Source organism: Pseudomonas sp. TJI-51, assembly GCF_000190455.2.
Classification (GTDB): Bacteria; Pseudomonadota; Gammaproteobacteria; order Pseudomonadales; family Pseudomonadaceae; genus Aquipseudomonas; species Aquipseudomonas juntendi.
The window spans coordinates 56,268-112,705 of sequence record NZ_AEWE02000045.1; the positions used below are offsets into that span (position 1 = coordinate 56,268).

The window sequence follows — 56,438 nt, forward strand, 5'->3', positions numbered from 1 at the left end:
GTCGAGCAGGGCACTTTCCGTGAAGACCTGTATTACCGCCTCAATGGCCTGGAAGTGGCATTGCCGGCCGTACGCGAGCGCAGTGACAAGGCGCAGTTGCTGGACTTCCTGCTGCGCCAGGAGGCGCAGGGCCAACTGATCGACATCGAACCGAGGGCGCGCCAGGCGCTGCTGGACTTCGCCTGGCCGGGCAACGTGCGGCAGATGCGCAACGTGCTGCGTACCCTGGTGGCGCTTTGCGAAGGTGCCCGCATCACTTTCCCGGATCTCCCTGCCATTGTGCGCAGCCACACCGGGTCTGTGGGAGCGGGCGCGCCCGCGAAACCGCCTGCCCAGTCGACACAAGGCGAGGGCGTTGCCCCGGTTCGCGGGCTCGCCCGCTCCCACAGGTCCGACAATGGACCAGGTGAGGGTACCGAGGTGTTGCAGGACGCAGAACGGCAAGCGCTCATTGAGGTGCTGCAGGCAAAACACTGGCACCTCACCCGTGTCGCCGAACACTTGGGCATCAGCCGCAATACCTTGTATCGAAAACTGCGCAAACACGGCATCACCCGGGGCGACTGAGCGAAACAGCGGGTGCGATTTGTCGCGCCCTGGGCTACCCTGCCTCGATGTTTTGCGAGGTCGACCATGCATATTCACATTCTCGGTATTTGCGGCACTTTCATGGGCTCGCTGGCAGTGCTGGCCAAGGAGCTTGGCCATCGCGTGACCGGTTCGGACGCCAACGTCTACCCGCCGATGAGCACGCAGCTCGAAGCCCAGGGCATCGAGCTGACCCAAGGCTACGACCCGGCTCAACTGGAGCCGGCGCCCGACCTGGTGGTGATCGGCAACGCCATGTCGCGCGGCAACCCGGCGGTTGAATACGTGCTGAACAAGGGCCTGCCTTATGTTTCTGGCCCGCAGTGGCTGGCCGACCACGTGCTGCAAGGCCGTTGGGTGCTGGCCGTGGCCGGTACCCACGGCAAAACCACCACCAGCAGCATGCTGGCCTGGGTGCTGGAGCACGCCGGCATGAGCCCGGGCTTCCTGATTGGCGGTGTACCGCAGAACTTCTCGGTGTCGGCCCGCCTGGGGGCTACGCCGTTCTTCGTGGTCGAAGCCGACGAGTACGACAGTGCCTTCTTCGACAAGCGTTCAAAGTTCGTGCACTACCACCCGCGCACTGCGATCCTCAACAACCTTGAGTTCGATCACGCAGACATTTTCCCGGACCTGGCCTCGATCGAGCGGCAGTTCCACCACCTGGTGCGTACCATCCCCAGCGAAGGCCTGGTGATCCACCCGACCACCGAACAAGCGCTGGAGCGGGTCATCGGCATGGGCTGCTGGACCCCAGTACACACCACGGGTGAAGGTGGCCAGTGGCAGGCCCGCCTGCTCAGCGCCGATGGCTCGCGTTTCGAAGTGCTGTTCGAGGGCCAGGCGCAAGGTGTGGTGGACTGGGCGCTGACCGGTCAGCACAACGTCGCCAACGCCCTGGCTACCCTGGCAGCCGCCCGCCATGTCGGCGTGGTGCCGGCCATGGGCATCGAGGGCCTCTGCGCCTTCAAGAGCGTCAAGCGGCGCATGGAGAAGGTTGCCGAAGTGCAGGGCGTGACGATCTACGATGACTTCGCTCACCATCCTACTGCCATCGCTACTACCCTCGACGGCCTGCGCAAGCGCGTTGGCGAGGCGCCGGTGATCGCGGTAATCGAACCGCGCTCCAACTCGATGAAGTTGGGTGCACACCGCGATGGCCTGCCAGAAAGCGTCAACGACGCCGACCAAGTGATTTGGTACGCGCCGGCCAACCTGGGCTGGGACCTCGCTGCGACTGCTGCGCAGTGCAAGGTACCGAGTGTGGTTGCCGACAGCCTCGAAGCGATCATCGAACGCATCAAGGGCCAGGCCCGCCCGGGCACCCACGTGGTGATCATGAGCAACGGCGGCTTCGGCGGCCTGCATGGCAAGCTGGCCGAGGCGCTGAAGTGAACGGGCCGGAACGCGTTACCCTGGCCATGACGGGCGCTTCAGGCGCCCAGTACGGCCTGCGCCTGCTCGATTGCCTGGTGCGCGAGGACCGCGAGGTGCATTTTCTGATCTCCAAGGCGGCGCAACTGGTAATGGCCACCGAGACCGATGTGCTGCTGCCGGCCAAGCCCCAGGCGATGCAGGCCTTCCTCACCGAATACACCGGTGCTGCCGATGGGCAGATCCGCGTGTATGGCAAGGAAGACTGGATGTCGCCAGTGGCCTCGGGCTCGGGCGCGCCAGCAGCGATGGTGGTGGTGCCGTGTTCCACCGGCACCTTGTCGGCGATTGCCACCGGGGCCTGCAACAACCTGATCGAGCGCGCAGCCGACGTGACCCTCAAGGAGCGCCGCCAGTTGATTCTGGTGCCCCGCGAAGCGCCATTCTCCACCATTCACCTGGAGAACATGCTCAAGTTGTCGCAGATGGGCGCGGTGATTCTGCCGGCGGCGCCGGGCTTCTATCACCAGCCGCAAACCATCGACGACCTGGTCGACTTCGTTGTGGCGCGCATTCTCAACCTGCTGAACATTCCCCAGGACATGCTGCCGCGTTGGGGCGAGCACCATTTCGGGGTGGATGATTGAAACGGGCGCTGGCCGGCTTGCTGGCGCTGGGGTTGCTCAGTGGTTGTGCCACGGTGCGCACGCTGGATGCCAACAAGCCGGGGGGGCCGGTGGTGTATGCCGGTACGCGTCTGGATCTGTATGTGATCAACGGTGGTTGCTGCCCGCAGGATCGGTTTGGGGCTCAAGCCCCGAGCTATCCGGGGCTGGACCTGCCAGGTAGCATGCTGCTTGATCCCCTGTTGCTGCCGTTGTCCTTGCTGACTGCTGCTGGTGTAGGCTTCCAGGCCACAGGGGGGCTGTGAGGGGTTGCACGGTCCTGTGGTGTGGGAGCGGCCTTGCGTCGCGAATGGGCCGCAAAGCGGCCCCAGCCATGTTTGTGCAAAAGCTGAAATCCGGGGCCGCTGCGCGGCCCTTTCGCGACGCAAGGCCGCTCCCACAGGTACCGTGCAATGCTTGCGGCTTACTTCTTGCCCAGCTTGCGCAGTTCATCCGACTCCACGATCCGCACCCCGTCTTCTTCCTCAAGGGCCAGGCGCCATAGCGCACGGGCCAGGGTGCAGGCCTCGATCCCTCGGTATTTGCCCGGAATCAGCCGGGACAACGGTGAAACCAACTGCTCTGCCAGCCGCGGCTTGATGCGCTCGCCCAACAGCAGAGACGGCCGCACGATGGTCAGTTGCGGCCAATCCTGCGCTTTGAGCGCCTCTTCCATCTCGCCCTTCACCCGATTGTAGAAAATCGATGATTTCGGGTCGGCGCCCAAGGCACTGACCACCAGCAAATGCCGTGCGCCCATTTCCCGGGCCCGTTTGCTGAACGCCACCACCATGTCCAGGTCCACCGCGCGGAACGCCGACTCGGAGCCGGCCTGTTTGAGGGTGGTGCCCAGGCAGCAATAGGCAACGTCGACCCTGCCGGCCAGCTGCGGCAGGAACACTGCCGGGTCACCCACCGGGTTTTCCAGGTGCGGATGTTCGGCCAACGGCCGGCGGGTCGGGGCCAGCACGCGGGTGATGGTGGGCTCGTTGAGCAGGCGGTCGAGCAGGTGTTCACCGGTGAGGCCGGTGGCACCGGCAAGCAGGACATGCTGAGGCGTCAAGTACATGATGTCTCTCCCTTGTTACACCCAAGTCTAGTGGTTGCCCGGGTTTTTTGCCTGTGCGCCCACCTTGGCCTGGTTCGTGTTGCGCAATGCTTCTTCGGCCTGTTGCCGGCGCAGTTGCTGCCAATGCTCAAGCACCGCCGGCGGCGCCCACAACTGAGGCTCAGAGGCGTCGAAACCTTCCCTTTGTTCCCTTTCGGCAACACTGCCGCGTGCCAGTTCAAACGCCTGTTTCAGGTCGTCGGTCTGGTTCAGGGCCTGGGCGAACAGGGCTTCGCCAAAGTAGGTGAAATCAGCTTCCTCCGAGCAACCGAAGGAGACACGGTCGGCGCGTGCGGCAGTCATGATCAGGGTACGCTCATCTTTCAGCGGGGCGATATACCCCCCTGAATAGCAGGCCGAGATGACAATGACCTTGTCGCGATCCTTCAGCGGCGCAAGGGCCGTTGCCAGCTCGTCGGCGGACAAGTCGGCCAGTTGCAGGCGGGGTTGGTCGAGCACCAGCTGGTGGTCTGCGCTGCCGTGGCTGGTGAGGTAGATGAACACCAGGTCTTCCGGGCCGCTGCGCTCGGCCAGGGTGCGGGCGGCACGGGTGAGGTTCTCGCGGGTTGCCATGGGGCGGTTGGCCAGGTGGTCGCGGTGGTTGACCAGGGTCACCTGGCCGCGGGCGCCAAAGCGTACCTTGAGCATGTTGCTGACGTAGTCGGCTTCACGCAGGAACACACTCTGTTGGCCATCACCGCCCACCACCAGGCTGTACAGCTGAATCGGCGGGGCCGAGCGCGGCACTGCGGCCAGCGCCTGTTGCAGTAGCCGGCCCTGGTTGAGCAGGGCCAGGTCAAGCGGGTCGGGCAGCAGCGTGCCATGCTGGTCGCGCACGCGCACCCCGTTGGCCCACACGCCGCTTTCGACCTTGCCGTTGGGCAGGATCAGGCGCCCCTTGCCGTTGTAGGCATCGTTGAGGAAGCCGCCTACGTACTGGCTGCCGGCGGCCAGTTGCAAGCTGCCTTGGCCAGACAGCCGCCAGTCGGCGAACGTGCCTTTGTAATGGCTGCCGTCGCTGCCCAGCAATTCACCTTCGCCGATCAGCGAGCCGTCCTTGAATTGGCCGATCCAAACATCGCCATCGGCACTCTCGTAGCGGCCACGGCCTTCAATACGGTTGTCCTTGAACTCGCCGATGTACTGCTCGCCATCGACGCTGTCGTAGGTGCCGCTGCCTTGCAGTTGGCCATTGCTGAAATGGCCGCTGAACCGGTTACCGCTGGCGTCGCTGCGCACCCCCGCGCCGTTGGGCTTGCCCTTGGCGAACAGGCCCTGGTAACGGCTGCCGTCGGCCAGCACCAGCTCGCCGGCGCCGTCGTACAGGTCGTCCTTGAATTGGCCGCGGTAGGTTTGGTCGGCTTGCTTGAGGGTACCTTCGCCATCGCGGCGGCCGTGCTTGAACGTGCCGGCATAGTGGCTGCCCGGTGTGGTCAAATCGCCCAGCCCCTCGAACAGCCCTGCGGCGAACTGGCCGCGGTACACCTCGCCGTTCTGGCCGTGCCATTCGCCCTGGCCATGCCACTGGCCGTCCTTGAAGGTGCCGGCATACCAGCTGCCGTTGGGATAGTCGATTCGCCCCTCACCCTGCAGCAGGCCATCGACCACCTGGCCCCGGTAGCGCCCACCGTCGGGCAGGCGGGCATCCGGCGGCAGCAACGATTCGCCATCGCCACAGGCGGCGAGCAGCAGGACCAGGGTAATGGGGAGCAGTGGACGCATGGCGAGAACCGGGCAATAGGTCTGCCGATTATGACGCAGAATGGGATCCTGAAACAGCGAGCGCCTGCGCTGATGCACATCCCTGTAGGAGCGGCCTTGCGTCGCGATGGGCCGCGCAGCGGCCCCACGATTTCAGCTTCGCTGCAGATATCGCCGGGGCCGCTTCGCGCCCCATCGCGACACAAGGCCGCTCCTACAGGCTTTGTGCCGCTTGTGGGCCTATACCTGTCTTAAAAGCTGGCGCAACCCCTGTGGGAGCGGGCGTGCCCGCGAACACCGGCGAAGCCGGTGCCACAGGTTGAGGTGCAATCAATGCCCGCCTGGTGACACGATGATCTTCACGTTTTCCTCCTTGTTGTTCACCAGTTCCTCAAACCCCAGCTCGACAATCTGCTCCAGCCCGATCCGCCCGGTCACCAGCGGGCGAATGTCCAGCCGCCCGTCTGCAATAAAGGCAATGACATCGGCAAATTCGCCGTTGTACGCCAATGCCCCCAGCACCTGCTTCTCGGTGGATACCAGTTCGAAGAAGTTGAATTCGCTGGGCTCTTCAAAAATGCCTACCAGCACGCACTTGCCGGCCTTACGGATGGTGTCGATGGCCAGTTTGGCCGTGTGCTTGTTGCCGATGCACTCGAAGCTCACATCCGCCCCCAGGCCGCCGGTAAGCGCGCGAATCTCTGCCAGGGCATCGCACTGGCTCGGGTCGAGCACCACGCTGGCGCCGACTTCCCTGGCCTTGGCCTTGCGCGCAGATGACATTTCCAGCGCAATTACCTGCGCCGCACCGGCTGCCTTGGCGCACATGATGGTGCACAGGCCGATGGTGCCGGCGCCCACCACCACCACGGTCTGGCCCAGCAAGCTGCCGGCCTTCTTCACCGCATGCATGCCCACCGCCAGCGGCTCGATCAGCGCGCCAGCCTCTGCCGGAAAGCCCTGCGGCAAGCGGTACAGCAGGTTCGCCGGCACATTGACCCACTCGGCGAAGGCGCCGTTGTTCATCAGGCCGGTGAAGGCCAGGCGTTCACAGATGTTGTACAGGCCACGGGTACAGTAGTAGCAGGTGCCGCAATGCTGGCAGGCGTCTGCAGCCACCGGGTCACCGACGGCAAAGCCTTCGACGCCTTCACCCAGTTTGGCGATCTGACCACAGAATTCGTGGCCGAGGATGCACTGGCCCTGGATGCCGGTCAGCGGGTGCGGCGCCTCGACCGGGATGAATACCGGCCCGGCGACGTACTCATGCAGGTCGGAGCCGCAAATGCCGCACCAGTCGACCTTGATCTGCACCCAGCCCGGCGCCGGGTCGGCTGGCAGGGGGACCTGTTCTACGCGAATGTCGTTGCGGCCATGCCATACGGCAGCGCGCATGTGAGTGTGGCTCAAGTCATTCATGGTTGTTCTCCAGGCTCACGGAATAGGTTCAGTGCTTGCGCAGGAATGCGAGCAATTGCTGGTTGACCTGGTCGGCCGCCTCCATCTGCACCATATGGCCGGCTTCGGGCAGCACCAGTACTTCGGCCTCCAACCCTTCGGCATGGCTGGCCGGGATGATCGCGTCCTTGCCGCCCCACACCACCAGCGCCGGGTGCTGCCCCAGCACGCCACGCAGGTCGTGGCGTTGGCGGTCGCCTTCGGCCAGTGCCGCAGCCAATTGCTGCAGGGCCTGGTCAACGCCTTCCAGGCGCTTGAACCTGAGCATGTCTTCCAGCATCTGCCGGGTGACCAGCGCCGGGTCGGCGAACAGCTGCACCATCTGTGGCTTCAGGGCATTGCGGTTGGCTGCGCTGACGAAGCCTTGCAGGTATTGCCCGTTGATCGCTTCACCCAGGCCGGCACTGGCCACCAGGCTCAGGCTGGCCACCCGCTGCGGTGCCAGGCGCGCCAGGTTCAGGCTGACTGCACCGCCCATCGAATGCCCCCCCAGGTGCGCCTTGGCAATGCCCAGGTGGTCAAGCAGGGCCAGCACGCTCTCGCTCAGTTCATCCAGATCGCCGCGCTGCAGGGCCTTGGCCGACTCGCCATGCCCCGGCAGATCAAGGGCGATCACTCGCCGCTCGGCCGCCAGCGCCGGGTGGTTGAACAGCCAGTTGTTAAGGTCGCCGCCAAAGCCGTGCACCAGCACCAACGGCGTGCCGCCTTCACCCAGCTCGAACCAGCGCAGCAGGCGGCCGCCCACTTCAGCCTTTTGCGGGGCTGGGCCCTGGGCTTGGTCGGCGCCGCCTTCGGCGACGAACTCGGCCTGGAAGCGCTGCACCACGGCATCGATCTCGGCCTCTTCGGCTTCGCCTTCCACCACCACGGCCAGCAGTGCGCCCACCGGCAGGGTTTCATCCGGCCTGGCCACCTGGCGGCGCAGCACACCGCTGAACGGGGCCTCGACACTGCTGCTGATCTTGTCGGTCTCGACGTCCAGCACCTCGTCGCCTTTGGTGATCGGGTCGCCTTCCTGCTTGAGCCAGGTGTCTACCCGGCCCTCGGTCATCGACAGGCCCCACTTGGGCATGGTCAGGGTATGGATCTGGCTCATGCGGCACTCCTTGCAGCTTCGATCACTTTGCGCACGGCGGCCTCGATCTTCGCCGCGTCAGGGATGTACAGGTCTTCCAGGGCGTCGGAGAACGGCACCGGGGTGTGCGGTGCGGTGACCATCTCGATCGGGCCCTTGAGCGCAGCGAAAGCCTTCTGCGCCACCAGGGCACTGATATCGGTGGCCATCGAGCAGCGCGGGTTGGCTTCGTCGATGACTACCAGGCGGCCGGTTTTTTCCACGCTTTCCAGAATGCTGTCTTCGTCCAGCGGGCTGGTGGTGCGCAGGTCCAGTACTTCGCAGTCGATGCCCTGGCGGGCCAGGTTGTTGGCGGCCTCCAGGGCTACATGCACCATGCGCCCGTAGGTGACCAGGGTCACGTCATCGCCATCACGCAGGAAGTTGGCTTCGCCGAAGGGGACCGTGTACACCTCTTCCGGCACCTCGCCCTGCATGCTGTAGAGCAGCTTGTGCTCGCAGAAGATCACCGGGTCGTTGTCGCGGATCGCCTGAATCAATAGCCCCTTGGCGTCGTAGGGCGAGGATGGGCACACCACCTTCAGGCCTGGAATGTGCGTCCACAGCGAGGTGAGCATTTGCGAATGCTGGGCCGCTGCGCGCAGGCCTGCGCCGTACATGGTGCGCATCACCAGCGGGGTGACTGCCTTGCCGCCGAACATGTAGCGAAACTTGGCGGCCTGGTTGAGTATCTGGTCCAGGCAGCAGCCGGCGAAGTCCACGAACATCAGCTCGCACACCGGGCGCAGGCCCTGGGTGGCGGCACCGACCGCTGCGCCGACGTAGCCGATTTCCGACAGGGGAGCGTCCAGTACTCGGCCCGGGAACTGGTGGTACAGGCCTTTGGTCACGCCCAGCACGCCACCCCAGGCGTCTTCCTCACCGGGCGCCCCGGCACCGCCGGCAACGTCCTCGCCAATGATGAACACACTGTCGTCGCGGCGCATTTCCTGGGCCAGTGCTTCGTTGATGGCCTGCTGGTAGCTGATCTTTCTTGCCATGGTGGTTCTCCTGTTGTTCTTGTAATGCGCGGCTCAGGGGTAGGCGACGTAGACATCGCTGAGCAGGTCGGCGGGCAGTGGCTTGGGGTCGGACTTGGCGCGGCGCACAGCGTCTTCGATCAGGTCCTCGACGCGTGCGTCGATGGCGTCCAGCTGCTGGGCCGTGAGCAGGCCGGCGCGGGTGGTCTTGTCGCGGAACTGCATCAGGCAGTCGCGCGATTCGCGCAGGTTCTTGACTTCATCCGCCGCGCGGTAGGTTTGCGCGTCGCCCTCGAAATGGCCGTAGTAGCGGCTGAGCTTGACCTCGACCAGCGATGGCCCTTGCCCGGAGCGGGCGCGCTCGATGGCCGCACCGGCGGCCTCGTACACGGCAAAGAAATCGAAGCCGTCGATGGTCACCCCGGGCATGCCGAAGCCGGCCGCGCGGTCGGCGATGTGGTCGCAGGCCACCGACCAGTTGGAGGCGGTGGCTTCGGCGTAGCCATTGTTCTCGGCGACGAAGACGCACGGCAGGTTCATGATCGACGCCATGTTCATGGCTTCGAATACCGCGCCTTCGTTGGAGGCCCCGTCGCCGAAGAACGCTACCGCCACGTCGTCGCGCCCCTTGAGCTTGGCCGCCAGTGCTGCGCCGGCCACCAGGGGGGCGCCGGCACCGACGATACCGTTTGCCCCGAGCATGCCTTTCTCCAGGTCGGCAATGTGCATCGAGCCACCCTTGCCACCGCATACGCCGGTCTTCTTGCCGTAGATTTCGGCCATCATGCCGTACACATCCACGCCCTTGGCGATGCAATGGCCATGGCCGCGATGGGTCGAGGCGATGCAGTCGCTGTCGCGCAGGTGGGCCATGACCCCGGCAGCCGAGGCCTCTTCGCCGGCGTAGAGGTGCACGAAACCGGGGATTTCGCCAGTGGCGAACTCCACGTGCAGGCGTTCTTCAAAGGCGCGGATGGTGCGCATCACTTCATAGGCATGCAGCAGTTGTTCGGTACTGAGTTGATTGGACATGTTGTTGTTCTCCGGGGTTGTCTCAACACGGGTTTGCAGGGTGCAGTCGATGGCCGCGAGGCACGGCCAGCAGGTGGTGACGGGCGGCATGCGCCAGCACGGCCTCGACGTCCACACTGAGCGGGCCACGGTGGTCGAGGGTGATGGTGGGGGTGTCGTGTTCGGCGAATTCGATTTCGCGCTCGCCGTCCAGGGCCAGGGTGCCGCTGGCCAGGCTGAGGCGGTGGGCAACATCGGGCAGCAGCGTGCCGCTGGCGGTGATGCCACAGGCTTGCAGCAGGCCGGGGGCCAGCGGCGCGAGCAGTGCCTGTTCAGCGCCGGGTGCCAGGCGAACCCAGGCGCCGTGCGGGGCCTGGCGCGACACCGGGCACCACAGGCCACACAGCGCCGACAGGCCGATGGCATGCGGTTCGGCGAAGCAGGCGAAAACTTCGGCAAGGTCTTCGCGGCGGCTGAGTGCGCGGGCGCCGATGAAACGCTGCGGTGACACTGCCACTTCCACCAGGGCCCATTCGGCCAGTTGCTGCTGCGGCACTGTCACCACCAGGCGCTTGTTGCGGCGCAGGCCAATGCTGGCCGGTACCCGGCCGGTGGCCAGCAGGCCACCGGCAAGGCCGGCGCTGGTGGCCTCGCGCAGTTCGGGGAAGGCATTGTTGGTGCCGGTGGATAGGGTCAGCAGTGGCACATCTTGCGCCTCGGCGGCGACGGCCTTGTGGGTGCCATCGCCCCCCAGCACGGCGATCAGCGCCACACCGCGCTCGACCATGCGTCGGGTGGCCAGGCGGGTGTCGGCTACGGTCTGCGACAACGGCAGGTCGAGTATTTCGATGGCTGGCCAGTGCTGGTCGAGCGCAGCCGGGCCGTGGCTGGCCTTGAGCACGGCGGCGGCGATGCCGGTCATGTCGCTGGGCAGCAGCACCTGGCCGATGCCGGTGGCGCCGAAGGCGGCCAGCAGGCGCTGGATTGCCGAAGCCTTGTCGGTGCTCGAATAGAGCCCGGCGCTGGCCGTCAGGCGGCGCAGGTCACGGCCGGAGGCAGGGTTGGCAATGATCCCGACAAGCGGGGCGGGTAGCGGCATGGCGCACCTCGTATTCTTGTTTGCCAAGACAGGAGCAAGGGCGGTGCCAGCTTTGCCCAAGGGCGCCGAAGGGGCCGTTGCAGAGCGCTTTGGCCTGCCTTGGTGGCGGCTGCAGGGCGGGCACGGCGAGACGCGCGGTGCCAGTGCGCAGCCGCGTTGGGCGAGACGCTGAGACGCTGCGTCTCAAGCCAGCCGGTAACCACACAGTGCTTGTCGGGGCGGGCGCGCAAGCGCTTAATGGCCGAACAACGATAAAAACAGCAACGAGAACCGGAGGGCCCGAATGCTTGCCGCGAACTCCCGAGCCCATGTCGATTGCGTCAGCAGGGTGCTGAAGAATGCCGACCGCCTGCCACAGGCGCCGGTACCGCCGCTGATCCTCGATTCATGGCGCCGTTCCATGGAGCTGTACCGCCTGGACCCCGCCTCCCAGCAGGGCCCGCGCATCCTTTCCCAAAGCCTGCTCAATGAGTGCCGTGAACGCGCGCAGCTGTTTCTGCGCATCGCCAGCGACGCCGTGGCCCGCCTGCACGAGCGCGTGCGGGGCGCCGACTATTGCGTGCTGCTGACCGACGCCCAAGGGCGCACCATCGACTACCGGGTCGAATCGGCCATTCGCAACGACTGTCGCAAAGCCGGCCTGTACCTGGGCACTTGCTGGTCGGAGGGCGAGGAGGGTACCTGTGGCGTGGCGGCGGTGCTCACCAGCAAGGCCCCGGTCACGGTGCACAAGCGCGACCACTTCCGGGCGGCGTTCATCGGCCTGACCTGCACGGCGGCCCCGGTGTTCGACCCGTTGGGTGAGTTGCTGGGGGTGGTGGATGTGTCTGCTTTGCAGTCACCGGACGACCGCCGCAGCCAGCACCTGATCCGTCAGCTGGTCGAGCAAACCGCTCGCGACATCGAAAACGCCTTTTTCATGCACACTGCCCAGGGCCACTGGGTGATGCGCGCCCATGGCACCCCGGGCTATGTGGAAAGCCAGCCTGATTACCTGCTGGCCTGGGATGCCGATGGTCGCCTGCAGGCCATCAACAGCCTGGCCCGGCAGCGCCTGGTCGAACGCCTGGGCCGTTTGCCGGTGCACATTGGCGAGCTGTTCGACATGGACCAGCTACGCCGGGTCAGCGCGTCGTCGGCCCAGCGCCTGCCTGGCCTGGGTGGTTTGTACGGCCGGGTCAGCGCCCCTCGGCAACGCCAGCGGGCGCAACCGCTGCAGCAGGCCCAGGACAGCCGCATTGAACAGCGCCTGCGCTTGGCTACCCGCGTCAAGGACTGCAACCTGGCCGTGCTGGTGCTGGGTGAAACCGGGGCCGGCAAGGAGGTGTTCGCCCGTCAGTTGCACCAGCAGAGCCAGCGCCGTGACGGCCCCTTCGTGACCCTGAACTGTGCAGCCATCCCCGAGAGCCTGATCGAGAGCGAGTTGTTCGGTTATGTGGCGGGGGCTTTCACCGGTGCTTCCAGCAAAGGCATGCAAGGGCTGTTGCAGCAGGCCCACGGCGGTACGTTGTTCCTCGACGAGATCGGTGATATGCCACTGAACCTGCAAACCCGGTTGCTACGGGTGCTGGCCGAGGGCGAAGTGGCGCCGCTGGGCGCGGCGCGGCGGGAGCGGGTGGATATCCAGGTGATCTGTGCCACCCACCGTGATCTGGCGGCAATGGTAGAAGACGGGCGTTTCCGCGAAGACTTGTACTTCCGCCTGGCCAATGCCCGCTTCGAGTTGCCGCCGCTGCGTGAGCGGGAGGACCGGTTGGGGCTGATTCACCAATTGCTGGCCGAAGAGGCTGCGGCCTGTGGCGTCGAAGTTGTACTGGCGGACGATGCCTTGCAGGCGCTGCTGGTTTATCGCTGGCCGGGCAATTTGCGCCAGCTGCGGCAGGTGTTGCGCTATGCCTGTGCGGTCTGCGAGGGCGGGCAGGTGCGGGTGCAGGATTTGCCGCAGGAGGTGCGGGGTGGGGCGGTAGGCTCGGTTGCAGGCGGGGTGTCGTGCCCGGCGCGGCAACTGTTGCTGGATGCGCTGATTCGCCATCGCTGGAAGCCGGCCGATGCGGCGCGGGCGTTGGGCATTTCGCGCGCAACGCTTTATCGGCGGGTGCATGAGCATCATATCGAGATGCCGCGGATGAAGGGGTAACCTGCGGTCCCTGTAGGAGCGGCCTTGTGTCGCGATGGGGCGCGCAGCGGCCCCACGATCTCAGCTTCGCCGCAGATATTCCCGGGGCCGCTTCGCGGCCCTTTCGCGACGCAAGGCCGCTCCTACAGGGGTGTGTGAGCCTTGGGTAAGCAATAAAAAACCCCGGCACAAGTCCGGGGTTCTGGTCCATCACACTACACGATCACTCCTGGTTGGCCAGTTTGTGCTCGAGGTAGTGAATGTTGACGCCGCCTTTGCAGAAACCTTCATCACGCACCAGGTCGCGGTGCAGCGGGATGTTGGTCTTGATGCCGTCGACGACGATCTCGTCCAGGGCATTGCGCATGCGCGCCATGGCTTCATCGCGGTCTTTGCCGTAGGTGATCAGCTTGCCGATCAGCGAGTCGTAGTTCGGGGGTACCGAATAACCGCTGTACAGGTGCGAATCCACGCGCACGCCGTTGCCACCTGGGGCGTGGAAGTGCTTGACCTTGCCTGGGCTCGGGATGAACTTCTTCGGGTCCTCGGCGTTGATCCGGCACTCCAGCGAGTGGCCACGGATGACAACGTCTTCCTGGCGGAACGACAGCTTGTTGCCAGCGGCGATGCTCAGCATCTCCTTGACGATGTCGATACCGGTGACCATCTCCGACACAGGGTGTTCAACCTGCACCCGGGTGTTCATCTCGATGAAGTAGAAGCGGCCGTTTTCGTACAGGAATTCGAACGTACCGGCACCGCGGTAGCCGATCTCGATGCACGCATCGACGCAGCGCTTGAACACTTCCTGGCGGGCCTTTTCATCGATACCCGGGGCTGGTGCTTCTTCCAGGACCTTCTGGTGGCGACGCTGCAGCGAGCAGTCACGGTCACCCAGGTGAATGGCGTTGCCCTGGCCGTCGGACAGCACCTGAACTTCCACGTGGCGTGGGTTGGTCAGGAACTTTTCCAGGTAGACCATCGGGTTGCCGAAGGCAGCACCGGCTTCGGTGCGGGTGAGCTTGGCCGAGGCGATCAGGTCCTCTTCCTTGTGCACCACGCGCATACCGCGACCACCACCGCCACCGGCGGCCTTGATGATCACCGGGTAGCCGACGTCACGGGCGATTGCCAAGGCGACTTCTTCGTCTTCCGGCAGCGGGCCATCAGAGCCCGGTACGGTCGGTACGCCCGACTTGATCATCGCGTCCTTGGCCGAAACCTTGTCGCCCATCAGGCGAATGGTGTCGGCTTTCGGGCCGATGAAGGCGAAACCGGATTTTTCCACCTGCTCGGCGAAATCGGCGTTTTCCGCCAGGAAGCCGTAACCCGGGTGAATCGCGGTGGCGCCAGTCACTTCGGCGGCAGCGATGATCGCCGGGATATGCAGGTAGGAATCCTTCGACGATGCAGGGCCGATGCAGACCGACTCGTCTGCCAGGCCCAGGTGCATCAGTTCACGGTCGGCAGTGGAGTGCACGGCGACGGTCTTGATGCCCAGCTCTTTGCAGGCACGCAGGATCCGCAGGGCAATTTCCCCGCGGTTGGCGATCAGGACTTTTTCGAGCTTCCCAGACATCGTTGGCTCTCCGCGATTCAAACGATGGTGAACAGCGGCTGGTCGAACTCAACCGGCTGGCCGTCTTCTACCAGGATGGCGTCGATGACACCGCCAACATCGGCTTCGATGTGGTTCATCATCTTCATGGCTTCGACGATGCACAGGGTGTCGCCCTTCTTCACGCTCTGGCCAACTTCAGCGAAGTTCGGCGAGGTCGGCGAAGGTTTGCGGTAGAAGGTACCTACCATTGGCGAACGGATCACGGTGCCTTTCAGCGCCGGGGCAGCAGCAGCAGCGGCTTCGGCGGCTGGCGCAGCAGCGGCGACCGGGGCAGCAGCGGCCGGGGCGGCAGCCATCGGGGCCGGTGCGTAGAACTGCTGGGCAGCTGGGGTCTTGCTGTGACGGCTGATACGAACCGACTCTTCGCCTTCCTTGATCTCCAGCTCGTCGATGCCAGACTCTTCCAGCAGCTCGATCAGTTTCTTGACTTTACGGATATCCATTAATCATCAACTCCCAAAGGTTCGGTCAGGGGGCGAAATACAAAAACGTATCTAGAACGTTTCTCTGGAACCCCGGCCCATCGAGGCCGGGGTTTTCATCATTTGGGCTGTGCGTTGGCAGCCAGTTGTTCCAGTGCAGACTCCAGGGCCAGGCGATAACCGCTTGCGCCCAGGCCGCAGATCACCCCTACGGCCACATCGGAAAAGTAGGAGTGGTGACGGAACGGTTCGCGTTTGTGCACGTTGGACAGGTGCACTTCGATGAATGGGATGCTCACCGCAAGCAATGCGTCACGTAATGCGACGCTCGTGTGGGTGAAAGCAGCCGGATTGATCAGGATGAAGTCCACACCCTCGTTGCGTGCCGCGTGAATGCGGTCGATCAATTCGTATTCGGCATTGCTCTGCAGGTACTGCAGATGGTGGCCTGCGGCGCGGGCACGTTGCTCCAGGTCCTGGTTGATCTGGGCCAGGGTCACGGCGCCGTAGTGGCCAGGCTCGCGAGTACCGAGCAGGTTGAGGTTGGGGCCGTGAAGCACCAGTAGCGTTGCCATCTGTGGATTCCTTGGATTTGTAGGGCAATTCGACACAGCGCGGCGAGTGTGCCGTAAAGCGACGGCAAGTGTCCAGTTCCCGGCAATAGCCAGCACGATGTCCGAGATTCGCGCGAAGTATGTGACCAAATATTTAAATCTGGTCACCTAATCGAGGATTTTTCCCGGCCCGCGGGAAGTTATAGACCGAGTTTGCCGCGCACGCGCGTGAGAATCTGCGCGAATTCCCCGGCATTTATCTCGCCAATCACCCGATCGGCGGTAATTTCGCTGCCGTTCGCGGCAAAGAACAACAGCGCAGGCGGGCCGAACAGTTGGTACCGGTCAAGGAGCGAGCGTTGCTCGGCGTTGCTTGCGGTGATGTCGAACCGCAGCAGCTTGAACGCCGCCAGTTGCGGCTGCACCTGGGCGGCGTTGAGCACCTCGTGTTCGATGACCTTGCAACTGATGCACCAGTCGGCGTACCAGTCCAGCAACACCGGTTGGCCGGCTGCCTTGGCCTGTGCCAGCGCGGCATCCAGGGCTTGCGGGGTGGTGATGGTTTGCCAGGCCTGCGCTGTGGCCGCGGTGGTACCAGCGCTGGCCGCCTGGCTGGGCACGGGCAGTGGCCGCAGCGGGTCGCCCTGGCCACTGAGGGCGCCATACCAGCAAGCCAGCGCGTATACCAGCAAGGCCAGGCCGAGCAGTTGCGCCAGGCGCTGGCGCGCAGTCTTGACCACGAACTCCAAGGCGCCGAGGAACAGTGCCACGCCTGCGGCAAGCAGGCCGACCAGCAACAGGGTTACCGGGCCGGGCAGCACCCGGCTGAGCAGGCCGATGGCCAGCCCCAGCAGCAGTACGCCGATGGCGTTTTTCACGGTGTTCAGCCAAGGGCCGCTTTTCGGCAGCCAGGCTGCGCCACCGGTGGCCACCAGCAACAGTGGCGCGCCCATGCCCAGGCCCAGGGCGAACAGTTTGAGCGCCCCGCCCAAGGCATCGCCGCTGGCGCTGATGTACAGCAGCGCGCCTGCCAGGGGCGCCGACACACAGGGCGAAACCAGCAGGCTGGAGAGCACGCCGAGTACTGCAGCGCCCAGTAGCGAACCGCCCTTGGTGTGGTTGGCGACGTTGTTCAGGCGGTTATTCAGGGCTTGCGGCAGCTTCAGTTCGAACAGGCCGAACATGGCCAGGGCGAACACCACGAAAAACAGCGCGAAGGGCACCAGTACCCAAGCCGATTGCAGGCGTGCCTGCAGGTTCAGGCCGGCGCCGAACAAGCCCATCAGCGCGCCGAGTGCGGCGAAGCTGGCGGCCATTGGCAGTACGTACGCCAGCGATAGCGCCAGCCCGCGTGGCCCACCGACCTGCCCGCGCAATACCACGCCGGAGAGAATCGGCAGCATCGGCAGCACACAGGGGGTGAAGGTCAGGCCGACCCCGGCGAGGAAGAACAGCAGCAGCGATTTCCAGCTCCAGGCCTGCTCGATTGCGCCAGGGGTGTTTGTGCCGGCTTCGCCATCGATGCTCAGCCGTGCGGTTTCCGGCGGGTAGCACAGGCCCTTGTCAGCACAGCCCTGATAGCCCACCAGCAGGGTAAAGGCACGCGGATCGTTGCGCGGCAGTTCGATATCGAGCACGCCGTGGTACACCTCCACGTCGCCGAAGAACTCATCGTGCTTGGCCTCGCCCTTGGGGATGTTCGGCGTGCCCAAGGCGATGTCGGCGGGTTCGGTGTGGAACTGGAAGCGGTGGCGGTAGAGGTAGTAGCCGTCGGTGGCGATGAAGCGCAGCTTGATGGTATGCGCATCGGCCTGGATCAGGTCGAGCTTGAACGCCTCGTGCACTGGCAGGAAGTCGGCGTTGTTGGCCAGCGAAGCGGCGCCGAGGGTGGCGCTGGGGCGGTTGTCGAGCAGGCCGGTGGCGAAGACAGGGCTGGCCAGCAGCAGGAACAGCAGGAAAAACAGGCGGCGCATGGCGAACTCGCGAGGTGGAACGTGCCGGGCATGATAACGGAGTTGGCGCAGGTTGAAAGGGACGGCGACACCTGGCGCCACTTGTGTATTGCCTGTGCCGGCCTCAGACCCTGAAGGCCCGCACCGCCTTGCCCAGCTCCCCGCCGAGGCTCAGCAATTGCTCACCCTGCTCACGCCCTTCACCAATGCGCTGCAGGTTGTCTTCACCCAACGCGTGAATCCGCTCGCTATGATCACGAATCTCACTCACCGCGCCAGTCTGTTGCGCGGTGACGTCGGCAATGCGTACCGCCGTATCGGCGATCGTGCGGATCGCGCTGACGATCTCATCCAGCGCGCCATCGGCGGCCTGGGCCTGGTTGGCGGTGGTTTCGGCGTGTTCGAGCTGGGTGCGCATGCCGGCCACCGACTCCCGCGCCGCCTGCTGCAAGCGGTCGATCAGTGCCTGGATTTCGCCAGTAGCCCCGGTGGTGCGCTGCGCCAGCGAACGCACCTCGTCAGCCACTACGGCAAAGCCGCGACCCATCTCGCCAGCCCGGGCCGCTTCGATGGCGGCGTTCAGCGCCAGCAGGTTGGTCTGTTCCGCAATCGAGCGTATTACCGTCAGCACCCCGCCGATGGTGGCCGACTCTTCGGCCAGTTGCTCGATCATGCGCGCATTGCCCTGTACCTCATCGACCAGTTCCCGCAAGCCCGACAGGCTCTGGCCAATCACCGCCTGGCCCTGTTCCACCGCACGCCCGGCATCGCGGCTGGCATGGGCGGCAGCGCTGGCGTCACCGGCCACTTGCTGAATGGTGGCTTCCAGCTCGCCCAAGGCGTCGCGGATCTGCCCGGTATCGCCGGCCTGGCGGTGGGCGCCATCGTGCAGCGCGGCGCTCATGCCGGCCAGGGCATGGCTGCTGCCGGCGACCTGCTCGGCATTGTGGCGAATGGTGCCCACCAGTTCGACCAGGTACTGGCGCAGGCGGTTGAGCGATGCCTGAATGTCATGCAGTTCGCGGTTGGTCTTGCCTAGGGCGATCACTTGGGCGAAGTCGCCCTCGGCCCAGCACGATAGCGCCGGGGCCAGGCCGGTCAGGGTGCGCGCCAGGCGCCGTTGCAGGGTATCGATCAACAGGGCGATGAACAGGATCAGGGCGATCATCAAACCCTGGATGATGCGCACCTCGCCGGCAATTTGGCCATGTTGGGCGCGCACTAGCGGTTCGAGCGCGGCGATGGCCTGCTGTACGGCTTCCAGGCGCTGGCCGGTGCTGGCAGCCAGGGCGGCACGGCGCTCGATCTGTTCGCGCGTGCGCTGCAATTCGGCCGGGTAGCGGCCCAGCAGGTTTTGCAGCTCACGCTTCAGGCCCACGGCGATGTCTTCCTGCCGGGCGCTGGCCTGGGTTTGCAGGCCCATCATGGCGGCGAAGTCGTCGGCACCAGAGGCTGCAGTGCGGGTGACACCGAGCAAAGGCAGGGCATCGATGGTCTGTGCCTGGCTGCGGATCAGTTGCAACTCACGCTGCACTTCGTCAGCAAGCTCCGGGCGGCCGCTGCTGACCAGCTTGTCGCGGGCCAGTGCCAGCCGGCCCAGGTGCACGCTGGCGTCGAGCAGCGGGAGCAAATAGCGGTCGGCCTCGGCAGTGCCGCTGTCGCGGGCGTATCCGGCCAGTTGCTCGAAATTGGCCCCCAATTCCCGTTCGGCCTGCAACAGCAGCGCTTGCGGGTCGCCAGCCAGCTTGCCGGCCGCCAGCAACTCGTTGCCGGTGAAGGCCTGCAGGCTGGCCAGGCTGGGGCGCAGGTTGGCCGCCAGTTCGGCGGGCCAGTCGGCCAGGGCGCCCTGCAGTTGCTGGATGGCCTGCGTGGCGGCGGCATGGCGCAGGGCATCCCCGCTGCCCAGGTAGGCGTGGATATTGCCCGCCACCTGCTGCTGAAACTGCTGGGACAGGCCCAGGTAGCGCTCCATCAGCTGATAGGGCCGTTCCAGCGCCCGTTGCGACCACCACAGGGTAGCGGCCAGGGTGAAACACACAGTCACCAGCAACAGCGTATTGAAATTGGTCAGCCACTTCAGGCGCATAGACGCGAACTTCCTGCGGAGGGGAGTGGGGGTAGGCGGCTGAAGTTATTGCGATTGTGTGACCGGATGATGACGCCGAGGGCTTGGCGTCAGAAAAAAAGTGGCAGAGTGCCTCTATCTGATGGCGCTACTGATTCCTCGCGGGCAGGGCCGTTTCAGCGCTCTACCCGTACTACACAGTTACGCCCGGCATGCTTGGCGCGGTACAGGGCTTCATCCGCCGCGCTGGCCATGGTCAACGCGTCCAGCCCCTCATCCATCTGCACCACCCCGGCACTGAAGGTGCACTGCAAATCCTGAGGCTGTGCCGGGTAGATGATGTCGGCAAAGCGCCGACGAATCTCGTCAAGCACCTTGTGGGCGGCCTCCAGCGCGGTATTGGGCATGACGATGGCAAATTCCTCGCCGCCGTAACGGCCAATGAAGTCGGTCTTGCGCAGGCGCTGCTTGAGGAACAGCGCCAGGCTCTTGATTACCCGGTCCCCCATGGGGTGGCCGTGGCGGTCGTTGATCTTCTTGAAGTGGTCGATGTCGAGCATGGCGAAACTCAACGGCTGCTGCTCACGGCGGGCGCGGAAGCTGCAATCCTCAAGCAATTGCAGAATATGGGTGTGGTTGTACAGCCCGGTCAGGCTGTCACGCACCATGCGTGCCTTCAGGTGCCGCGCGCGGGCCGCACGGTTGCGCACGGTGGTGATCAGGTGGCGCGAGCGAAACGGCTTGGTCAGGAAGTCATCGCCGCCTTCGCTCATGGCATCCAGTTGCTTGTCCAGGTCGTCTTCGGCGGACAGGTAGATGATCGGCACGCTCACATAGCGGTCACTGTGGCGGATCACCTTGGCCAGTTCCGGGCCGGTGCAAGCCGGCATGTACAGGTCGAGAATGATCAGGTCGGGCTGAAAGTCGGCCAGCTCGGCCATGGTGCGGATCGGGTCGGTCAGGCTGCGGGTCAGCATGCCGGCGCTGGCCAGCACCCGTTCGGTGTGCAGCGCCTGGGTGCGTGAGTCGTCGATGATCAGCACTCGCAATGGGTCGTGCGGGCCGGCGTTGGTCAGCAATTCGACCTTTTCCAGCAGGCTGGATGCTTCCAGGCTGCCGGTCAGAAAGTCCTGCCCACCGGCGCGCACGGCAGCCAGGCGCGTCGGTGTGTCAGCTTCGTGGTGGCTGAAGAACAGCAGCGGAATGTTCTGCGCCAGGCCGTGTTGTACCTGGGCGGCCAGCAGCAGGCCCTGGCCGCTGCCGGTGAAGTCGACATCCATGATGATGGCCGCAGGCGGGTATTCGCCGACCGAAGCCAGAAACGCGGCAGCGTTGGGCAGCGCCTGCACCAGCAGCCCGAAGAATTCCAGTTGCTGGGCCAGGCGCTGGGCCCGCTCGTGGTCCTGCAACAGGATGTACACCGGCTTGCGCAGGGGCACCAGTACCTCGTCAAGGGAGTCGTCCTTGCGCAGGCCGCTACGCGACAGTTGCGGGTCGGGGCACAGCGGGCTTGGCTCGACGGCTTGGCTCATGACCTGGCTACTTGTAGGTTGGGATATGCAGGGGCAATGATGGCTCTATGCTAGCAGTTCTTTTCCCTCGCATGAGTGCCCTGCATCAACATTGCGTTCAGAACGAATATTCAGTTACCGACTGATTGGTCGCTTATGCGTAAGGCGGTGTCTGCTTTATAGTGCTGCCACGCGGGCTTGCCGTGGCACCCTGGCGCAGGCCTGTGGTCAAAGCCCCTGAACCGTCGTGACTGATTAAGGACAAAGCCATGCTGGATTGGAAAAACCGCGAGGCCAAAGCCGAGCCCCGTGAGCGTGTCGACGGCCGCGGCGCTGCCGCCCGTAGCTACCTTGGCGGCCTTTGGAGCCGAGCCCTGGGAACCCTGATCGGGTTGTATCTGCTGGTGTGCATCGGCTTGGGCTGGTACTGGAGCCAGGAACCTGCGCTGTTCCCGGTGCAGCAGAATGCCCAGGCTGCTGCCGAGCGCAATGGCCAGCAGATGGTGATTGGCTACACCACCGTGGAAACCCTCAAGACCGTGGCCGGCACCCTGCTGAACAAGCCGGGCGGCTACATTTCCAACGACCGCTTCCCGCCAGGGCTGTGGATGGACAACATGCCGAGCTGGGAGTACGGCGTGCTGGTCCAGGTGCGCGACCTGTCCCGCGCCTTGCGCAAGGACTTCGCCCGTTCGCAGTCGCAATCTACCGAAGACGCCGACCTGGCCAAGGCCGAGCCGCGCTTCAACTTCGACAACAAGAGCTGGATCCTGCCCTCGAGCGAGTCGGAGTTCGAAGAGGGCATCAAGTCGCTGTCGCGCTACCAGACCCGTCTGGCTGCTGGCGACAAGGGCGCGATCTTCTATACCCGCGCCGACAACCTGAACAACTGGCTGGGTGACGTCGCCACCCGCCTGGGTTCGCTGTCGCAGCGCCTGTCGGCCAGCGTTGGCCGGGTCAAGCTCAACACCACGCTGAAGACCGAGTCGGTGGTTGCCGGCCAGGCGCCGCAAGTGGACGAAGAGCTGGTGGAAACCCCATGGCTGCAGATCGACAACGTGTTCTACGAGGCCCGTGGCCAGGCCTGGGCGCTGTCGCACTTGCTGCGTGCCATCGAGGTCGACTTTGCCGATGTACTGGCGAAAAAGAATGCCACGGTCAGCGTGCGGCAGATCATTCGTGAGCTGGAAGCCTCGCAAGAGCCGCTGTGGAGCCCGATGGTGCTCAACGGCAGCGGTTTCGGCATGTGGGCCAACCACTCGCTGGTCATGGCCAACTACATTTCCCGGGCCAACGCTGCGGTCATCGACCTGCGCCAGTTGCTGTCGCAGGGTTGAGCATGGCCATCAGCGCCAACGAGGCCGCCCACCGGGCGGCTTCCGACCGTGAGCTGGTCACCTGGGTCGACGAAGCCGACCAGGTACTTGGCGCCTTGCCCCGCGCCGAGCTGCGTGAGCGCGGCCTGATTGGCCGCTGCACGTTCATTCTGCTGTTCAACAGTGCTGGTGAGTTGTGTGTACACCGGCGTACCTTGAGCAAGGCGCTGTACCCAGGGTACTGGGATGTGGCAGCGGGTGGCATGGTCACGGCCGGCGAAGGGTATGCCGAGTCGGCGGCGCGTGAACTGGCCGAGGAGCTGGGCATTGAAGGCGCGGCACTGCGTTTTCATGAGCGGTTCTACTTTGACCAGCCCGATAACCGTTTGTGGTGTGCGGTGTATTCGGCGGTGTCGGATGCGCCGCTGCGGTTGCAGCCGGAAGAGGTGATCGAGGCGCGGTTCATTGGCCTGGCGCAGGCTGAGGAAGAAAGCCTGATGAAGCCGTATTGCCCGGATTCGCTGGCGGCGTTGCAGCGCTACAAAGCCAGCCTGGGATGACGTGGGGACCGCTTTGCGGTCCTTTCGCGACGTAAGGCCGCTCCCACATCGATCGGCGTATGCAGGACCTAGTGGGAACGGCCTTGCGTCGCGACAGGGCTGCAAAGCAGCCCCAGTTTCCGGGTAGTCGCAAAACATTCGCAAAATGCCGCAATCCTGTACTTAGCAATCGCCGCATTTATCGTTACACTGCGCGCCCTTTTCGGGCTGCCGCATGTCTTGCAGCAGTAGCGCCGCCCCTGCCAGAGTGGGGCTTCGCGGTCGGCCTCATCCCTAAGGTACGACCAGTTTTTGTCCTCTGCACCGAGGAACAAAAGTGGCCAAGAAAGCTTCTTCTTTCGCCGCCCTTGGCGGTCTCGTTTACTCCACCGACGCCGGTCGGCATTGCCCCGACTGTGGCCAGCCGGTGGATGCCTGTACCTGCAAGCAGCAGGTCATCCCCGAAGGCGATGGCATTGCCCGTGTGCGCCGTGAAAGCAAAGGCCGCGGCGGCAAGACCGTGACCACCGTCACCGGTGTGCCGTTGCCGCCCGATCAGCTCAAGGAGCTGGCCACCACCCTGAAGCGCCGTTGCGGTACCGGTGGCGCGTTGAAGGATGGGGTCATCGAAATCCAGGGCGACCATGTCGAGCTGCTGATCGCCGAGCTGATCAAGCAGGGCTTCAAGGCGAAAAAGTCCGGCGGCTGAGCCGGCGCGCATTTTTGCCCAGTGCTTTCTAAACTCGTTGCCGTGGCCAGGGTCTACCCTGGGGCACGGACGAATCGTCATTTTCGGCTTTTACACTGCGCCCGCCAGCATGCAGGGCAGTGTCTTCGACTTATCTATAGGGGACTTGAATGTCCGTACGACGCACACGCAAAGACGATGGTAGCCAATGGACCGTGGCCGATAGCCGCAGTGTTTATGGCATCCGCCATTGGGGCGCTGGTTATTTCGCCATCAATGAGGCCGGGCGCGTCGAAGTGCGCCCCAACGGCCCGAACAGCGCGCCGATCGACCTGTTCGAACAGGTCGACGAACTGCGCCAGAGCGGCTTGTCGTTGCCCTTGCTGGTGCGCTTCCCCGACATTCTGCAGGACCGCGTTCGCCAGCTAACCGGCGCTTTCGACGCCAATATCGCGCGCCTGGAGTACCAGAGCCAGTACACCGCGCTGTACCCGATCAAGGTCAACCAGCAGGAAGCGGTGGTGGAGAACATCATCGCCACGCAGAACGTGTCGATCGGCCTGGAGGCCGGCTCCAAGCCCGAACTGCTGGCGGTGCTGGCGCTGGCGCCGAAAGGCGGCACCATTGTCTGCAACGGCTACAAGGACCGTGAATTCATCCGCCTGGCGCTGATGGGCCAGAAGCTCGGCCACAATGTGTTCATCGTCATCGAGAAAGAGTCGGAAGTGGCCCTGGTGATCGAAGAGGCCGCCGAGCTCAAGGTCAAACCCCAGGTTGGCCTGCGCGTACGCCTGTCGTCGCTGGCTTCGAGCAAGTGGGCCGACACCGGGGGGGAAAAGTCCAAGTTCGGGTTGTCGGCCGCGCAGTTGCTGTCTGTTGTCCAGCGTTTCCGCGATGCCGGGTTGGACCAGGGTATCCGCCTGCTGCACTTCCACATGGGGTCGCAGATCGCCAACCTGGCCGACTACCAGCACGGCTTCAAGGAAGCCATCCGTTACTACGGTGAGTTGCGTGCGCTGGGCCTGCCGGTGGACCACATCGATGTGGGTGGCGGCCTGGGTGTGGATTACGACGGTACCCACTCGCGCAATGCCAGTTCGATCAACTACGACATGGACGACTACGCCGGCGTGGTGGTGGGCATGCTCAAGGAGTTCTGCGATGCGCAGGGCCTGCCGCACCCGCACATCTTCTCCGAGAGCGGCCGTTCGCTGACCGCGCACCACGCCATGCTGGTGATCCAGGTGACCGACGTCGAGAAGCACAACGACCAGGTTCCGACCATCGAGAACAAGGAAGCCTTGCCCGAGACCGTGCAGTGGCTGGTCGACCTGCTTGGCCCGACCGACATCGAGATGGTGACCGAAACCTACTGGCGTGCCACCCACTACATGGGTGACGTGGCTGCGCAGTATGCCGATGGCAAGCTCACCCTGAGCGAGAAGGCCCTGGCCGAGCAGTGCTACTTTGCGGTCTGCCGCCGCCTGCACAACTCGTTGAAGGCGCGCCAGCGCTCGCACCGTCAGGTACTGGACGAACTGAACGACAAGCTGGCCGACAAGTACATCTGCAACTTCTCGGTGTTCCAGAGCCTGCCCGACACCTGGGCCATTGGCCAGGTACTGCCAATCATCCCGCTGCACCGCCTGGACGAAGAGCCCCTGCGGCGTGCGGTATTGCAGGACCTGACCTGCGACTCCGACGGCAAGATCAACCAGTACGTCGACGAGCAGAGCATCGAGACCAGCATGCCGGTGCATGCGGTGCAGGAGGGCGAGGATTACCTGTTGGGCGTGTTCCTGGTCGGTGCGTACCAGGAAATTCTGGGTGACATGCACAACCTGTTTGGTGACACCGACTCGGTGAACATCTACCAGAACGCCGATGGCAGCGTGTACCACGCCGGCATCGAGACCCACGACACCATCGAGGACATGCTGCGCTACGTGCACCTGTCGCCCGAAGAGTTGATGACCCACTACCGTGACAAGGTTGCCAGCGCCAAGATCACGGCCCGTGAGCGCACGCAGTATCTGGATGCCTTGCGGCTTGGTTTGACCCGGTCGTCGTACCTGTCGTCGTAAATGCCGGGGGCCGCTTTGCGGCCCATCGCGACACAAGGCCGCTCCTACAGCTCATCCCTGTAGGAGCGGCCTTGTGTCGCGAAATGAGGGCGAAGCCCTCACCGGCGCTGTCACAGCCACACACAATCCCAATGTGGATATTCACCCGCCTTGCGCACCAGACCGGCGCGAATGGGGTTGGCGATGATATAGCGTGCGGCAACTCTCACATCTTCGTCTTTGCGCAGCGCGCGGTCGTAGAAGCCTGGCTGCCATATGTGCTGGCGCGCAGCACCGGTACGGTAGAGGGCACAACTGCTCCGCGACTTGAAGGCGCACATGAGCTTGCTCAGATGGGTTGGCCCAAGCTCGATCAGCCAATGCAAATGGTCCGGCATCAATACCCAGGCCAGAGTCCGGCAGTCGCCTTGCTGATCGCTGAGTTGCAACTGCCCGATCACCGCGCGCGCAAACCAGAGGTTGCGGAACAAGGGGTCCCGCTGGCGAGTAATGGTTGTGAGCAGATACAGTCTGCCCGGCTCTGAGAAGCGCCCTTGGCGCAAACGGTGATTGCCGCGACGATCCATGTCGATTTCCTTTGAACATCCCGTTCGCAGGATAGGAGGCGGGACAAGGATCGGCGCAGGTGGATCATTACTGACTATGACAGTTGGAGCCGCGTTATCCGGTCGATGGGCTATCCCCACTCAGCCAACCCACAGCCCCCGCTGCTGCAACCGCCACCCCATCCACCCCAACGTCACCGCCCGCAACCCCATGAACCCGAGAAACGCCAACCACAAGCCATGGTTGCCAAACCCGCTCATGGCCACCGCCACCGGCAGCGCAATCAGCACCGAAACCAGCATCGCATTGCGCATCTCCCGCGCGCGGGTGGCGCCGATGAACAAACCGTCCAGCAAGTAGCTCCACACCGCAATCAATGGCAGCAACGCCAGGTAAGGCAAGTACGGGTAAGCCGCTGCGCGGACGCTGTCGATGTCGGTCTGCAGATCGATGAACAGGTGCCCACCCAGCAGGAACATCCCGGCAAACCCGAGACTGGTGATCAGTGACCAACCGCAGGCCACCACCAGCGAGCGGCGCAAGGTGAGGCGATCACCGGCACCGATGGCGTGGCCGCACAGTGCCTCCACCGCATGCGCCAGCCCATCCAGCGCATAGGCGGTCAGCAGCAGGCCATTGAGCAGCAGTGCGTTGGCCGCTACGGTCGCCTCGCCCAGGCGTGCGCCTTGCAGGGTGATCAGCAGGAACACCAACTGCAGCGCCAGGCTGCGCAGGAAAATGTCGCGGTTCACGGCCAGCAGCGGTCGCCAGGCCTGCCAGTGCTTCAGTGCTGCCCATGCGACCTGCCCTGGGTAGGCGCGCAGCGCCGGGCGGGTCAGGGCCAGGCCAAGCAGGGCGGCACTCCACTCGGCAATCACCGAGGCCCGCGCTGAGCCCAGCACACCCCAGTCCAGGCCCAGTACGAACCACAGGTTCAGCGCGATGTTCAGCAGGTTGGTCGTCAGCAGGATCGCCAGCGGCGCGCGGGCGTTCTGCGTGCCAAGGAACCAGCCGACCAAGGCATAGCTGGCCAGCGCCGCAGGCAGCCCGAGCAGGCGGGTGTGGAAGAAGTCTTCGGTGGCTTGCTGCAACGCGTCGCTGGGTTGCATCGCATGCAGTGCCAACTGGCTGAAGGGAATGGCCAGCAGGCCAATCAACAGGGCAAAGCCGACCGCCAGCAGCAGCCCTTGAACCAGCACCTGGCGCAACGCCGCGCCGTCGCGCCGCCCGGCGGCCTGGGCGGCGAAACCAGTGGACCCCATGCGCAGGAAGCCCATGAGGCCGACCATGAACGTGAACAACGTGGCGCCCACGGCCACTGCGCCCAACTGGTGGGCGTGGGGCAGGTGGCCGATGACGGTGCTGTCGACCAGGGCTACCAAGGGCACGGAGATGTTGGACAGGATCATCGGCGCGGCCAGCGCCCAGACCTTGTGGTGGGTGGGGCGGTGGCGCCAGTCGGCGGTCAGTGCAGTCATTGCGGTCCTTGGGAATCTGGGGCTGCTGCGCAGCCCAATCGCGACACAAGGCCGCTCCCACATCGATCGGCATACGCAGGCCTTTGTGGGCTATTCTGAATGGGCACAGTGTAACGGCCAGGCAAGCAAACCGCGCGAACATGATTCCGGCCAGCTATAATTGCGGCCCTCAAGTACCCGCTGCCAAAGAGTTCCTACTCCATGTTCAACAAAGGATTGTTGCTGGCCTGCGCGCTGGCCTTGCTCAGTGCCTGTGACTCTTCCACGCCGGACAAACCGGCGCCGGCCGAGAAGCCGGCAGCCACCGCGGCCGCCGAGGCCCCCGCTGCCAAACGCGAAGACCCTGCTGTGCTCGCCAAGCGCTATGCAGGCCGCGAGCTGACTGTGCTCGACGTTTCCGAAGTGCAGCTCGACGGCGCCGCGACGCTGTCGATCAGCTTCTCTGCCCCGCTGGATGCCAAGCAGGACTTCGCCACCAAAGTGCACCTGGTCGATACCGTCAAAGGCAAACTCGATGGCGCCTGGGAGCTCTCCGACAACCAGATGGAGCTGCGCCTGCGCCACCTCGAACCCCAGCGCAAGCTGGTGCTGACCGTGGACAAAGGCCTGCTGGCGGTGAACGGCGAGCAACTGGCCAGTGAGTCGGTGACCCGCCTGGAAACCCGCGACATGCAGCCGACCATCGGCTTCGCCAGCCGCGGTTCGCTGCTGCCCACACGCCTGGCAGAGGGCCTGCCGGTGATCGCCCTGAACGTCGACAAGGTCGATGTCGAATTCTTCCGGGTCAAGCCGGAGATGCTCTCGAACTTCCTGGCCAGCTGGGGGCGCAACAGCAGCCTGTACTACTACCAGTCCAAGGAAACCCTGGACATGGCCGAACTGGTCTACAGTGGCCGCTTCGACCTGAACCCGGCACGCAACACGCGCGAGACCGTGCTGCTGCCCATCGCTGGCATCAAGCCGCTGCAGGCGCCTGGCGTGTACCTGGCGGTGATGCGTGCCTCCGGCACCTACGATTACTCGCAGCCGGCCACCCTGTTCACCCTCAGCGACATTGGTGTTTCCGCGCACCGCTACCGTGACCGCCTGGACGTGTTCGCCCAGGCGTTGGAAGGCGGCAAGGCCATGAGCGGCGTCAACCTGGAAATTCATGACGACAAGGGCAAGCTGCTGGCCCAGGCCGCCACCGATGGCAAGGGCCACGCCCAGTTGCCGATCACGCCCAAGGCCGACACCCTGATCGCCACCCAGGGTGTGCACACCACGCTGCTGCGCTTGAACACGGCCGCGCTGGACCTCGCCGAGTTCGACATCACCGGGCCCCAGGCCAACCCCTTGCAGTTGTTCATCTTCGGCCCGCGCGACCTGTATCGCCCAGGCGAAACGGTGCTGCTCAACGGCCTGCTGCGTGACCAGGACGGCAAGCCCGTCAAGGCCCAACCGGTGAACGTGGAAGTGCGCCGCCCGGATGAACAGGTCAGCCGCAAGTTCGTCTGGGAGGCCGATGCCAATGGCCTGTTCCAGTACCAGTTGCAGCTGGCCAGCGAGGCCCCGACCGGTCGCTGGCAGCTGTTGCTCGACCTCGGCGGTGGGCGCCAGCAGGTCTACGAATTCCTGGTTGAAGACTTCCTGCCCGAGCGCCTTGCGCTGGAGCTCAAGGGCAGCAGCCAGCCACTGTCACCGGATGAAGACGCGCGCATCCAGGTCGCTGGCCGTTACCTGTACGGCGCTCCGGCGGCCGGCAACCGCCTGAGTGGCCAAGCCTACGTGCGCCCCTTGCGCGAGGCGGTGCCGGCGTTGCCGGGTTACCAGTTCGGCTCGGTCACCGAAACCGAACTGAACCAGGACCTGGAGCTGGATGAAGTCACCCTCGACCAGGCGGGCAAGGCAGTGGTCGATATCGAAAGCCGCTGGGCAGAAGCCCGCTCGCCGTTGCAACTGACCGTGCAGGCCAGCTTGCAGGAGTCCGGCGGCCGGCCGATCACCCGGCGCCTGGAACAGCCGATCTGGCCGGGCGAGCGCCTGCCAGGCTTGCGCGGCCTGTTTGACGGTGAGGAAACCGATGGCGACGGGCCAGTGGAGTTCGAGGTACTGGTGGCCGACCACGACGGCAACAAGCTGGCGGCCAAAGACCTCAAGGTGCGCCTGGTGCGTGAGCGCCGTGATTACTATTGGAACTACTCGCAAAGCGATGGCTGGAGCTATGCCTACAACGAGAAGTTCCTGACCCAGAGCGAAGAGACGGTCAGCGTCAAGGCCGGCTCCACGGCCAAGCTGAGCTTCCAGGTGGAATGGGGCCCTTACCGGGTCGAGGTGGAAGACCCGCACACCGGCCTGGTGTCCAGCGAGCGCTTCTGGGCCGGTTACCGTGCCCAGGACAACGCCGAAGGCGGTGCCGTACGGCCCGACCAGGTCAAACTGGCGCTGGACAAGCCGGCCTATGCTGATGGCGCTTTGGCCAAAGTCACCGTGACCCCGCCGGCTGCGGGCAGCGGTTACCTGATGATCGAGTCCAGTGACGGCCCGCTGTGGTGGGAGGAAATCGACGTGCCCGCCGAGGGCAAGACGTTCGACGTGCAACTGGACAAGGCCTGGGCTCGCCACGACCTGTACATCAGTGCGCTGGTAATCCGCCCTGGCGAGCGCAAGGCCAATGCCACGCCCAAGCGTTCGGTCGGTGTGCTGCACCTGCCGCTGGACCGCGCCGGCCGCAAGCTGGCGGTGAGCCTGCAAGCCCCTGAGAAAATGCGCCCCAAACAGCCGCTGACGGTGAACGTCAAGGCCGCCAACGCCGACGGTAGTGTGCCGCGGCAAGTGCATGTGCTGGTGTCGGCAGTGGACGTAGGTATTCTCAATATCACCGACTTCAAGACCCCTGACCCGTTCGCCAGCCTGTTCGGGCGCAAGGCCTACGGTGCCGACCAGCTGGACATCTACGGCCAGTTGATCGAGGCCGGGCAAGGCCGCCTGGCCAGCCTGGCATTCGGCGGTGACGCGGCCATGGCCAAGGGGGGCAAGCGCCCCAACACCACGGTGACCATCGTCGCCCAGCAAAGCGTGCCGGTTACCCTGGATGACAACGGCCAGGGTCAGGTAACGGTCGATATCCCCGACTTCAATGGTGAACTGCGCCTGATGGCCCAAGCCTGGACCGACGACCACTTCGGCATGGCCGAAGGCAAGACGGTAGTCGCTGCGCCGCTGATCGCCGAGCTGTCGGCACCGCGTTTCCTCGCTGGCGGCGACCGCACCAACCTGGCCCTGGATTTGGCCAACTTGTCGGGCCGGGCCCAGCAGTTGCAGGTTGAAGTCAGCAGCGAAGGGCAACTGAGCCTGGCCGCCAATGCCTTGCATACCGTGGCCCTGGCCGAAGGCCAGCGCTCGACGCTGCTGATTCCAGTGCAGGCCCAGGGCGGCCTGGGGCAGGGCAAGGTCCGGGTGCGTGTCACCGGGTTGCAACTGCCCAACGAGCCAAGCACCGCCTTCGAGCGCGAGTGGGCGCTGGGCGTGCGCCCTGCCTATCCGGCGATGCTCAAGCACTACCGCGTGGCCTTGAAGGACCAGCCATGGACGCTGCCCGAAGCAGACCTGGCCGCCTTCGAACCGGCGGGCCTGGAAGCCAGCCTGGCCTTGTCGAGCCGGCCACCGCTCAACCTGGCCGAGCAGATCCGCGCGCTGGAGGCGTACCCGTACGGTTGCCTGGAGCAGACCACCAGTGGCCTTTACCCGTCGTTGTATGCCGATGCCCAAAGCCTCAAGCGCCTGGGCATCAAGGGTGAGCCGGCAGATGTGCGCAAGCGCAAGATCGAGATGGGCATCGAGCACCTGCTGGGCATGCAGCGCTACAACGGTAGCTTTGGCCTGTGGAGTTCGGACAGCGAGGAGGAATACTGGCTGACCGCCTATGTCACCGACTTCCTCCTGCGGGCCCGCGACCAAGGTTATGGGGTACCGGCCGAAGCGCTGAAGAAGGCCAGCGAGCGCCTGCTGCGCTACCTGCAGGAGCGCAACCTGATCGAGGTCGACTACAGCGAAAACGCCGAACATACCCGCTTCGCCGTGCAGGCCTATGCCGCGCTGGTGCTCGCGCGCAGCCAGCAAGCGCCGCTGGGCGCGTTGCGTGGTTTGTTCGAGCGCCGGGCCGATGCCCGCTCTGGGCTGCCGCTGGTACAGCTGGCGGTGGCACTGGACAAGATGGGCGACAAACCGCGTGCCCAGCAAGCCCTGCAAGCCGGGCTTGGCATCAGCCGCAGCAAAGGTTGGATGGCTGACTATGGCAGCCCGCTGCGTGATCAGGCGCTGATCCTGGCGCTGCTGCAGGAAAGCAACCTGGCCACCAACCAGGTCGACCAGCGTCTGTTTGCCCTGTCGGATGAACTGGCGGCCAACCGCTGGCTGTCGACCCAGGAGCGTAATGCCTTGTTCCTCGCCGGCCGTGGCCTGCTGGGCAAGCCCGAGGGCCAGTGGCAGGCGCGCCTGGACAGTGCCGGCGAAGTGCGCGAATTGAACAACGCCGAGTCTGGCATGAAGCTGGATGGCCCGCTGCTGGCCTCGCCGCTGAGCGTGCAGAATGAAGGCAGCGCGACCCTCTACCAGCAACTGACATTGTCTGGCTACCCGCGCCAGGCGCCTGCCGCCGGCGGTAACGGCATGCAGATCCGCCGCGAGTACCTGGGCATGAATGGCCAGCCACTGGACCTGCACAACCTGCGCAGTGGCGATCTGGTCCTGGTACACCTGGCGCTCAAGGCCCAGGACCGCGTGCCCGATGCGCTGGTAGTGGACCTGCTGCCGGCTGGCCTGGAGCTGGAGAACCAGAACCTGGCGCAAAGTGCCGCCAGCCTGGACAACGCCAGCACTGCGGTGAAGGAATGGCGCGAATCGATGCAGAACGCCAGCGTGGTGCATCAGGAGTACCGTGATGACCGTTATGTGGCGGCGCTCAAGCTCGACGGTTATGGCACCACGCACCTGTTGTACCTGGCGCGGGCGGTGACCCCGGGCACCTACCGCGTACCGCCGCCGCAGGTTGAGTCGATGTATCGGCCGAACCTGCAGGCGGTGGGTGATGGGCAAGGCGAGATGACGGTAAAAGCCCGCTAGGCTTGTGCTGCTGTTACCGGCCTCATGCTGGCAAGCCAGGTGCTGCACCTGGCTTCGATGCCGCTGCGGTCACCGTGGCAGCCGGCTTGCTGGCGATCGGGCCGCCGTGCGGCTTCCCGGGCGGCCCCCGGGAAGGCTCAGTGGATGACCCAGCTCATTACCCACAACCCCAGCACCAGCCAGATGATCCCAAGGATGATCGACGCACGCATGAATGCGCGGATGGCCGAGTACAGCAGCATCAGGCCGATGATCAGGGCCAGGATGCTGACCAGCGAGGTGTCCATGCCCAAGGTGCGCGCCAGGCCGTCGATGAAATTGCCACCGGCATTGGCCAGCAGGTTGAACAGCCCGCTCAATGCGTCGACGATGAAGCGAATCAACGATCCCAGTGCCTGGCCCAGCCACTCGAAAAAACCTTCTACATGCATAGTTGCTTCCTGATGAACGAGCCGGCGAGTTTGCCGTCCCAAAGCCTTTGGCCATTACCTGGCCAGGTCGGTTCCCGATGCCAAGCTTAGCGCGGCCACGCAGCCGTGCGGGCAGGTTGTTGCGCGCCGTGCTGCTCGGCCTGCTGTTGCTGGCTGGCCTGTTGTGGCTGGCAGACCGCATCTGGCCCCTGCCCATGCCGGGTGACGACCTGGCGCGGGTAGTGCTGGCCGAAGATGGCACACCGTTATGGCGGTTTGCCGATACTGATGGCGTGTGGCGTTACCCGGTCAGCCCTGATGAGGTTTCACCGCTGTATCTGCAGGCGTTGTTGACCTACGAAGACCGCTGGTTCTATCACCACCCCGGGGTCAACCCGCTGGCGCTGGCCCGTGCTGCCTGGCTGAACCTGCGCGGTGGGCGAGTGGTGTCGGGCGGCAGCACGCTGTCGATGCAGGTGGCCCGCCTGCTCGACCCGCACGACCGCACCCTGGCTGGCAAACTGCGCCAGCTGTGGCGCACGTTGCAACTGGAATGGCACCTGTCCAAGCGCGAGATCCTGCAAATCTACCTGAACCGCGCGCCGTTCGGCGGTACCTTGCAGGGGGTGGCCGCAGCCAGTTGGGCCTACCTGGGCAAGTCGCCGCGGCACCTGACCCCGGCCGAAGCCGCGTTGCTGGCGGTGTTGCCGCAGGCACCCAGCCGCCTGCGCCCCGACCGACACCCCGAGCGGGCACAGCGCGCACGCGACAAGGTACTGCAGCGCCTGGCGGAGTATCAGGTGTGGCCGGCACGGCAAATTCGTGAAGCTGCCGAAGAACCGCTGGTGCTGGCCCCACGGCAAGAGCCAGCGCTGGCGCCATTGCTGGCGCGGCGCTTGAACAGCGCCAACAGCCCACCGCTGATCCGCACCACGCTCGATGCGGCCTTGCAACGGCGCCTCGAAGACTTGCTGCTGAGCTGGCGCGCACGGCTGCCAGAGCGCACCTCTGCCGCCATTCTGGTGGTCGAAGCACAGACCATGGCCGTGCGTGCCTACCTGGGGTCGATCGACCTGGCCGACGAGCGCCGCTTTGGCCATGTCGACATGGTGCGTTCGCTGCGCTCGCCCGGCTCTACGCTCAAGCCTTTCCTGTACGGCATGGCATTGGACGACGGCCTGATCCATTCCGAATCGCTGCTGCAGGATGTACCGCGACGCTACGGCGACTACCGGCCCGGCAATTTCTCCATGGGTTTCAGCGGCCCGGTGTCGGCCAGCTCGGCGTTGGCGCTGTCGCTGAACCTGCCGGCAGTGCAGCTGCTGGAAGCCTACGGCCCCAAGCGCTTTGCCGCGCAACTGCGTATGGCGGGTATGCCACTGGCACTGCCGCCTTTGGCAGAGCCCAACCTGTCGCTGATCCTGGGCGGCGCCGGCAGCCGCCTGGAAGACCTGGTTGGCGGCTACGCGGCGTTTGCCCGGGGCGGCAACAGCGCGCAGGTACGCCTGCAACCGCAGGACCCGCTGCTCGAGCGGCGTCTGTTGTCGCCGGGTGCAGCGTGGATCGTGCGGCGTATTCTCAGCGGCCAGGCACGCCCCGACCGCGATCCGCATGCCGAACTGGTGCAGCGCCCGCAACTGGCCTGGAAGACCGGCACCAGCTATGGCTTTCGGGATGCCTGGTCGATTGGCGTGGGCCCGCGCTACCTGATTGGTGTGTGGATCGGTCGCCCAGACGGTACGCCGGTCGCCGGGCAGTTTGGCCTGGCATCGGCCGCCCCCCTGATGTTGCAGGTGCACGACCTGTTGAGCAATCGCGACAGCCAGCGGGGTATCAGCGTGCCAGTCTTGCCGGTGCCCGCCAGTGTCGGCGTGGCCGCGATCTGTTGGCCGCTTGGCCAGCCCATGGCCAGGCAGGACAGTAACTGCCGGCGCCAACGGTTTGCCTGGACCTTGGACGGCACCACACCGCCAACCTTGCAGGCCGCCGACCAGCCGCTGGGCCTGGGCTTGCGCGAGACGGTGTGGGTCAACCCGCATGGCTTGCGTGTGGATGGGAGTTGCCCAGGCGCCACGGCCCGCGATATTGCCCTGTGGCCGGCACCGCTGGAGCCTTGGCTACCGCGGATGGAGCGGCGTGCCGCACGGTTGCCGGCCATCGACCCAAACTGCCCGCCACAGGTACCGGCCAGCGCACCACCGCTGTCGATCGTGGGGGTGCGCCCGGGCGACAATCTGCGCCGCCCGGCCACCAGCAGCGAGCCTTTGCAGTTGCATGTTTCGGCCCTGGGTGGCGGCGGCCGGCGTTGGTGGTTCCTCAATGGCCAGCCGCTGGGGGAGACCCAGGGGCAGGACAGCCTGCTGCTGCGTTTGCCCCAGGTTGGCCAGGCCGAACTCAGCGCCCTGGATGAAAGCGGTGAGACTGCCCGGGTGGCGTTTCAGGTCAGTGAGTAGGTGCCCGACGGCAATGTGGGGCGGTAATACGCCCCGGGTACAGCAGGCGCCGGTCAGTGGGTAGTGAAGCGTTGATGCACTGGCGATGAGCTGGGCGTCAGCGCCAGCGCCAATTGGGTACGGTTATGCATATGCGTCAACCGCAGCACCTGCGACACGTACAGTTTGACGGTGTTCTCGGTGATCCCCAGTTCACAGGCAATCTGGTAATTGGTCTTGCCCTTGCTCACCAGCCGCGCGACCTCCAACTGGCGGGGCGACAGTTTCTCGAACGCTGCGGGTAGCTCGCTCTCGCTTTCATCAGCATCCGTGGCACGCCGATGGGCGCCTTGGCCGCGGGCTTTCTCCAGCTCCTGATAAAGCTCGTCCACAGACTCGGCCAACTCTTGCAAACGCTGGTTCAAGCCGCCCAGGTTGCGGAGGTTGCGCTGGCGCTCGAGCAAGGCCTGCTCCTGCTGGCGCACACCTTCGAGCAGTTCCTCAAGGTCCATGGGTTTCTGGTAATAGTCGGCAAAACCTGCGCGCAGGGCGCGGATCACGTCCTGTTTTTCCCCCCGGCCGGTCAGCATGATGGCCTCGAACATGCGTTGGCTGCCGTCGATCTCCTTCAAGGCGCGCACCAGCTCGATGCCGTCCCGTTCGGGCATTTCCAGGTCGCAGATGATGAGGCCGACTGCGGGGTCCGACGTATACCGCTCTATGGCTTCGTCGGTGGAATAGGCGGGTATGCAGGTGTAACCCGCGGTTTCAAGGTATTCACATAGCTGCTCGACAATGACCGGTTGGTCGTCGACCACCAATACCTTCACTTCACTCACTGGTCTGGACACGATCAACTCCCTGTTCGTATACGGCCCTGCTCCCGGGCCAGACGCTCTGGCAATGTAAAAAGTAGTCGCACACGGCGATTCTGTACAAACCCTGTACACATTGTCCGACCACAGGCATCGCTATTGGATCCATACGGCTGTCAGCAGAAAGCCGGTGAGCACATAGGGGACGAACGCCTGCTTGTCGCCCATTTCTTCGGTCAGGGCTTGCAGGCGCTTCTTGATCTTGGGGTTGAGCAGCAGCCATAGACGCCGACGGGCCAGCAGCCAGACCAGCACGCTGACCCCAGCGCCAATGAACGTGCCAAGCACGTATTGCGTGCCGCTGGCCAAGGCCAGGGCGCCCATCAGCTTGACATCATCGGCGCCGAAGTGGCCGTACATATAGCCGGGCAGGGTCAACAGCATGACGATGGCCAGCGCCCATCCGGCATCGCTGGCATCGGCCCCCATCCAGCTATGGCCAGTGGCGAACAGCCAGAGCAGGGCACAGCTGGCCACACCCAGGGTGAGCAGGTTGGAGATCTGGCGTTGACGCACATCCTGTTCGGAGCACAAGGCAAGCCACAGCAGCAGAACAATGCTTTGCATTGGCAGGTCGCCCTTCCTAAAAGTTGAACACTTCTACCCGGTCAGTCAGGTTTCCTTGACTGAAGATAGACCGGAACGTGCGCACGAGTAGGCCTTGCAACCGAAAAAGGCGTGGTCGGAACGGATTTTGTCGTAGCTGTCACCGGGGGCTGCGCTTGAGCCCCTGGCTGCTTTTGAAGGTTATTTCCGGCTACCCGGCGGGTAATTGCCCAGCACCTTGGCCACGGTGTTTTGAATGGCGCTGTTACGCTCTTCAGGGCCCGGTGGGTAGTTGTTCATGATCTGCTCGGCACTGCCGCGCCAGACCAGCTTGCCGTCACGGCCATCGAAAAGGTCGACCTGAATGGTGGCCACCTTGTAATCGACGCTGCGGGTTTCGTTGTACATGGGGCCACCCCAGTACCCGCCCCAATAACCACCCCAGCCCCCGCCGTAATTGGTGGTGATCTGTTGCTGGCGCTGCTCGACGATCAGGTAGGTGCGTACGGTCAGGTCTGGCCGCGCGCCGCCCTGCACCGGGCGCAGGCCGCGCTGGTCGAGCTGCTCGGCCACTGCCGTACGGATGCGCTGCTCGGTCAGGTCGCTCTTGATGCGAGGGTCATCCGGGCGGTACTGCAAACCTGGCTCCTGCCATGCCCAGCTGCGGTAGGCGGCAAAGTCGCGGCTGGCATCGAAATCCTGCTGAACGTTAGTGCTCGAGCAGGCTGCCAATACCAGCGCGAATGACAGTAGAACGAGACGGCGCAACATGATGGTTCTCCGTTGGCTATTAACTGGGAGGATAGCCGCTGAGCGCCTTGTGCACAGCATCGCGCACGGCGTTTTCGCGTTCGCGTGGCGAGTCCTTGTCGCTGCCGCTTTCGGCGCTGGCGCTCCATACCGGTTGGCCGGTACGCGCGTCGTAGAGGTCGATGCGCACCACCATCACCTGCACCTCGTAGGTACGCACCACTGGCACGCTGGCATAGCCGCCGTAGCCATGGCGGTAACCGCCATAGCCCACGCTGCCGTAGGGGTAAGGGTCATAGGTGTCGTAATCGCGCACTTGCCGCAAGCGCCTCTCCAGGCGCATGTCGGCGCTTACCAGCAAGTCGCCGGGGCCGCCCCGCGCCGGGCGCAGGCCATGCTGGTCGAGGGCACCACCAACGGCATCGGCCAGGGGCGCCGGGTCGGCCCCCGCCGAGCCACTGGGCAACCGGCCGTTACGCCAGCTCCAGCTGCGGTAGCGCCCATAGTCCCGTGCCGGTGCCGGGTAGGCGCTGGCATCGAAGGTAGCGGCCGCCTGGGCCGGCGCCGGGGGCAACGGCCGGCTGCTGGCAACATACGGATTGGGGCTCTGGCAGCCAGCCAGGGCCAGCGGCAGCAGGGCCAGGTACAACAGACGGTATGGCATGTATTCCTCCCGGCAGGCCGCTCAGCGAGGGCGGCAAACCCAGTGCAGGTAGCGCCCGAGCCCGGCGAACCCAGGGTGGCGGCGGTAGGCCAGCTCCATCTCCAGCAGGTCGAGCAGTTCGGCCTTGGCCTGGAACTCCTTGGGCATGTAGTCGTGGAACACCCGCACACCGCTTTCACTTTGCACCTGCCACAAGGGTTCAAGGTGCGCCTTAAGCTCGCGTGGATCAAGCGGTTTCTGTGGCGTCAGGCTCTGCTTTTCACCTTCCAGGCGGTTGCTGCGCAGCTTGCGGAAATGGCCTTTGAGCAAGTTGCGGTAGACCAGGGCGTCGCGGTTGTAGAACGCCAGCGACAACCAGCCACCCGTGGCGGTGAGCTGGTGCAGCACGGGCAGGATGCTCTCGGGTTCGGCCAGCCATTCCAGCACAGCGTGGCACAGCACCAGGTCGTAGGGCTCGTTCAATTGGCCGAGCAGGTCTTGCCAGGGGGCCTGGACGAAGGTGGCCGTCTGGCCGGCTTCGGCAAAACGGGCCCGGGCGCCGTCGAGCATGGGTGCAGCCGGTTCTGCCAGGGTCACCTGGTGGCCACGTTCGGCCAGCCACAAGGCCATGTGACCCAGGCCGGCGCCGATATCCAGAACACGCAACGGGCGATCAGGCAGCGCCTCGGCCAGGTCGGCCTGCAAGACGGCCAGGCGGATCGCGCCCTTGGCGCCGCCGTAGATCTTTTCCGCGAAGCGGGTGGCCAGTTCATCGAAATGACGGTCGTTCATCGAGCGAAACGCCTCTCGCTGTCGGCCAGCTTGGCACGCACCACCTGGTCCATGTCCAGGCCCAGCTCACTGCACAACAGCAGCAGGTAGAGCACCACGTCACCGACTTCCTGCCCGGCGTGGGCCAATTTGTCGGCAGGCAGCTGGCGCGATTCGTCTTCGCTCAGCCACTGGAAAATCTCGACCAGCTCGGCCATTTCGACGCTGGCGGCCATGGCCAGGTTCTTCGGGCTGTGAAAGCCACGCCAGTCGTTGTTGTCACGGATCTGGTGCAGGCGTTGGGTAAGCTCTTGCAGGTTCATCGGGGGTCTCCAAATGCTGCATAGCTTCTGCCCTGGCCCGATGCAAAGCAAGGGGCCGCCGCGTTGCGGCCCCTGGGCCCGGCAATGAGCTCTAGAGCTGATCCCAGCGGCCGAGCATATGCAGTATGCCCCCATGCCCATCCAGCCGCAGCACCCCTGCAGGCCCCGCCTCGCTGGCACTGAGCACCACTTCGGAGGGCAACCTGACCGGCTTGCGGAAAGCCACCTCAAAGGCATAGCCGCTGTGCGGCAGGTGCCCGCGCAATGCGGCCAGTGCCATGGCCTTTGTCCACATGCCATGGGCAATGGCCGTGGGAAAGCCGAACAACCGTGCACTGACCGCACTCAGGTGGATAGGGTTGTAGTCCCCGCACACCTTGGCATAACGCCGGCCGATGTCACTGTCGGCATACCAGCGGGTGGCCTCGGGCAAGCAAGGCGGTTCGTCGTCGGCATGCCCGCCGGCCTGGCCATCCAGCTTCAGCCCACGTACCAGCATGCGGCTGGTTTCACGCCAGAGCACGCCGATGCCATCTTCGGCTTCGGTCACCAGGTCGAAGGTGCCACCTTTGTCATGCGCCTGCAGGTTGTGCGCATACACCGCAAAGCGCAGCCCTTCGATAGCGCCCAGTGGCCGCAGCACTTCGATGCGATTTTGCAGGTGCACCAGCCCCAGCAGCGGGAAGGGAAAGTCACGGGCGGTCATCAGCTGCAATTGCAGCGCAAAAGCCATGACGTGTGGATAAGTAGCCGGCAGGCGGCCATCGTCGGGGAAGTGGCAAAGCCGCCGATAGGCGTCCAGGTTGGCCGGCTCAACCTGGATGAAGCAGCGCAGGCCATCGTCGGGCAGGTGCTCACCGCTGATCGTGCGCTTGCTGGCGGCACGCAGGTACAGGCTGGGGCGGGCAGCCGGGCTATGCAGGTCGTGCCATTGACGGCTCATGGTCAGGCCCCCATCAGTGCCTGGCCGCAAACACGCAGCACCTGGCCGTTGACCGCCCCCGAGCCCGGCTGGCTGAGCCAGGCAATGGCCTCGGCCACGTCCTGCGGGCGACCGCCCTGGCCCAGCGAACTCAAGCGTCGCCCGGCTTCGCGCAGGCCCATGGGCATGGTTGCGGTCATGTGGGTTTCGATGAAGCCGGGGGCTACGGCGTTGATGCTCGCGCCCCGCTCGGCGAGCCTCGGCGCCCAGGCCTGGGCCAGGCCGATCAGCCCGGCCTTGCTGGCGGCATAGTTGGCCTGGCCGCGGTTGCCGGCAATGCCGCTGACCGAGGCTAACAAGGTTATGCGCGCATGTTCACCCAACGCGCCACCGTCAAACAGCGCCTGGGTCAGCACCTGTGGCGCCTGCAGGTTGACCGCGAGCACGGCGTCCCAATAGTCCGGGGTCATGTTGGCCAGGGTCTTGTCGCGCGTGATGCCAGCATTGTGCACAACGATGTCTATGGCGTCGGGCAGGGCAGCCAGCAGTTGTGAGGCGGCATCGCTGGCGCAGATGTCCAGCGCCAGGGCCTTGCCGCCAAGTCGGGCAGCGAGTGCGTCGAGTTCGCGGCTGGCCTGTGGCACATCCAGCAGCAGAACGTCGGCACCGTCACGTGCCAAGGTTTGCGCGATGGCCGCGCCGATTCCGCGCGCGGCGCCGGTAACCAGTGCACGGCGGCCAGCCAACGGGCGGGTCCAGTCCTCGACCTGGCTGGCGCAGGCTCCAAGGCGCAGCACCTGGCCGGAGATGAACGCGCTCTTGGGCGAGAGGAAGAAGCGCAAGGCACCTTCCAGTTGGTCTTCAGCGCCGGGGCCGACGTACAGCAACTGAGCGGTTGCGCCATTGCGCAGTTCCTTGGCCAGCGAGCGGCTGAAGCCCTCCAGGGCGCGCTGGGCGATACTGGCCTGCGGGTTGTCGAGGCTTTCCGGTGGCCGGCCCAGCAGCGCGACGTGGGCGCACGGGCCCAGGCTGCGCAGCAGCGGCTGGAAAAATTCGCGCAACTGCTTCAGCTCATCGCTGTCGGACAAGTGACTGGCGTCGAACACCACGGCTTTGATTTTAGGCCCCAGGCCAGCGACCCAAGGCTCGCCCTGCAGGTGGTCGGCATTGAAACGGTATATGTTATCGGTAAGGCGCGCGGCGAAGGCTTCGACCTGGCCTGCCAGGGGGCCGCCGCCCAGCACCAGCGCCCCCTCCACCGGGCGCAGGCGGCCAGCCTGCCAGCGCTCCAGAGGCGCAGGGCGTGGCAGGCCCAGGGCATCCACCAAGCGGCGGCCAAGGTTGGAGTTGGCAAAACCGAGGTAGCGATCGCTCATGAGTAGGTCTCCGCAAAGGCAAGCTTGAAAGTGTGGACCAAGTTTGTGGCATGGTCGTTCGACCAGGGTAAGAACACCCAGGCAGTACGGTTCAATTTGTTTCAGGAGGAACAGGCATATGCGTTCACTTCGCCGGGTCGCGATCTTGGGCGGCAACCGAATTCCCTTTGCCCGCTCCAATGGGGCCTACGCCACCGCCAGCAACCAGGCGATGCTGACCGCGGCCCTCGAAGGGCTGATCGAGCGCTATCGCCTGCATGGGCTGCGCTTGGGTGAGGTGGTCGCTGGCGCGGTGCTCAAGCAGTCCCGCGACATGAACCTGACCCGCGAATGTGTGCTGGGTTCGCGGCTTTCGCCGCAAACCCCTGCCTACGACCTCCAGCAAGCTTGCGGCACCGGCCTGGAGGCGGCGCTGCTGGTGGCCAACAAGATTGCGCTGGGGCAGATCGACAGCGGCATTGCCGGTGGCGTGGACACCACGTCGGATGCGCCGATTGCGGTCAACGAAGGCCTGCGTCATATCCTGCTGCAGGCCAACCGTGGCAAAAACCTGGGCGAACGGCTCAAGCCTTTTCTGCAGTTGCGCCCGCACCATCTGCGTCCTGAGTTGCCACGCAACGGCGAGCCGCGCACCGGGTTGTCGATGGGCGAGCATTGCGAACGCATGGCCCAGGCCTGGAAGATTGGCCGGGCTGCCCAGGACGAGTTGGCGTTGCTCAGCCACCAGCGGCTGGCGGCTGCCTATGCCGAAGGTTGGCACGATGACCTGCTGACACCATTTCTGTCGCTGATGCGCGACAACAACCTGCGCGCGGACCTGACACTGGAGCAGTTGGCCAAGCTCAAGCCGGCCTTCGACCGCAGTGGCCAGGGTACGTTGACGGCAGGCAATTCCACGCCCTTGACCGATGGTGCGTCGCTGGTGCTGCTGGCCAGTGAAGAGTGGGCCGCGCAACAGGGGTTACCGGTGCTGGCCTACCTGGTCGATGGTGAAACCGCAGCAGTGGACTTCGTCACTGGCCGCGAGGGGCTGCTGATGGCACCGGCGTATGCAGTGCCACGCTTGCTGGCACGCAATGGCCTGACCTTGCAGGACTTTGACTACTACGAAATCCACGAAGCCTTTGCGGCCCAGGTGTTGTGTACGCTCAAGGCCTGGGAAGACGCTGGGTACTGCCGTGAGCGGCTGGGGCTGGATGCGCCGTTGGGGGCCATCGACCGCAGCAAGCTCAACGTCAAGGGCAGTTCGCTGGCTGCCGGGCACCCGTTTGCCGCGACCGGCGGGCGAATACTGGCCAACCTGGCGAAATTGCTGGCAACGGCAGGGAAGGGGCGCGGCTTGATTTCCATTTGTGCGGCGGGCGGGCAAGGGGTCACGGTCATCGTCGAGCGGTGAAGAACCGCCGTCTGTTTGGCAGGCATGCCCGCGCGGCAGGCGGCAGATATCCCGCAGGCGTTGATCGTAACTGTTAGGCTTGTCTGGTCAGCACTAACAGAAGCCGCCATGCCGATCATCGGACAACCCCGTCCCATTCCTGAACTCAAGCAGTTGCCCAGGCCACTGTACGCACGTGCCGAAAGCCTGGGCGCCGGTTCCTGGACCACACGCCACCAGCACGACTGGGTACAGTTCTCCTACGCTATCAGCGGCGTGCTGGGTGTTTACACCGACGCAGGCAGCTACTTTGCGCCACCGCAGTGGGGGGTGTGGATCCCGGCTGACGCCGAGCATGCGGTGGTGACCTCGATGCAGGCCGAGATGCGCAGCCTGTATGTACGCCGGGACGCCTGCCCCTGGGCTGCCCCGCAGTGTCGGGTATTGGAGGTGACGCCGCTGGCGCGTGAGTTGATCAAGCAGTTCTGCCTGTACCCAGCCGATTACCCTGAGGGCGATAGTGCTCAGGCGCGGCTGGTGGCGGTGCTGCTCGACCAGTTACGAACCCTGCCGGAAGTCGGCTTTTCCTTGCCGTTGCCGCGCCACCCGGGTTTGCTGGCGCTGTGCAATGGCTTGATCGCCGCACCCGACCAGGCGCAGACCTTGCAGCAATGGGCGCGGCAGCTGGGGTGTTCCGAAAAAACGCTGATGCGCCTGTTCCAGCGTGAAACCGGCTTGAGCTTTCGCAACTGGCGCCAGCGCATGCGCTTGCTGTCGTCGCTGGCCTTGCTGGAGGCGGGGGAGAGCGTGACCGAGGCGGCGCTGGGTTGTGGGTATGATTCCACTTCCGCGTACATTGCGGCGTTCAAGCAGCTGTTTGGGGCAACGCCGGGGGAGTTGAGGCTCTGACCAGGGGTTGCCGGTGCTGGCCTATGTGTAGCTGAAGCCGCCCCGGTACGGGGCGGCCTGCACCGGCGCCTTGTCAGGTGCGGAACCTGCGCACCAGTACGTCCAGTTCATTGGACAACCCGGCCAGGCTTTCCGAATCCTGGCGTGCTGCCTGGGCCAACTCGGCCACCAACTGCGCATCCCCATGAATCTGGCTGATGTGGCGGTTGATATCTTCGGCTACCTGGTGCTGTTCCTCGGCTGCGGTTGCAATCTGCGTGTTCATGTCACGGATCACGTCCACCGACTCGCGGATCTGCCCGAAACTGTCGCGGGCCAGGCCGATACGGCTGACCGACTGCTGCGAAACTTCCAGGCTGGCGTGCATCTGTGCAGCCACCTCGGAGGTGCGGTTGGCCAGGTTGCCCAGCAAACCGTCGATTTCTGCGGTGGAGTCGGCCGTGCGCTTGGCCAGCGCCCGCACTTCATCGGCTACCACGGCAAAGCCACGGCCTTGCTCGCCGGCCCGCGCGGCCTCGATGGCGGCGTTCAGGGCCAGCAGGTTGGTCTGCTCGGCAATCGAGCGAATGGTGCCGAGGATCGACTGGATGGCATTGCTGTCACGCTCCAGTTGCTGGATCGACTGCGCCGACTGCTCGATTTCCTGGCTCAGGCGGTCAACGCTGTGGACCGCCGCATCGATCTGCTGCTGACCTTCACGGGCCTGTTGCTGGCCGCTGTCCGCAGACTGGGCCGCCTGGCTGCACGAGCGCGCCACTTCGTTGGCGGTGGCAACCATCTCGTGGAAGGCGGTGGACACCATGTCCACCGCCTCGCGCTGGCGGCCGGCCGCTTCGGCCATGTTGCTGGACACCTGGGTCGAGCTGTGCGAGGTGCTGAGGATCTTGCTGGCCGCCGCACCTATATGCTGGATCAGGCTGCGAATGGCACCGAGGAACTGGTTGAACCAGTTGGCCAGCTGGGCGGTTTCGTCGCGGCCGCGAATTTCCAGGCTGCGGGTCAGGTCGCCCTCACCCTGGGCAATGTCTTCCAGTCCGTTGGTGACGCTGTTGATCGGGCGCACGATCAGTTTGGCGAAGGCGGCGCCGACCACGGCGAACAGGGCGGCCAGGACCAAGGCGACCACGCCGATCAGCCAGGTCAGGCGGGTAGTGGTCTGCATCACTTCGCCTTGCTCGATCAGGCCGATGAAGGTCCAGCCCAGGCGCTCGTCGGGGTAGACGTTGGCCATGTAGCGCACACCATTGAGCTCGACTTCGACCAGGCCCTTGCCGGCCTTGGCCAACTCGGCATAGCCGTCGCCAAAACTGGCCAGTTGCTTGAAGTTGTGGCTGGCGTCGCGTGGGTCGACCATCACGTTGCCGTTGCTTTCCACCAGCATCAGGAAGCCGCTCTCGCCCAGCTTGATCTGCTTGACGATCTCGGTCAGGCCTTTGAGCGAAACGTCGATGTTGACCACACCGCCGGGGTTGCCCAACTGGTTGGCTACCGTGCGCACGGTACTGATGAGCACCGCGTCATCGGCAGCCCAGTAATAGGCGCCGGTGCGCACGGTCTTGCCCGGGTTGGCCATGGCCAATTGGTACCACGGCCGTGTGCGTGGGTCGTAGTTGACGAACTTCTGCCCGGCTGGCCAGCCGATGTAACCGCCGTCATTGACGCCGTAGGACACGTAGGCATAGTTGGGGTGCGAATCTGCCAGGCGGGTGAAGAAGTCCAGCACTTGCTTGTCCTGATCGCCCAGCTCGTAGGACGGGTTGGCACTCAGGAACTTGTTCAGGTTGCTGCCTGTGGCGGCCACCATCGGTTGCGCGGCCAGGTACTCGACGTTCTGGTTGATGCCCTGGAAGAAGATGTTCATCGCGTTGCTGACCTGGCGGATTTCCCGGCTGCTGCCGTCAAGAAATTCATCGCGGGCTTCGCCACGCAGGTTAAGGACCACCAGGGTGGCCACCAGCACGATGGGCAAACCGGCGATGACCGCGAATGCCCAGGTCAGTTTCTGTTTGATGCTCATCGACGCTCCCGGAATTGTTTTAGTCGACACACGAGGCAGGTAACCAGTGCATCGGCAGCAGCCGGGTTTTATGTAGCTGAAGCGCCCGTATTTATTGGATAAAGTCGTGATTGGTGACTATTCGGTCGTGAATGGACGCTTTTGGCATACCAAGCGCTAGTGGCAGCAGTTGCCAGCGGTGCCATTGGCCAGGTCGCTGAGGATCGGGCAGTCCGGGCGGTCGTCCCCTTGGCAGTGGGATACCAGCTCGCCAAGGGTGTTGCGCAGGCTGACCAGTTCCTCGATGCGCCGGTTCAGCTCATCGATATGCTGCATCGCCAAGGCCTTCACATCGGCGCTGGCCCGCTGGCGGTCTTGCCACAGCGTCAGCAGCTTGCCCACTTCTTCCAGGGAAAACCCCAGGTCGCGTGAGCGCTTGATGAACGCCAGGCTGTGCAAGTCCTCGTCCCGGTACAGGCGGTAGCCATTGTCGCTGCGCGTGGCCGGCTTGAGCAGGCCGATGGATTCGTAGTAACGGATCATCTTGGTGCTGAGCCCGCTGCGGCGGGCGGCCTGGCCAATGTTCATTTTGCCTCCTGGGGGGCGCGGGCGGGTTTCCAGGCTTTCAGCCACAGCGCGTTGCTGACCACGCTGACGCTGGACAAGGCCATGGCGGCGCCCGCCAGTACCGGGTTGAGGTAGCCCAGTGCAGCCAGCGGGATACCGATCAGGTTGTAGATGAATGCCCAGAACAGGTTCTGGCGGATCTTGGCGTAGGTCTTGCGGCTGATTTCCAGGGCAGCGGGCACCAGCCGCGGGTCGCCGCGCATCAAGGTGATGCCGGCTGCCTGCATCGCCACGTCGGTGCCACCCCCCATGGCGATGCCGATGTCGGCGGCGGCCAACGCCGGCGCGTCGTTTATGCCGTCGCCGACCATGGCGACCACGCCAGCCTGCTTGAGGGCCGCCACAGTTGCGGCCTTGTCGGCCGGCAGCACTTCGGCGTGCACATCGTCGATGCCCAAGGCTTCGGCGACCACCTTGGCGCTACCCCGGTTATCGCCAGTCAGCAGATGGCTGCTGATGTGCTGCGCATGCAGGGTGTCGATGGCCTCGGCGGCCCCGGGCTTGAGGCTGTCACCAAAGGCGAACAGGCCCAGCACCTGTGTTTGCTGACCGCGTTCGATCAGCCACGACAGGGTACGCCCCTCGGCTTCCCAGGCGCGTGCCTTGTCGGCCAGGCCGCCGGGCTGCAGCCCGCTTTCATCGAGCAGGCGGCGGTTGCCCAGTGCCAGCTCACGGCCTTCGACACGCCCGGCAATGCCGCGCCCGGTGAGCGACTGGCTGTCGCTGACGCTGGGTACCTGCAGGCCTTGCTCGGTGCAGGCCTGCAGCACCGCCTTGGCCAACGGGTGTTCACTGCCCCGTTGCAGGGCGCCGGCCAGGCGATGCAGGCTGGCGCTGTCGCCGACCAGGGCCTTGCTGTGGACTACCCGCGGGCTGCCCGAGGTCAGGGTACCGGTCTTGTCGAACACCACACGGTTCACCGCATGCGCGCGCTCCAGCGCCTCGGCATCCTTGATGAGGATGCCGTGGCGGGCGGCGACGCCGGTACCGGCCATGATCGCTGCGGGTGTGGCCAGGCCAAGGGCGCAAGGGCAGGCGATGACCAGCACGGCCACGGCGTTGATCAGGGCGGTTTCCAGCGCCGCGCCAGCCAGCCACCAGCCGAGCAGGGTCAGCAGCGCCAGTACCAGCACGGCGGGGACGAATACCTGGCTGACCCGGTCGACCAGCTTCTGGATCGGCGCCTTGGCGGCCTGCGCGTCTTCCACCAGGCGGATGATGCGCGCCAGCACGGTCTCGGTGCCCAGGGCTTCGGTACGTACCAGCAACCGGCCTTCGCCATTGATGGCGCCACCGGTGACGCTGTCGCCGGGTTGTTTGGGCACTGGCAGGCTCTCGCCGCTGATCAGGGCTTCATCGGCATGGCTGCTGCCATCCTCGACCACGCCATCGACCGGAAAGCGCTCGCCGGGCTTGACCAGCACCAGGTCGCCCAGGCGCAGCTGGGCGATCGCCACATCTTCTTCCCGGTCGCCAACCACGCGCACTGCGCGCTCCGGGCGCAGTGCCTCGAGCGCGCGAATGGCGCTGGCGGTCTGGCGTTTGGCACGGCTTTCCAGGTACTTGCCCAGCAGCACCAGGGCGATCACCACCGCCGAGGCCTCGAAGTACAGGTGCGGGGCCATGCCGGCGGGGGGCTGGGCCCATTCGTAGAGGCTCAGGCCGTAACCGGCGCTGGTCCCCAGGGCAACCAGCAGGTCCATGTTGCCGGCGCCGGCACGCACGGCTTTCCAGGCGGCGATATAAAAGCGGGCGCCGAGAATGAACTGCACAGGGGTGGCCAGCAGGAATTGCGCCCAGGCGGGCAGCATCCAGTGCAGGCCGAATGGCTGCACCAGCATGGGCAGCACCAAAGGCAGCGCCAGCAGCAATGCTGCAGCCACTGCCAGGCGTTCGTTACGCAGGCGGCGCTGGGCGGTGGCCTGCTCGTCTATGGCGGCTTGCGGCACGCTGGCGCTGTAGCCGGCCTTGTGTACTGTTTCGATCAGCAGGTTGTCGTCGAGGGCGGCCAGCACTTCAAGGTGGGCACGTTCATTGGCCAGGTTGACACTCACCCGCTCCACTCCGGGCACTTTGCCAAGGGCCCGCTCCACGCGGCCCACGCAACTGGCGCAGGTCATGCCGCCGATCTGCAGTTCCAGCGTGCGCGTGGGCACGCCGTAGCCGGCTTCGCGTACCGCATCGACCAAGGCTGGCAGGCGGTCGGCCGGGGCCTGGACACGGGCTTTTTCAGTGGTGAGGTTGACGCTGACGTGTTCAGCGCCGCTGACCTTGCGCAATGCGCGCTCGACCCGGCCAGCACAGCTGGCGCAGGTCATGCCGGAGATCGGCAGGTCATAGGTGGTGGATGCGGGCATGGCTCTCCTCCTTGGACAGGGCTCCAGCATCAACCTTGCCATGCGGGGAAGGTCAATAGCCTAGATCGGCGCGCTTCAATTCCAGCCCATATTGACCCATGGTGATGCGATATTTGTTGATCTGGCCCGCCTGCAGGTTCAAACGTGTGCTGCGTTGGTCCTCGATGCCTGGCGCGCAACCCGAGGTTTGCCCAGGCAACCGGCGCAGGCGCACATCGACCGGGCCAGGCGGCAGGTTGAACGAGGTGGACTGCTCCTGAAACACCCGCCCGGAAAGCTGATCATTGAGGTACACCCCGATTTCACAGCTGGTAGCCACTTCCAGGCGCTCCCGGGAAATGATCAGTACGCTGTAGGCCGAGTTGTCCTCTGCGCTGGCCGGTGGCACCACAGCCAGTGCGCTGACCAACCCGACGACGCCCAATGCTGCCCTGAACATGAAAAATCTCCTGCTTGGCTGATCGTCAAAGGCGCAGCTTGGCCGACGCGCGTGCGGATTTCCACCCCAGCTGTTCCACGCGGCACTTGACCTTGCCCTGATGGCAAGCTTGAAACTCGTGGAAAACCTGAAGGAGGCAACCCTATGCAAGTGTTCAATGTACAAGGCATGACCTGTGGCCACTGTGTAAAGGCCGTGACGCGGGCAGTGCAGCAGCTGGATGCGTCCGCCAAGGTAGAAGTCGACCTGGCGGCCAAGCAGGTGCGGGTGCAGAGTGAGTTGGTGCAGGAGCAGGTTCTGGCGGCCATCCGCGAGGAAGGGTATCAGGCTGAGGTGGGGTAACAGGTGTCGACCCGGGTTTTGGGTTGAGGCCCTGACGATGGTGCCGCTGTGCGGCCCATCGCGACAGGGCCTAGGTTTGTTGCAAATGTTTTCACATTCCTAGGGGCGACAGCAGGTAGAATCATCTACTTGCTTAGCCTGCTATGGATTCCTGATGAACCTGCGAATGTTGCTCATCCTGGGCGCACTCAGTGCGTTCGGGCCCTTGGCGATCGACTTCTACCTGCCGGCCTTCCCGGCCATGGCGCAGGCGTTCGCCACCGACGAAAAACACGTCCAGGCCACATTGGCCGCCTATTTCCTTGGCTTGTCCATCGGCCAGTTGGCTTACGGCCCAGTGGCTGACCGTTTTGGCCGGCGCAAACCGCTGATGTTTGGCGTGACCGTGTTCACCCTGGCGTCGCTGGCCTGTGCCTATGCCCCCAACCTCGACACCCTGGTGCTGGCACGCTTCGTCCAGGCCCTTGGCGGTTGTGCGGGCATGGTGCTGTCGCGGGCCATCGTCAGCGACAAGTGCGACCCGGTCGCCTCGGCCAAGGTGTTCTCGCAGTTGATGCTGGTCATGGGCCTGGCCCCGATCCTGGCGCCGATGCTGGGTGGGGTGCTGGTGAATGTGGCCGGCTGGCAATCGATTTTCCTTACCCTGGGCCTGTTCAGTGCCGCTTGCCTGTTGGCGGTAAGCCTGGGATTGCCGGAGAGCATGCCTGAGGACATGCCGCGCCAGCCCTTGTCCGGCGCTTTGCGCCAGTACCTGCGCCTGCTGGCAGACCGGGTGTTCCTCGGCCATGCGGTGACGGGCGGTATCGCCATTGCCGGCATGTTCGCCTACATCGCCGGTTCACCTTTCGTGTTCATCAAGCTGTACGGCGTGCCAGCCGAGCACTATGGCTGGCTGTTTGGTGCCAACGCAGCGGGCTTTATCCTGGTGGCGCAGGTGAACGCCCGCTTGCTGGCCAAGCGTGGGCCGGCCTTCCTGCTGGCCCGTGCCGTGTGGCTGTACCTGGGGGCCGGGCTGGCGCTGCTCGGGGTGGCGGCGTTGCGGCCGACCGCGTTGTGGCCGCTGCTGGTGCCGTTGTTCACCTGCATTGCCAGCCTCGGTTGCATCATCCCCAATGCCTCGGCTTGCGCCATGAGCGGCCAGGGCGCGCGTGCCGGCAGTGCCTCGGCGCTGATGGGTTGTGTCCAGTTCAGCGTGGCGGCGGGCGCAGCGGCGCTGGTGGGGCTGCTGCACGATGGCAGTGCCTTGCCGATGGCCCTGGTGATCTGCCTTTGCGGTGTATTGGCAGTCAGTGCCGCGCTACTGACCCGCCGTTTGCAGGCCAGGGTTCGCGCTTGAGCGGGTGCGGGGCGCGCAGGCGGGTTTCCAGCGTGGCGACAAAGGCCCGTGCCTCGGCCTCGCTGCGGAAACCGATCACATGCTGATCGAGCTTCACCTGCCAAGGGCAGGCGGGGTTTCGGCGCGAAGCGCTGACGACAATTTTCATCGCGGCTTACCTCCAGAAGGGAGCGGCATCAGTTTAGCGCTACTGCTCCCGTCTGCCATGCGCTGGCCCGTTGGCCTGACTGGCGGTGCCTGATTGGGTGTTTGCCGGTTGCGCCGCAATGCCTGCAAGTCCGGGGGAACGTTCGCTTTAGTTTGCGCTACTTGTAGTACCTGGCTGTCGGCTACGTCCGAACGTGCCGAAGGTTTTTTTCCTGCTGAGTTTACGAGCGCCTGCCGCAACCGGCCGAAATGCCTAGGCGCAGGGTTTTCGCCGGTCGCATCGGTCCTGTTCCCGACTTGCAATGGGTAGGTATACCCACTGGCTTTTCGACGAGGACTGGGCGTTGTGGGGCTGCCAGATTGAGCATTTCTGCGGCTTATACTGGCGATCCAGGCCAGTGCCAGCGAGAGGTGCTTCCCTGCCAGGGTTGGCCATCGCATCCACACAGTGAACTTGCAGGGAGTTACAGGGACATGAACGCAGTCAGCAGTATCAGCCAGATCGCCAGCCTGATGGCCGACCCCAAGCGCAGTGCCATGTTGTGGGCATTGATCGACGGCACGCCGCGCCTGGCCAACGAGCTTGCGATGATGACCGGCCTGACCTCGTCGTCGGCTTGCGCGCACTTGTCGTTGCTGTCATCGGCTGGGCTGCTGAGGCATGAAGCCCGTGGCCGCAAACGCTATTTTCGCCTGGCTACCCCGCAGGTCGGGGCGGCGGTAGAGGCGCTGGCCAGCGTGCAACTGGAAAGCGCCAGGGGGGAGCGGGCCAAGGCGCCGGTGTCACCGCTGCCCATGTCGCTGCGCCGGGCGCGTCGCTGTGGGGATCACCTGGGGGGCGAGCTGGCCAGTGAGCTATACCACCGCATGGTGGTCGCGGGCTGGCTGGAAGGCAGTGGCCGCCTGTTGATGGTCAGCGATGAAGGGCGGGCGCAGCTGGCCCTGGTAGGGGTGTACATCGATGCCTTGGCGCCGCACCAGCAGCGCGGCTGCGTGATCTGCCGCTGTACCGAGTGGAACGACCAGGCACCGCACCTGGGGGGCGTGTTGGGCCAGGCCTTGTTCAGGCTGTTCCTGCAATCTGGCTGGATGCGCGAGGCCGAGGACACGCGGGCATTGCATATCTCGGCGCTGGGCATCCAGCAGATCAACCGCATAGCCCGCGTTGCCACCTTGCAGGTGGGTTGAGCCGCGCGTCAGGACAGCCTGGCGTCCAGGCTGTTCTGGGCCAGGCGGCGGGCCTGGTCTTCGGTCATGCCCAGGTGAGTGTGCAGGGCGTGGAAGTTTTCCGTGACGTAGCCGCCGAAGTACGCCGGGTCGTCCGAGTTCACCGTGACCTTCACGCCACGCTCGAGCATGTCGAGGATGTTGTGCTGGCTCATGTGGTCGAACACGCAGAGCTTGGTGTTGGACAGCGGGCACACGGTCAACGGGATCTGTTCGTCGATGATGCGCTGCATCAGCCGCTCGTCTTCGATGGCGCGTACGCCGTGGTCGATTCGCTTGATCTGCAGCAGGTCCAGCGCCTCCCAGATGTACTCGGGCGGGCCTTCTTCGCCAGCGTGGGCGACGGCAACAAGGCCTTCGCTCCGCGCGCGGTCGAATACACGCTGGAACTTGCTGGGTGGGTGGCCCATTTCCGAGCTGTCCAGGCCAACGGCAATGAACGCATCGCGGAAGGGCAGCGCCTGGTCGAGGGTTTTTTGTGCCTCCTCTTCACTCAGGTGGCGCAGGAAGCTCAGGATAAGGCCACTGCTGATGCCCAACTGCTCGCGGCCATCCTTGAGCGCCTGGTTGATACCGTTGAGCACCACTTCAAAGGGGATACCCCGGTCGGTGTGGGTTTGCGGGTCGTAGAACGGCTCGGTATGGATCACGTTCTGCGCCTTGCAGCGCTGCAGGTAGGCCCAGGTCAGGTCATAGAAGTCCTGCTCGGTGCGCAATACATCGGCGCCCTGGTAATACAGGTCCAGGAACTCCTGGAGGTTGTTGAAGGCATAGGCCCCGCGCAGGGTTTCCACATCGGCCCATGGCAGGGCGATCTTGTTGCGCTCGGCCAGGGCGAACAGCAGCTCAGGCTCCAGCGAGCCTTCGAGGTGCAGGTGCAGCTCCGCCTTGGGCAGGGCGTTCAACCAGTCATACATAAGGGCATATCTCGATCAGGTACGGTTGCCGGCATTCTACAGGGGCTGGCCGGGTATTGCGCCCGGCCGGGCTGCGACCTGATGAATCACCAGGTCAGGGTTTCGCCTTTGTAATTGATGAAGCGCAGGCCGCCTGTACCGCTTTGCGCCTTGATTTGTTCAAGCATGCCGCGGGTGCTGGTGAGCACGTCGATCTCTGCGTGCTCGCCACCCATGTCGGTCTTCACCCAGCCAGGGTGCATGGCCAGAACGCACAGGTCGGGGCGTTGTTGTTCGACGACGAAGCTGTTGATCATCGAGTTCAACGCCGCCTTGCTGGCTTTGTACAAGCAGAGTTCGCCGCCGTCGGGGACAGTGACGCTGCCCAGGACCGAACTCATGAAGGCCAGCACGCCACTGCCGTTGCGAACTTGGCCGACCAGGCGGCGGGCGACGCGAATCGGGGCCACGGCATTGGTCATGAACAGGTCGCCGATGGCGTCTTTGTGCACGCTTTCAAGGTCTTGCGGCAGTGGGCCCATGACCCCGGCGTTGACGAATACCAGGTCGAATACCTGGCCTTGCAGGCGTTGCTTCAGGCCATCGAGCTGGGCGGTGTCGTTCATTTCCAGTTGCTCGATGTGCACACCAGGCACAGCTGCCAGGGCTCCGGGCTGCTGAGGGTTGCGGACGGTGGCGGTAATGCTCCAGCCGTCTTCCTGCAGGCGTTGCACCAGGCCCAGGCCGAGCCCGCGCGAGGCGCCGATGATAAGTGCGTGCTTTGCGTCAGCCATGGGGCGCTCCTTGTTGGTTTTTCGGATGGAGGTGGTTAAAAAATGTGCAGCAGCGGTAAACCCCGTGCCGCTGGGGGCTTTGCACGGTGGCGCACGGGTTATCCACAGGCTGCTCCACAGTTAATGTGTGAAACACGGGCTGACCCTGCCGGTTGTGGCGGGTGTGAGGCTGGGGATAACCTGAATTCATTCAATGCCTTGAGCCTGCCGGTAGTACCGATCAAATAATGATCAAAGCGCTAGAGGCCATGCCTGCTCTGGCTTGCAGCATGATGCCCCAAGCTTATCCACAGGCAGGCCCACAGCAGTTGTGGGCAGATTCAGCGCGCTTGCAGCAGTATACGCCCGCGGCTAAGGTCGGCCAGTTGCTGCTGCAACGCTGCGAGGTGGGCTTCACCCAGAGCGATCAACAGGTCCACGCCATTGGCTGTGAACTGCTCGTCGAGCACCAGCCCATCGACCTCGGCCAGGCGCAGTTTTACCAGTGCCAGTTCGCTGAAGCTGCAACTGCAGGCGAACTCGCTGCGCTGCACCAGCAGCCGCTTGGGGGCCTGTTGCAGGCATTTGTTGGCGCCCCCACCGTAGGCCCTGGCCAGGCCGCCCGTACCCAGCTGGATACCACCGTACCAGCGAATCACCAGCACCACGACCTGATCGCAGTCCTGCGCCTCGATCGCGGCCAGGATGGGCCGCCCGGCAGTGCCACCGGGTTCGCCGTCGTCGCTGCTGCGGTACTGCGCGCCGAGCTTCCAGGCCCAGCAGTTATGGGTGGCGGCCAGGTCGCTGTGGCGTTCGATGAAGCTCATCGCTTCGGCGGCACTGGTGACCGGCCCGGCCAGGGTGATGAAGCGGCTTTTACGGATTTCCTCGCGGTATTCGCAGAGGTCGAGCAGGGTAGAGGGCATAAATGTGGGTCAGGCAGCCGGCTTGATGCCGCAGCCCTTGAGAATGATGTGGATAAGGTTGTTGCTCGCTTCTTCCATGTCTTGCTTGGTCAGGCGGCTACGGCCGGTAACCTGGCATATCTGGGTGGCGAAATCGGCATAGTGCTGGGTGCTGCCCCATAGCAGGAATATCAGATGCACGGGGTCTACCCGGTCCATCTTGCCGGCATCCATCCACGCCTCGAATACGGCTGCGCGGCCACGGAACCATTCGCGGTAGTCGGCACTGAAGTACTCGGTCAGGCAGGTGCCGCCGCTGATCACTTCCATGGCGAAAATACGCGATGCCTGGGGGTTGCGCCGCGAGAACTCCATCTTGGTGCGAATGTACTGGCTCAGTGCTGCACCGGGGTCGTCCTCGACGCTCAGGGCGTTGAAGGTGCTGTCCCACAGCTCGATGATGTTGCTGAGCACGGCAATGTAGAGGCCCAGCTTGTTGGTGAAGTAATAATGCAGGTTGGCCTTGGGTAAGCCTGCCTTCAGAGCAATGGTGTTCATGCTGGTGCCCTTGAAGCCATGGCGGGCAAACTCGTCTTCGGCGGCCTGGATAATGGCCTGTTCGTTCTTCTGGCGGATGCGGCCCGCGGGCTTGCCCGAGGCGGATAGGCGATGCGCAGGGACTTCTAGGGTCATGGACGATTCCGTACGGGTCAGTGGCTGCGGCTGTCGGACAAGATTACCTGCCTGTGCCAAGGTGACAAGCGTTTGCGGCAGAGACAGGCATCAGCGTGTCGCAGCCAGGCTGTCGAGAAAGCTTTCCAGGACCAGGTTGGGTCGCCTGCCTTTGCGTGTCACCCAGCTCAGGCTCAGGTCGTAGAAGCGCTCGCGCGGTTTGAGTGCCCGCAAGCGGCCCTGCTGGACCCAGAACGTGGCGTAGTGGTCGGGCAGGTAACCGATGTAGCGCCCGG

50 protein-coding genes and 1 pseudogene (2 of these 51 cut by a window edge) are annotated in these 56,438 nt (G+C 64.6%); 16 read left to right on the forward strand and 35 right to left on the reverse strand.

Annotation, left to right across the window (positions count from 1 at the left end; genetic code table 11):
* The 4 genes from G1E_RS10380 to G1E_RS10395 all read left to right on the forward strand — a co-directional run.
* A protein-coding gene (locus tag G1E_RS10380) for a sigma-54-dependent Fis family transcriptional regulator (protein ID WP_047149805.1) crosses the window boundary here: on the forward strand, positions 1-567 show its 3' portion. The gene continues 1,434 nt to the left of window position 1, outside the view; 567 of the gene's 2,001 nt are visible here — the last part of the coding sequence; its start codon lies off the left edge, out of view; the stop codon is at positions 565-567.
* Positions 568-633: 66 nt separating this feature from the next.
* Positions 634-1,983 carry a UDP-N-acetylmuramate:L-alanyl-gamma-D-glutamyl-meso-diaminopimelate ligase gene (gene mpl, locus G1E_RS10385; protein ID WP_009685746.1) on the forward strand — a complete coding sequence of 450 codons (1,350 nt, stop codon included), beginning with the start codon at positions 634-636 and terminating at the stop codon, positions 1,981-1,983.
* Entirely contained in the window at positions 1,980-2,609 is a 630-nt protein-coding gene (ubiX, locus tag G1E_RS10390; protein ID WP_009685747.1) for a flavin prenyltransferase UbiX, read from the forward strand. The genes mpl and ubiX overlap by 4 nt, the downstream gene beginning before the upstream one ends.
* Positions 2,606-2,893: a YceK/YidQ family lipoprotein gene (locus G1E_RS10395; RefSeq protein WP_047149806.1), complete on the forward strand. Its 288-nt coding sequence runs from the start codon at positions 2,606-2,608 to the stop codon at positions 2,891-2,893. Before ubiX ends, G1E_RS10395 begins: the two co-directional genes overlap by 4 nt.
* 158 nt (positions 2,894-3,051) lie before the next feature.
* Here the strand turns inward: G1E_RS10395 and G1E_RS10400 are convergent, their stop codons facing one another.
* From G1E_RS10400 to G1E_RS10430, 7 genes are all read right to left on the reverse strand, one after another.
* Positions 3,052-3,696 (reverse strand): oxidoreductase, encoded by a 645-nt coding sequence (locus tag G1E_RS10400; protein ID WP_009685749.1) that lies wholly within the window; start codon positions 3,694-3,696, stop codon positions 3,052-3,054.
* A gap of 27 nt (positions 3,697-3,723) precedes the next feature.
* Complete coding sequence (locus G1E_RS10405) at positions 3,724-5,457, reverse strand: C13 family peptidase (protein ID WP_047149807.1); 1,734 nt, start codon at positions 5,455-5,457, stop codon at positions 3,724-3,726.
* Positions 5,458-5,766: 309 nt separating this feature from the next.
* Positions 5,767-6,831, reverse strand: coding sequence for a 2,3-butanediol dehydrogenase (locus G1E_RS10410; protein ID WP_232961674.1), 1,065 nt, complete (start codon positions 6,829-6,831; stop codon positions 5,767-5,769).
* Positions 6,832-6,883: 52 nt separating this feature from the next.
* Positions 6,884-7,990 (reverse strand): acetoin dehydrogenase dihydrolipoyllysine-residue acetyltransferase subunit, encoded by a 1,107-nt coding sequence (locus tag G1E_RS10415; protein WP_009685755.1) that lies wholly within the window; start codon positions 7,988-7,990, stop codon positions 6,884-6,886.
* Positions 7,987-9,009, reverse strand: coding sequence for an alpha-ketoacid dehydrogenase subunit beta (locus G1E_RS10420; RefSeq protein WP_009685756.1), 1,023 nt, complete (start codon positions 9,007-9,009; stop codon positions 7,987-7,989). The genes G1E_RS10415 and G1E_RS10420 overlap by 4 nt, the downstream gene beginning before the upstream one ends.
* A 33-nt stretch (positions 9,010-9,042) precedes the next feature.
* Positions 9,043-10,020, reverse strand: coding sequence for a thiamine pyrophosphate-dependent dehydrogenase E1 component subunit alpha (locus G1E_RS10425; protein WP_009685757.1), 978 nt, complete (start codon positions 10,018-10,020; stop codon positions 9,043-9,045).
* Between the two features lie 22 nt (positions 10,021-10,042).
* The gene (locus tag G1E_RS10430; protein ID WP_047149809.1) at positions 10,043-11,098 is read right to left on the reverse strand and encodes an ATP-NAD kinase family protein; all 1,056 of its coding nucleotides are present in this window, start codon (positions 11,096-11,098) and stop codon (positions 10,043-10,045) included.
* A 283-nt stretch (positions 11,099-11,381) separates the two neighbouring features.
* On the opposite strand from G1E_RS10430, the gene G1E_RS10435 reads away from it, so the two are divergent.
* Entirely contained in the window at positions 11,382-13,235 is a 1,854-nt protein-coding gene (locus G1E_RS10435) for a sigma-54-dependent Fis family transcriptional regulator (RefSeq protein WP_009685760.1), read from the forward strand.
* Positions 13,236-13,437: 202 nt separating this feature from the next.
* Here G1E_RS10435 and accC read toward each other — a convergent pair whose 3' ends face one another.
* The 6 genes from accC to G1E_RS10465 form a co-directional block, all read right to left on the reverse strand.
* Positions 13,438-14,793, reverse strand: a complete 1,356-nt coding sequence (gene accC, locus G1E_RS10440) for an acetyl-CoA carboxylase biotin carboxylase subunit (protein WP_009685761.1) — start codon at positions 14,791-14,793, stop codon at positions 13,438-13,440.
* A 17-nt stretch (positions 14,794-14,810) separates the two neighbouring features.
* Entirely contained in the window at positions 14,811-15,278 is a 468-nt protein-coding gene (accB, locus tag G1E_RS10445) for an acetyl-CoA carboxylase biotin carboxyl carrier protein (RefSeq protein WP_009685762.1), read from the reverse strand.
* A gap of 98 nt (positions 15,279-15,376) precedes the next feature.
* Positions 15,377-15,832 carry a type II 3-dehydroquinate dehydratase gene (gene aroQ, locus G1E_RS10450; RefSeq protein ID WP_003255330.1) on the reverse strand — a complete coding sequence of 152 codons (456 nt, stop codon included), beginning with the start codon at positions 15,830-15,832 and terminating at the stop codon, positions 15,377-15,379.
* 179 nt (positions 15,833-16,011) lie between these two features.
* Positions 16,012-17,784 carry a protein-disulfide reductase DsbD gene (locus G1E_RS10455; RefSeq protein ID WP_009685763.1) on the reverse strand — a complete coding sequence of 591 codons (1,773 nt, stop codon included), beginning with the start codon at positions 17,782-17,784 and terminating at the stop codon, positions 16,012-16,014.
* Between the two features lie 103 nt (positions 17,785-17,887).
* A complete protein-coding gene (locus tag G1E_RS10460; protein WP_009685764.1) occupies positions 17,888-19,849 on the reverse strand; it encodes a methyl-accepting chemotaxis protein in 1,962 nt (653 codons plus the stop codon).
* Between the two features lie 155 nt (positions 19,850-20,004).
* The gene (locus G1E_RS10465; protein ID WP_009685765.1) at positions 20,005-21,360 is read right to left on the reverse strand and encodes a diguanylate cyclase; all 1,356 of its coding nucleotides are present in this window, start codon (positions 21,358-21,360) and stop codon (positions 20,005-20,007) included.
* Positions 21,361-21,608: 248 nt separating this feature from the next.
* Here G1E_RS10465 and G1E_RS10470 point away from each other — a divergent pair, with 248 nt between their 5' ends.
* From G1E_RS10470 to speA, 4 genes are all read left to right on the forward strand, one after another.
* Positions 21,609-22,676, forward strand: a complete 1,068-nt coding sequence (locus G1E_RS10470) for a DUF2333 family protein (RefSeq protein WP_009685766.1) — start codon at positions 21,609-21,611, stop codon at positions 22,674-22,676.
* Positions 22,677-22,678: 2 nt separating this feature from the next.
* On the forward strand, positions 22,679-23,215 hold the full coding sequence (locus tag G1E_RS10475) for an NUDIX hydrolase (RefSeq protein ID WP_009685767.1): 537 nt from the start codon (positions 22,679-22,681) through the stop codon (positions 23,213-23,215).
* 316 nt (positions 23,216-23,531) lie between these two features.
* The gene (locus G1E_RS10480; RefSeq protein WP_009685768.1) at positions 23,532-23,903 is read left to right on the forward strand and encodes a translation initiation factor Sui1; all 372 of its coding nucleotides are present in this window, start codon (positions 23,532-23,534) and stop codon (positions 23,901-23,903) included.
* A gap of 149 nt (positions 23,904-24,052) precedes the next feature.
* The gene (gene speA, locus G1E_RS10485) at positions 24,053-25,966 is read left to right on the forward strand and encodes an arginine decarboxylase (protein WP_029885908.1); all 1,914 of its coding nucleotides are present in this window, start codon (positions 24,053-24,055) and stop codon (positions 25,964-25,966) included.
* 110 nt (positions 25,967-26,076) lie between these two features.
* Here the strand turns inward: speA and G1E_RS10490 are convergent, their stop codons facing one another.
* The gene (locus tag G1E_RS10490; RefSeq protein WP_009685770.1) at positions 26,077-26,532 is read right to left on the reverse strand and encodes a transposase; all 456 of its coding nucleotides are present in this window, start codon (positions 26,530-26,532) and stop codon (positions 26,077-26,079) included.
* Positions 26,533-26,652: 120 nt separating this feature from the next.
* Positions 26,653-27,990, reverse strand: a complete 1,338-nt coding sequence (locus G1E_RS10495) for an MATE family efflux transporter (RefSeq protein WP_009685771.1) — start codon at positions 27,988-27,990, stop codon at positions 26,653-26,655.
* A 201-nt stretch (positions 27,991-28,191) separates the two neighbouring features.
* On the opposite strand from G1E_RS10495, the gene G1E_RS10500 reads away from it, so the two are divergent.
* Positions 28,192-33,093, forward strand: a complete 4,902-nt coding sequence (locus G1E_RS10500; protein ID WP_047149810.1) for an alpha-2-macroglobulin — start codon at positions 28,192-28,194, stop codon at positions 33,091-33,093.
* Positions 33,094-33,230: 137 nt separating this feature from the next.
* On the opposite strand, the gene G1E_RS10505 is transcribed toward G1E_RS10500, so the two are convergent.
* Positions 33,231-33,524, reverse strand: coding sequence for a hypothetical protein (locus tag G1E_RS10505; protein ID WP_009685776.1), 294 nt, complete (start codon positions 33,522-33,524; stop codon positions 33,231-33,233).
* Positions 33,525-33,601: 77 nt separating this feature from the next.
* On the opposite strand from G1E_RS10505, the gene pbpC reads away from it, so the two are divergent.
* Entirely contained in the window at positions 33,602-35,956 is a 2,355-nt protein-coding gene (pbpC, locus tag G1E_RS10510) for a peptidoglycan glycosyltransferase PbpC (RefSeq protein WP_009685777.1), read from the forward strand.
* Between the two features lie 53 nt (positions 35,957-36,009).
* Here the strand turns inward: pbpC and G1E_RS10515 are convergent, their stop codons facing one another.
* The 8 genes from G1E_RS10515 to G1E_RS10550 form a co-directional block, all read right to left on the reverse strand.
* Positions 36,010-36,786 (reverse strand): response regulator transcription factor, encoded by a 777-nt coding sequence (locus G1E_RS10515; RefSeq protein ID WP_033690964.1) that lies wholly within the window; start codon positions 36,784-36,786, stop codon positions 36,010-36,012.
* A 120-nt stretch (positions 36,787-36,906) separates the two neighbouring features.
* Positions 36,907-37,377 (reverse strand): prepilin peptidase, encoded by a 471-nt coding sequence (locus G1E_RS10520; RefSeq protein WP_009685779.1) that lies wholly within the window; start codon positions 37,375-37,377, stop codon positions 36,907-36,909.
* Between the two features lie 180 nt (positions 37,378-37,557).
* Entirely contained in the window at positions 37,558-38,127 is a 570-nt protein-coding gene (locus G1E_RS10525; RefSeq protein ID WP_047149811.1) for a DUF4136 domain-containing protein, read from the reverse strand.
* A 19-nt stretch (positions 38,128-38,146) separates the two neighbouring features.
* The gene (locus tag G1E_RS10530; protein ID WP_047149812.1) at positions 38,147-38,770 is read right to left on the reverse strand and encodes a DUF4136 domain-containing protein; all 624 of its coding nucleotides are present in this window, start codon (positions 38,768-38,770) and stop codon (positions 38,147-38,149) included.
* A gap of 21 nt (positions 38,771-38,791) precedes the next feature.
* Complete coding sequence (locus tag G1E_RS10535) at positions 38,792-39,541, reverse strand: methyltransferase domain-containing protein (RefSeq protein ID WP_009685783.1); 750 nt, start codon at positions 39,539-39,541, stop codon at positions 38,792-38,794.
* Positions 39,538-39,843 carry a MazG-like family protein gene (locus tag G1E_RS10540; RefSeq protein ID WP_009685784.1) on the reverse strand — a complete coding sequence of 102 codons (306 nt, stop codon included), beginning with the start codon at positions 39,841-39,843 and terminating at the stop codon, positions 39,538-39,540. Before G1E_RS10540 ends, G1E_RS10535 begins: the two co-directional genes overlap by 4 nt.
* A 91-nt stretch (positions 39,844-39,934) precedes the next feature.
* Positions 39,935-40,786, reverse strand: coding sequence for a MaoC/PaaZ C-terminal domain-containing protein (locus tag G1E_RS10545; RefSeq protein ID WP_009685785.1), 852 nt, complete (start codon positions 40,784-40,786; stop codon positions 39,935-39,937).
* A 2-nt stretch (positions 40,787-40,788) separates the two neighbouring features.
* A complete protein-coding gene (locus tag G1E_RS10550; protein WP_009685786.1) occupies positions 40,789-42,141 on the reverse strand; it encodes a 3-oxoacyl-ACP reductase in 1,353 nt (450 codons plus the stop codon).
* A 118-nt stretch (positions 42,142-42,259) separates the two neighbouring features.
* Here G1E_RS10550 and G1E_RS10555 point away from each other — a divergent pair, with 118 nt between their 5' ends.
* Positions 42,260-43,537, forward strand: a complete 1,278-nt coding sequence (locus tag G1E_RS10555; protein WP_047149813.1) for an acetyl-CoA C-acetyltransferase — start codon at positions 42,260-42,262, stop codon at positions 43,535-43,537.
* Between the two features lie 108 nt (positions 43,538-43,645).
* Positions 43,646-44,425: a helix-turn-helix transcriptional regulator gene (locus G1E_RS10560; RefSeq protein ID WP_009685789.1), complete on the forward strand. Its 780-nt coding sequence runs from the start codon at positions 43,646-43,648 to the stop codon at positions 44,423-44,425.
* Positions 44,426-44,498: 73 nt separating this feature from the next.
* On the opposite strand, the gene G1E_RS30185 is transcribed toward G1E_RS10560, so the two are convergent.
* From G1E_RS30185 to G1E_RS10580, 5 genes and pseudogenes are all read right to left on the reverse strand, one after another.
* Complete coding sequence (locus tag G1E_RS30185) at positions 44,499-45,266, reverse strand: methyl-accepting chemotaxis protein (RefSeq protein ID WP_370593767.1); 768 nt, start codon at positions 45,264-45,266, stop codon at positions 44,499-44,501.
* A gap of 90 nt (positions 45,267-45,356) precedes the next feature.
* Positions 45,357-46,442 (reverse strand): annotated as a pseudogene (locus G1E_RS30190) (cache domain-containing protein); the annotation flags it as partial.
* 156 nt (positions 46,443-46,598) lie between these two features.
* Positions 46,599-47,009, reverse strand: coding sequence for a Cu(I)-responsive transcriptional regulator (gene cueR, locus G1E_RS10570; RefSeq protein ID WP_009685791.1), 411 nt, complete (start codon positions 47,007-47,009; stop codon positions 46,599-46,601).
* Positions 47,006-49,405, reverse strand: a complete 2,400-nt coding sequence (locus tag G1E_RS10575) for a heavy metal translocating P-type ATPase (protein ID WP_047149814.1) — start codon at positions 49,403-49,405, stop codon at positions 47,006-47,008. The genes cueR and G1E_RS10575 overlap by 4 nt, the downstream gene beginning before the upstream one ends.
* A 52-nt stretch (positions 49,406-49,457) precedes the next feature.
* Positions 49,458-49,844 carry a hypothetical protein gene (locus tag G1E_RS10580; protein ID WP_009685794.1) on the reverse strand — a complete coding sequence of 129 codons (387 nt, stop codon included), beginning with the start codon at positions 49,842-49,844 and terminating at the stop codon, positions 49,458-49,460.
* Positions 49,845-49,988: 144 nt separating this feature from the next.
* Here G1E_RS10580 and G1E_RS10585 point away from each other — a divergent pair, with 144 nt between their 5' ends.
* Both G1E_RS10585 and G1E_RS10590 read left to right on the forward strand, forming a co-directional pair.
* Positions 49,989-50,186, forward strand: a complete 198-nt coding sequence (locus G1E_RS10585; RefSeq protein WP_009685795.1) for a heavy-metal-associated domain-containing protein — start codon at positions 49,989-49,991, stop codon at positions 50,184-50,186.
* A 154-nt stretch (positions 50,187-50,340) separates the two neighbouring features.
* Positions 50,341-51,522, forward strand: coding sequence for a multidrug effflux MFS transporter (locus tag G1E_RS10590; RefSeq protein WP_009685796.1), 1,182 nt, complete (start codon positions 50,341-50,343; stop codon positions 51,520-51,522).
* Here G1E_RS10590 and G1E_RS29400 read toward each other — a convergent pair.
* Positions 51,473-51,670 (reverse strand): hypothetical protein, encoded by a 198-nt coding sequence (locus G1E_RS29400; protein WP_054881239.1) that lies wholly within the window; start codon positions 51,668-51,670, stop codon positions 51,473-51,475. The genes G1E_RS10590 and G1E_RS29400 overlap by 50 nt on opposite strands.
* Before the next feature lie 473 nt (positions 51,671-52,143).
* Here G1E_RS29400 and G1E_RS10595 point away from each other — a divergent pair, with 473 nt between their 5' ends.
* Positions 52,144-52,857, forward strand: coding sequence for a helix-turn-helix transcriptional regulator (locus G1E_RS10595; protein WP_009685798.1), 714 nt, complete (start codon positions 52,144-52,146; stop codon positions 52,855-52,857).
* A gap of 8 nt (positions 52,858-52,865) precedes the next feature.
* Here G1E_RS10595 and G1E_RS10600 read toward each other — a convergent pair whose 3' ends face one another.
* The 5 genes from G1E_RS10600 to G1E_RS10620 form a co-directional block, all read right to left on the reverse strand.
* Positions 52,866-53,813 carry an adenosine deaminase gene (locus G1E_RS10600; RefSeq protein WP_009685799.1) on the reverse strand — a complete coding sequence of 316 codons (948 nt, stop codon included), beginning with the start codon at positions 53,811-53,813 and terminating at the stop codon, positions 52,866-52,868.
* A gap of 86 nt (positions 53,814-53,899) precedes the next feature.
* Positions 53,900-54,586 (reverse strand): SDR family oxidoreductase, encoded by a 687-nt coding sequence (locus G1E_RS10605; RefSeq protein ID WP_009685800.1) that lies wholly within the window; start codon positions 54,584-54,586, stop codon positions 53,900-53,902.
* Positions 54,587-54,906: 320 nt separating this feature from the next.
* On the reverse strand, positions 54,907-55,491 hold the full coding sequence (locus G1E_RS10610) for a YigZ family protein (protein WP_009685801.1): 585 nt from the start codon (positions 55,489-55,491) through the stop codon (positions 54,907-54,909).
* A gap of 9 nt (positions 55,492-55,500) precedes the next feature.
* Positions 55,501-56,163: a TetR/AcrR family transcriptional regulator gene (locus G1E_RS10615; RefSeq protein ID WP_009685802.1), complete on the reverse strand. Its 663-nt coding sequence runs from the start codon at positions 56,161-56,163 to the stop codon at positions 55,501-55,503.
* Between the two features lie 90 nt (positions 56,164-56,253).
* Positions 56,254-56,438, reverse strand: partial view of a LysR family transcriptional regulator gene (locus G1E_RS10620; RefSeq protein ID WP_009685803.1) — the end only. The gene runs 733 nt beyond the window's last position; the window shows 185 of its 918 coding nt (coding positions 734-918); its start codon lies off the right edge, out of view; its stop codon occupies positions 56,254-56,256.

Excerpts from the sequence above, each read along its gene's own strand:
- mpl (WP_009685746.1), top strand. The coding sequence starts at position 634 with ATGCATATTCACATTCTCGGTATTTGCGGCACTTTCATGGGCTCGCTG.
- G1E_RS10400 (WP_009685749.1), bottom strand. The coding sequence starts at position 3,696 with ATGTACTTGACGCCTCAGCATGTCCTGCTTGCCGGTGCCACCGGCCTC.
- G1E_RS10405 (WP_047149807.1), bottom strand. The coding sequence starts at position 5,457 with ATGCGTCCACTGCTCCCCATTACCCTGGTCCTGCTGCTCGCCGCCTGT.
- G1E_RS10410 (WP_232961674.1), bottom strand. The coding sequence starts at position 6,831 with ATGCGCGCTGCCGTATGGCATGGCCGCAACGACATTCGCGTAGAACAG.
- G1E_RS10415 (WP_009685755.1), bottom strand. The coding sequence starts at position 7,990 with ATGAGCCAGATCCATACCCTGACCATGCCCAAGTGGGGCCTGTCGATG.
- G1E_RS10420 (WP_009685756.1), bottom strand. The coding sequence starts at position 9,009 with ATGGCAAGAAAGATCAGCTACCAGCAGGCCATCAACGAAGCACTGGCC.
- G1E_RS10425 (WP_009685757.1), bottom strand. The coding sequence starts at position 10,020 with ATGTCCAATCAACTCAGTACCGAACAACTGCTGCATGCCTATGAAGTG.
- G1E_RS10430 (WP_047149809.1), bottom strand. The coding sequence starts at position 11,098 with ATGCCGCTACCCGCCCCGCTTGTCGGGATCATTGCCAACCCTGCCTCC.
- G1E_RS10435 (WP_009685760.1), top strand. The coding sequence starts at position 11,382 with ATGCTTGCCGCGAACTCCCGAGCCCATGTCGATTGCGTCAGCAGGGTG.
- accC (WP_009685761.1), bottom strand. The coding sequence starts at position 14,793 with ATGTCTGGGAAGCTCGAAAAAGTCCTGATCGCCAACCGCGGGGAAATT.
- accB (WP_009685762.1), bottom strand. The coding sequence starts at position 15,278 with ATGGATATCCGTAAAGTCAAGAAACTGATCGAGCTGCTGGAAGAGTCT.
- aroQ (WP_003255330.1), bottom strand. The coding sequence starts at position 15,832 with ATGGCAACGCTACTGGTGCTTCACGGCCCCAACCTCAACCTGCTCGGT.
- G1E_RS10455 (WP_009685763.1), bottom strand. The coding sequence starts at position 17,784 with ATGCGCCGCCTGTTTTTCCTGCTGTTCCTGCTGCTGGCCAGCCCTGTC.
- G1E_RS10460 (WP_009685764.1), bottom strand. The coding sequence starts at position 19,849 with ATGCGCCTGAAGTGGCTGACCAATTTCAATACGCTGTTGCTGGTGACT.
- G1E_RS10465 (WP_009685765.1), bottom strand. The coding sequence starts at position 21,360 with ATGAGCCAAGCCGTCGAGCCAAGCCCGCTGTGCCCCGACCCGCAACTG.
- G1E_RS10470 (WP_009685766.1), top strand. The coding sequence starts at position 21,609 with ATGCTGGATTGGAAAAACCGCGAGGCCAAAGCCGAGCCCCGTGAGCGT.
- G1E_RS10475 (WP_009685767.1), top strand. The coding sequence starts at position 22,679 with ATGGCCATCAGCGCCAACGAGGCCGCCCACCGGGCGGCTTCCGACCGT.
- speA (WP_029885908.1), top strand. The coding sequence starts at position 24,053 with ATGTCCGTACGACGCACACGCAAAGACGATGGTAGCCAATGGACCGTG.
- G1E_RS10490 (WP_009685770.1), bottom strand. The coding sequence starts at position 26,532 with ATGGATCGTCGCGGCAATCACCGTTTGCGCCAAGGGCGCTTCTCAGAG.
- G1E_RS10495 (WP_009685771.1), bottom strand. The coding sequence starts at position 27,990 with ATGACTGCACTGACCGCCGACTGGCGCCACCGCCCCACCCACCACAAG.
- G1E_RS10500 (WP_047149810.1), top strand. The coding sequence starts at position 28,192 with ATGTTCAACAAAGGATTGTTGCTGGCCTGCGCGCTGGCCTTGCTCAGT.
- G1E_RS10505 (WP_009685776.1), bottom strand. The coding sequence starts at position 33,524 with ATGCATGTAGAAGGTTTTTTCGAGTGGCTGGGCCAGGCACTGGGATCG.
- pbpC (WP_009685777.1), top strand. The coding sequence starts at position 33,602 with ATGCCAAGCTTAGCGCGGCCACGCAGCCGTGCGGGCAGGTTGTTGCGC.
- G1E_RS10520 (WP_009685779.1), bottom strand. The coding sequence starts at position 37,377 with ATGCAAAGCATTGTTCTGCTGCTGTGGCTTGCCTTGTGCTCCGAACAG.
- G1E_RS10525 (WP_047149811.1), bottom strand. The coding sequence starts at position 38,127 with ATGTTGCGCCGTCTCGTTCTACTGTCATTCGCGCTGGTATTGGCAGCC.
- G1E_RS10530 (WP_047149812.1), bottom strand. The coding sequence starts at position 38,770 with ATGCCATACCGTCTGTTGTACCTGGCCCTGCTGCCGCTGGCCCTGGCT.
- G1E_RS10535 (WP_009685783.1), bottom strand. The coding sequence starts at position 39,541 with ATGAACGACCGTCATTTCGATGAACTGGCCACCCGCTTCGCGGAAAAG.
- G1E_RS10540 (WP_009685784.1), bottom strand. The coding sequence starts at position 39,843 with ATGAACCTGCAAGAGCTTACCCAACGCCTGCACCAGATCCGTGACAAC.
- G1E_RS10545 (WP_009685785.1), bottom strand. The coding sequence starts at position 40,786 with ATGAGCCGTCAATGGCACGACCTGCATAGCCCGGCTGCCCGCCCCAGC.
- G1E_RS10550 (WP_009685786.1), bottom strand. The coding sequence starts at position 42,141 with ATGAGCGATCGCTACCTCGGTTTTGCCAACTCCAACCTTGGCCGCCGC.
- G1E_RS10555 (WP_047149813.1), top strand. The coding sequence starts at position 42,260 with ATGCGTTCACTTCGCCGGGTCGCGATCTTGGGCGGCAACCGAATTCCC.
- G1E_RS10560 (WP_009685789.1), top strand. The coding sequence starts at position 43,646 with ATGCCGATCATCGGACAACCCCGTCCCATTCCTGAACTCAAGCAGTTG.
- G1E_RS30185 (WP_370593767.1), bottom strand. The coding sequence starts at position 45,266 with ATGGCCGAAGCGGCCGGCCGCCAGCGCGAGGCGGTGGACATGGTGTCC.
- cueR (WP_009685791.1), bottom strand. The coding sequence starts at position 47,009 with ATGAACATTGGCCAGGCCGCCCGCCGCAGCGGGCTCAGCACCAAGATG.
- G1E_RS10575 (WP_047149814.1), bottom strand. The coding sequence starts at position 49,405 with ATGCCCGCATCCACCACCTATGACCTGCCGATCTCCGGCATGACCTGC.
- G1E_RS10580 (WP_009685794.1), bottom strand. The coding sequence starts at position 49,844 with ATGTTCAGGGCAGCATTGGGCGTCGTCGGGTTGGTCAGCGCACTGGCT.
- G1E_RS10585 (WP_009685795.1), top strand. The coding sequence starts at position 49,989 with ATGCAAGTGTTCAATGTACAAGGCATGACCTGTGGCCACTGTGTAAAG.
- G1E_RS10590 (WP_009685796.1), top strand. The coding sequence starts at position 50,341 with ATGAACCTGCGAATGTTGCTCATCCTGGGCGCACTCAGTGCGTTCGGG.
- G1E_RS29400 (WP_054881239.1), bottom strand. The coding sequence starts at position 51,670 with ATGAAAATTGTCGTCAGCGCTTCGCGCCGAAACCCCGCCTGCCCTTGG.
- G1E_RS10595 (WP_009685798.1), top strand. The coding sequence starts at position 52,144 with ATGAACGCAGTCAGCAGTATCAGCCAGATCGCCAGCCTGATGGCCGAC.
- G1E_RS10600 (WP_009685799.1), bottom strand. The coding sequence starts at position 53,813 with ATGTATGACTGGTTGAACGCCCTGCCCAAGGCGGAGCTGCACCTGCAC.
- G1E_RS10605 (WP_009685800.1), bottom strand. The coding sequence starts at position 54,586 with ATGGCTGACGCAAAGCACGCACTTATCATCGGCGCCTCGCGCGGGCTC.
- G1E_RS10610 (WP_009685801.1), bottom strand. The coding sequence starts at position 55,491 with ATGCCCTCTACCCTGCTCGACCTCTGCGAATACCGCGAGGAAATCCGT.
- G1E_RS10615 (WP_009685802.1), bottom strand. The coding sequence starts at position 56,163 with ATGACCCTAGAAGTCCCTGCGCATCGCCTATCCGCCTCGGGCAAGCCC.